The sequence below is a fragment of the Tessaracoccus sp. O5.2 genome, assembly GCF_964266725.1.
Classification (GTDB): domain Bacteria; phylum Actinomycetota; class Actinomycetes; order Propionibacteriales; family Propionibacteriaceae; genus Arachnia; species Arachnia lapidicapta.
Genome location: NZ_CAXWGV010000010.1, coordinates 1 through 54,511, shown reverse-complemented (window position 1 = coordinate 54,511; position 54,511 = coordinate 1). Strand labels below are relative to the sequence as shown.

59 protein-coding genes and 2 tRNA genes (1 of these 61 cut by a window edge) are annotated in these 54,511 nt (G+C 71.4%); 18 read left to right on the top strand and 43 right to left on the bottom strand.

Annotation, left to right across the window (positions count from 1 at the left end; genetic code table 11):
• Positions 1-1,119: the 3' portion of an ATP-dependent RecD-like DNA helicase gene (locus tag ACFQPD_RS05810; RefSeq protein WP_385899359.1), read on the top strand. Its footprint begins 1,446 nt before the window's first position; the window shows 1,119 of its 2,565 coding nt (coding positions 1,447-2,565); its start codon lies beyond the left edge, outside the window; the stop codon is at positions 1,117-1,119.
• A gap of 140 nt (positions 1,120-1,259) precedes the next feature.
• Entirely contained in the window at positions 1,260-1,631 is a 372-nt protein-coding gene (locus tag ACFQPD_RS05805; RefSeq protein ID WP_317839370.1) for a sulfate permease, read from the top strand.
• Between the two features lie 36 nt (positions 1,632-1,667).
• On the opposite strand, the gene ACFQPD_RS05800 is transcribed toward ACFQPD_RS05805, so the two are convergent.
• A complete protein-coding gene (locus ACFQPD_RS05800; RefSeq protein WP_385899356.1) occupies positions 1,668-2,651 on the bottom strand; it encodes a DNA-processing protein DprA in 984 nt (327 codons plus the stop codon).
• A 266-nt stretch (positions 2,652-2,917) separates the two neighbouring features.
• On the opposite strand from ACFQPD_RS05800, the gene ACFQPD_RS05795 reads away from it, so the two are divergent.
• Positions 2,918-3,958: a DNA adenine methylase gene (locus tag ACFQPD_RS05795; protein WP_300148879.1), complete on the top strand. Its 1,041-nt coding sequence runs from the start codon at positions 2,918-2,920 to the stop codon at positions 3,956-3,958.
• Here ACFQPD_RS05795 and ACFQPD_RS05790 read toward each other — a convergent pair.
• From ACFQPD_RS05790 to ACFQPD_RS05780, 3 genes are all read right to left on the bottom strand, one after another.
• Positions 3,909-5,426, bottom strand: coding sequence for a hypothetical protein (locus ACFQPD_RS05790; protein ID WP_073186125.1), 1,518 nt, complete (start codon positions 5,424-5,426; stop codon positions 3,909-3,911). The two genes, ACFQPD_RS05795 and ACFQPD_RS05790, sit on opposite strands and share 50 nt — an antisense overlap.
• Positions 5,427-5,598: 172 nt before the next feature.
• Positions 5,599-5,928 carry a hypothetical protein gene (locus ACFQPD_RS05785; protein WP_245787872.1) on the bottom strand — a complete coding sequence of 110 codons (330 nt, stop codon included), beginning with the start codon at positions 5,926-5,928 and terminating at the stop codon, positions 5,599-5,601.
• Between the two features lie 189 nt (positions 5,929-6,117).
• Positions 6,118-6,357, bottom strand: a complete 240-nt coding sequence (locus ACFQPD_RS05780) for a hypothetical protein (RefSeq protein ID WP_068750932.1) — start codon at positions 6,355-6,357, stop codon at positions 6,118-6,120.
• A gap of 38 nt (positions 6,358-6,395) precedes the next feature.
• Here ACFQPD_RS05780 and ACFQPD_RS05775 point away from each other — a divergent pair, with 38 nt between their 5' ends.
• A complete protein-coding gene (locus ACFQPD_RS05775) occupies positions 6,396-7,394 on the top strand; it encodes a DNA topoisomerase IB (protein WP_385899353.1) in 999 nt (332 codons plus the stop codon).
• Positions 7,395-7,404: 10 nt separating this feature from the next.
• On the opposite strand, the gene ACFQPD_RS05770 is transcribed toward ACFQPD_RS05775, so the two are convergent.
• Both ACFQPD_RS05770 and ACFQPD_RS05765 read right to left on the bottom strand, forming a co-directional pair.
• The gene (locus ACFQPD_RS05770) at positions 7,405-8,313 is read right to left on the bottom strand and encodes an SDR family oxidoreductase (RefSeq protein WP_385899351.1); all 909 of its coding nucleotides are present in this window, start codon (positions 8,311-8,313) and stop codon (positions 7,405-7,407) included.
• Between the two features lie 95 nt (positions 8,314-8,408).
• Positions 8,409-8,484, bottom strand: a tRNA-Lys gene (locus ACFQPD_RS05765).
• Between the two features lie 100 nt (positions 8,485-8,584).
• Between ACFQPD_RS05765 and ACFQPD_RS05760 the strand changes: the two genes are divergently transcribed.
• Positions 8,585-9,577 (top strand): metalloregulator ArsR/SmtB family transcription factor, encoded by a 993-nt coding sequence (locus tag ACFQPD_RS05760; RefSeq protein ID WP_385899348.1) that lies wholly within the window; start codon positions 8,585-8,587, stop codon positions 9,575-9,577.
• A 10-nt stretch (positions 9,578-9,587) separates the two neighbouring features.
• On the top strand, positions 9,588-9,995 hold the full coding sequence (locus ACFQPD_RS05755; RefSeq protein WP_068750926.1) for an arsenate reductase ArsC: 408 nt from the start codon (positions 9,588-9,590) through the stop codon (positions 9,993-9,995).
• Positions 9,996-10,001: 6 nt separating this feature from the next.
• Here ACFQPD_RS05755 and ACFQPD_RS05750 read toward each other — a convergent pair whose 3' ends face one another.
• Positions 10,002-10,835, bottom strand: a complete 834-nt coding sequence (locus ACFQPD_RS05750; RefSeq protein ID WP_385899345.1) for an LCP family protein — start codon at positions 10,833-10,835, stop codon at positions 10,002-10,004.
• A 267-nt stretch (positions 10,836-11,102) separates the two neighbouring features.
• Positions 11,103-11,438 carry a DUF3618 domain-containing protein gene (locus tag ACFQPD_RS05745; RefSeq protein ID WP_141680034.1) on the bottom strand — a complete coding sequence of 112 codons (336 nt, stop codon included), beginning with the start codon at positions 11,436-11,438 and terminating at the stop codon, positions 11,103-11,105.
• 77 nt (positions 11,439-11,515) lie between these two features.
• Between ACFQPD_RS05745 and ACFQPD_RS05740 the strand changes: the two genes are divergently transcribed.
• Positions 11,516-11,995 carry a peroxiredoxin gene (locus ACFQPD_RS05740; protein WP_385899343.1) on the top strand — a complete coding sequence of 160 codons (480 nt, stop codon included), beginning with the start codon at positions 11,516-11,518 and terminating at the stop codon, positions 11,993-11,995.
• Positions 11,988-12,644 carry an IMPACT family protein gene (locus ACFQPD_RS05735; RefSeq protein ID WP_385899341.1) on the top strand — a complete coding sequence of 219 codons (657 nt, stop codon included), beginning with the start codon at positions 11,988-11,990 and terminating at the stop codon, positions 12,642-12,644. The genes ACFQPD_RS05740 and ACFQPD_RS05735 overlap by 8 nt, the downstream gene beginning before the upstream one ends.
• Positions 12,645-12,913: 269 nt before the next feature.
• Here the strand turns inward: ACFQPD_RS05735 and ACFQPD_RS05730 are convergent.
• Positions 12,914-12,995 (bottom strand) — tRNA-Leu (locus ACFQPD_RS05730).
• A 19-nt stretch (positions 12,996-13,014) separates the two neighbouring features.
• Positions 13,015-13,584: an RNA 2',3'-cyclic phosphodiesterase gene (thpR, locus tag ACFQPD_RS05725; RefSeq protein WP_385899338.1), complete on the bottom strand. Its 570-nt coding sequence runs from the start codon at positions 13,582-13,584 to the stop codon at positions 13,015-13,017.
• A 40-nt stretch (positions 13,585-13,624) separates the two neighbouring features.
• On the opposite strand from thpR, the gene ACFQPD_RS05720 reads away from it, so the two are divergent.
• Positions 13,625-14,935: a DUF2254 domain-containing protein gene (locus ACFQPD_RS05720; RefSeq protein ID WP_385899336.1), complete on the top strand. Its 1,311-nt coding sequence runs from the start codon at positions 13,625-13,627 to the stop codon at positions 14,933-14,935.
• Here ACFQPD_RS05720 and ACFQPD_RS05715 read toward each other — a convergent pair.
• The 10 genes from ACFQPD_RS05715 to clpS form a co-directional block, all read right to left on the bottom strand.
• A complete protein-coding gene (locus ACFQPD_RS05715; RefSeq protein WP_385899334.1) occupies positions 14,932-16,380 on the bottom strand; it encodes a DUF222 domain-containing protein in 1,449 nt (482 codons plus the stop codon). The genes ACFQPD_RS05720 and ACFQPD_RS05715 overlap by 4 nt on opposite strands.
• 420 nt (positions 16,381-16,800) lie before the next feature.
• Entirely contained in the window at positions 16,801-18,135 is a 1,335-nt protein-coding gene (locus tag ACFQPD_RS05710) for a DNA polymerase IV (protein ID WP_385899332.1), read from the bottom strand.
• A gap of 8 nt (positions 18,136-18,143) precedes the next feature.
• On the bottom strand, positions 18,144-18,623 hold the full coding sequence (locus tag ACFQPD_RS05705) for a dihydrofolate reductase (RefSeq protein WP_385899330.1): 480 nt from the start codon (positions 18,621-18,623) through the stop codon (positions 18,144-18,146).
• Complete coding sequence (locus ACFQPD_RS05700; RefSeq protein ID WP_385899327.1) at positions 18,620-19,411, bottom strand: DUF1707 domain-containing protein; 792 nt, start codon at positions 19,409-19,411, stop codon at positions 18,620-18,622. Before ACFQPD_RS05700 ends, ACFQPD_RS05705 begins: the two co-directional genes overlap by 4 nt.
• Positions 19,412-19,429: 18 nt before the next feature.
• On the bottom strand, positions 19,430-20,242 hold the full coding sequence (locus ACFQPD_RS05695) for a thymidylate synthase (protein ID WP_385899324.1): 813 nt from the start codon (positions 20,240-20,242) through the stop codon (positions 19,430-19,432).
• Entirely contained in the window at positions 20,239-20,862 is a 624-nt protein-coding gene (gene rdgB / locus ACFQPD_RS05690; protein WP_353082316.1) for an RdgB/HAM1 family non-canonical purine NTP pyrophosphatase, read from the bottom strand. Before rdgB ends, ACFQPD_RS05695 begins: the two co-directional genes overlap by 4 nt.
• A complete protein-coding gene (gene rph / locus ACFQPD_RS05685; RefSeq protein WP_385899320.1) occupies positions 20,859-21,584 on the bottom strand; it encodes a ribonuclease PH in 726 nt (241 codons plus the stop codon). Before rph ends, rdgB begins: the two co-directional genes overlap by 4 nt.
• 5 nt (positions 21,585-21,589) lie before the next feature.
• Complete coding sequence (murI, locus tag ACFQPD_RS05680; RefSeq protein WP_385899362.1) at positions 21,590-22,438, bottom strand: glutamate racemase; 849 nt, start codon at positions 22,436-22,438, stop codon at positions 21,590-21,592.
• Positions 22,439-22,448: 10 nt separating this feature from the next.
• Positions 22,449-23,042, bottom strand: coding sequence for a DUF2017 family protein (locus ACFQPD_RS05675; RefSeq protein ID WP_385899318.1), 594 nt, complete (start codon positions 23,040-23,042; stop codon positions 22,449-22,451).
• Positions 23,039-23,332: an ATP-dependent Clp protease adapter ClpS gene (gene clpS / locus ACFQPD_RS05670; RefSeq protein WP_068750892.1), complete on the bottom strand. Its 294-nt coding sequence runs from the start codon at positions 23,330-23,332 to the stop codon at positions 23,039-23,041. Before clpS ends, ACFQPD_RS05675 begins: the two co-directional genes overlap by 4 nt.
• A gap of 24 nt (positions 23,333-23,356) precedes the next feature.
• Between clpS and ACFQPD_RS05665 the strand changes: the two genes are divergently transcribed.
• Entirely contained in the window at positions 23,357-24,709 is a 1,353-nt protein-coding gene (locus ACFQPD_RS05665) for a nicotinate phosphoribosyltransferase (RefSeq protein ID WP_353082320.1), read from the top strand.
• Between the two features lie 69 nt (positions 24,710-24,778).
• Here the strand turns inward: ACFQPD_RS05665 and ACFQPD_RS05660 are convergent, their stop codons facing one another.
• From ACFQPD_RS05660 to ACFQPD_RS05645, 4 genes are all read right to left on the bottom strand, one after another.
• Positions 24,779-25,429: an AAA family ATPase gene (locus tag ACFQPD_RS05660; protein WP_385899316.1), complete on the bottom strand. Its 651-nt coding sequence runs from the start codon at positions 25,427-25,429 to the stop codon at positions 24,779-24,781.
• Positions 25,430-25,596: 167 nt separating this feature from the next.
• Positions 25,597-27,750, bottom strand: a complete 2,154-nt coding sequence (malQ, locus tag ACFQPD_RS05655; protein ID WP_385899314.1) for a 4-alpha-glucanotransferase — start codon at positions 27,748-27,750, stop codon at positions 25,597-25,599.
• Positions 27,751-27,763: 13 nt separating this feature from the next.
• Entirely contained in the window at positions 27,764-28,492 is a 729-nt protein-coding gene (locus tag ACFQPD_RS05650) for an RDD family protein (RefSeq protein WP_385899312.1), read from the bottom strand.
• Positions 28,489-29,856: an MFS transporter gene (locus ACFQPD_RS05645; protein ID WP_385899310.1), complete on the bottom strand. Its 1,368-nt coding sequence runs from the start codon at positions 29,854-29,856 to the stop codon at positions 28,489-28,491. Before ACFQPD_RS05645 ends, ACFQPD_RS05650 begins: the two co-directional genes overlap by 4 nt.
• Positions 29,857-29,900: 44 nt before the next feature.
• On the opposite strand from ACFQPD_RS05645, the gene ACFQPD_RS05640 reads away from it, so the two are divergent.
• A complete protein-coding gene (locus ACFQPD_RS05640; RefSeq protein WP_068750881.1) occupies positions 29,901-30,140 on the top strand; it encodes a DUF3039 domain-containing protein in 240 nt (79 codons plus the stop codon).
• A 4-nt stretch (positions 30,141-30,144) separates the two neighbouring features.
• Here ACFQPD_RS05640 and ahcY read toward each other — a convergent pair whose 3' ends face one another.
• The 6 genes from ahcY to ACFQPD_RS05610 are packed head-to-tail and all read right to left on the bottom strand — an operon-like array spanning position 30,145 to position 34,995.
• Positions 30,145-31,542, bottom strand: a complete 1,398-nt coding sequence (gene ahcY, locus ACFQPD_RS05635; protein WP_385899307.1) for an adenosylhomocysteinase — start codon at positions 31,540-31,542, stop codon at positions 30,145-30,147.
• A 10-nt stretch (positions 31,543-31,552) separates the two neighbouring features.
• Positions 31,553-31,999 (bottom strand): type II 3-dehydroquinate dehydratase, encoded by a 447-nt coding sequence (locus ACFQPD_RS05630; RefSeq protein ID WP_068750877.1) that lies wholly within the window; start codon positions 31,997-31,999, stop codon positions 31,553-31,555.
• A 5-nt stretch (positions 32,000-32,004) separates the two neighbouring features.
• Positions 32,005-33,012 (bottom strand): hypothetical protein, encoded by a 1,008-nt coding sequence (locus ACFQPD_RS05625; RefSeq protein WP_068750875.1) that lies wholly within the window; start codon positions 33,010-33,012, stop codon positions 32,005-32,007.
• Positions 33,013-33,017: 5 nt separating this feature from the next.
• Positions 33,018-33,209, bottom strand: coding sequence for a Trm112 family protein (locus ACFQPD_RS05620; RefSeq protein ID WP_068750873.1), 192 nt, complete (start codon positions 33,207-33,209; stop codon positions 33,018-33,020).
• A gap of 28 nt (positions 33,210-33,237) precedes the next feature.
• Positions 33,238-34,587, bottom strand: coding sequence for a phosphomannomutase/phosphoglucomutase (gene manB / locus ACFQPD_RS05615; protein WP_385899303.1), 1,350 nt, complete (start codon positions 34,585-34,587; stop codon positions 33,238-33,240).
• Positions 34,588-34,620: 33 nt separating this feature from the next.
• Entirely contained in the window at positions 34,621-34,995 is a 375-nt protein-coding gene (locus ACFQPD_RS05610) for a DUF3499 domain-containing protein (protein ID WP_385899301.1), read from the bottom strand.
• 37 nt (positions 34,996-35,032) lie between these two features.
• Here ACFQPD_RS05610 and ACFQPD_RS05605 point away from each other — a divergent pair, with 37 nt between their 5' ends.
• A complete protein-coding gene (locus tag ACFQPD_RS05605; RefSeq protein WP_068750869.1) occupies positions 35,033-35,467 on the top strand; it encodes a metallopeptidase family protein in 435 nt (144 codons plus the stop codon).
• Here the strand turns inward: ACFQPD_RS05605 and ACFQPD_RS05600 are convergent, their stop codons facing one another.
• The 4 genes from ACFQPD_RS05600 to ACFQPD_RS05585 all read right to left on the bottom strand — a co-directional run bounded on the left by ACFQPD_RS05600 (position 35,468) and on the right by ACFQPD_RS05585 (position 41,151).
• On the bottom strand, positions 35,468-36,724 hold the full coding sequence (locus ACFQPD_RS05600; protein ID WP_385899297.1) for a DUF5719 family protein: 1,257 nt from the start codon (positions 36,722-36,724) through the stop codon (positions 35,468-35,470).
• Positions 36,721-39,675, bottom strand: a complete 2,955-nt coding sequence (locus tag ACFQPD_RS05595; RefSeq protein ID WP_385899294.1) for a glycosyltransferase — start codon at positions 39,673-39,675, stop codon at positions 36,721-36,723. The genes ACFQPD_RS05600 and ACFQPD_RS05595 overlap by 4 nt, the downstream gene beginning before the upstream one ends.
• A gap of 50 nt (positions 39,676-39,725) precedes the next feature.
• On the bottom strand, positions 39,726-39,989 hold the full coding sequence (locus ACFQPD_RS05590; RefSeq protein WP_068750864.1) for a WhiB family transcriptional regulator: 264 nt from the start codon (positions 39,987-39,989) through the stop codon (positions 39,726-39,728).
• A gap of 82 nt (positions 39,990-40,071) precedes the next feature.
• Complete coding sequence (locus ACFQPD_RS05585; protein WP_385899291.1) at positions 40,072-41,151, bottom strand: mannose-1-phosphate guanylyltransferase; 1,080 nt, start codon at positions 41,149-41,151, stop codon at positions 40,072-40,074.
• Between the two features lie 39 nt (positions 41,152-41,190).
• Between ACFQPD_RS05585 and ACFQPD_RS05580 the strand changes: the two genes are divergently transcribed.
• A complete protein-coding gene (locus ACFQPD_RS05580) occupies positions 41,191-41,841 on the top strand; it encodes a TIGR03089 family protein (RefSeq protein WP_385899288.1) in 651 nt (216 codons plus the stop codon).
• A gap of 7 nt (positions 41,842-41,848) precedes the next feature.
• On the opposite strand, the gene ACFQPD_RS05575 is transcribed toward ACFQPD_RS05580, so the two are convergent.
• From ACFQPD_RS05575 to ACFQPD_RS05560, 4 genes are read right to left on the bottom strand one after another with little or no spacing between them, the layout of a single operon-like run.
• The gene (locus ACFQPD_RS05575; protein WP_385899285.1) at positions 41,849-42,886 is read right to left on the bottom strand and encodes a hypothetical protein; all 1,038 of its coding nucleotides are present in this window, start codon (positions 42,884-42,886) and stop codon (positions 41,849-41,851) included.
• Entirely contained in the window at positions 42,883-44,223 is a 1,341-nt protein-coding gene (locus tag ACFQPD_RS05570; protein WP_385899282.1) for a hypothetical protein, read from the bottom strand. Before ACFQPD_RS05570 ends, ACFQPD_RS05575 begins: the two co-directional genes overlap by 4 nt.
• A 43-nt stretch (positions 44,224-44,266) precedes the next feature.
• Positions 44,267-45,241: a glycosyltransferase family 2 protein gene (locus ACFQPD_RS05565; RefSeq protein ID WP_385899279.1), complete on the bottom strand. Its 975-nt coding sequence runs from the start codon at positions 45,239-45,241 to the stop codon at positions 44,267-44,269.
• A 27-nt stretch (positions 45,242-45,268) separates the two neighbouring features.
• Positions 45,269-46,753 carry an LCP family protein gene (locus tag ACFQPD_RS05560; protein WP_385899277.1) on the bottom strand — a complete coding sequence of 495 codons (1,485 nt, stop codon included), beginning with the start codon at positions 46,751-46,753 and terminating at the stop codon, positions 45,269-45,271.
• Positions 46,754-46,872: 119 nt separating this feature from the next.
• Between ACFQPD_RS05560 and ACFQPD_RS05555 the strand changes: the two genes are divergently transcribed.
• Positions 46,873-47,979 (top strand): LCP family protein, encoded by a 1,107-nt coding sequence (locus ACFQPD_RS05555; protein WP_385899274.1) that lies wholly within the window; start codon positions 46,873-46,875, stop codon positions 47,977-47,979.
• Position 47,980: 1 nt separating this feature from the next.
• Here ACFQPD_RS05555 and purE read toward each other — a convergent pair whose 3' ends face one another.
• The 4 genes from purE to ACFQPD_RS05535 are packed head-to-tail and all read right to left on the bottom strand — an operon-like array spanning position 47,981 to position 50,968.
• Positions 47,981-48,478 carry a 5-(carboxyamino)imidazole ribonucleotide mutase gene (purE, locus tag ACFQPD_RS05550; protein ID WP_353082261.1) on the bottom strand — a complete coding sequence of 166 codons (498 nt, stop codon included), beginning with the start codon at positions 48,476-48,478 and terminating at the stop codon, positions 47,981-47,983.
• Entirely contained in the window at positions 48,471-49,631 is a 1,161-nt protein-coding gene (locus ACFQPD_RS05545; RefSeq protein ID WP_385899271.1) for a 5-(carboxyamino)imidazole ribonucleotide synthase, read from the bottom strand. Before ACFQPD_RS05545 ends, purE begins: the two co-directional genes overlap by 8 nt.
• A 22-nt stretch (positions 49,632-49,653) precedes the next feature.
• Positions 49,654-50,151: a PH domain-containing protein gene (locus ACFQPD_RS05540; RefSeq protein ID WP_068750850.1), complete on the bottom strand. Its 498-nt coding sequence runs from the start codon at positions 50,149-50,151 to the stop codon at positions 49,654-49,656.
• A gap of 25 nt (positions 50,152-50,176) precedes the next feature.
• Positions 50,177-50,968 carry a biotin--[acetyl-CoA-carboxylase] ligase gene (locus ACFQPD_RS05535; RefSeq protein WP_385899268.1) on the bottom strand — a complete coding sequence of 264 codons (792 nt, stop codon included), beginning with the start codon at positions 50,966-50,968 and terminating at the stop codon, positions 50,177-50,179.
• A gap of 61 nt (positions 50,969-51,029) precedes the next feature.
• Here ACFQPD_RS05535 and ACFQPD_RS05530 point away from each other — a divergent pair, with 61 nt between their 5' ends.
• From ACFQPD_RS05530 to ACFQPD_RS05515, 4 genes are read left to right on the top strand one after another with little or no spacing between them, the layout of a single operon-like run.
• Complete coding sequence (locus ACFQPD_RS05530; protein ID WP_385899265.1) at positions 51,030-52,604, top strand: acyl-CoA carboxylase subunit beta; 1,575 nt, start codon at positions 51,030-51,032, stop codon at positions 52,602-52,604.
• The gene (locus tag ACFQPD_RS05525) at positions 52,601-52,810 is read left to right on the top strand and encodes an acyl-CoA carboxylase subunit epsilon (protein WP_068750846.1); all 210 of its coding nucleotides are present in this window, start codon (positions 52,601-52,603) and stop codon (positions 52,808-52,810) included. The genes ACFQPD_RS05530 and ACFQPD_RS05525 overlap by 4 nt, the downstream gene beginning before the upstream one ends.
• Positions 52,807-53,406, top strand: a complete 600-nt coding sequence (locus ACFQPD_RS05520; protein WP_385899263.1) for a Maf family protein — start codon at positions 52,807-52,809, stop codon at positions 53,404-53,406. Before ACFQPD_RS05525 ends, ACFQPD_RS05520 begins: the two co-directional genes overlap by 4 nt.
• A 23-nt stretch (positions 53,407-53,429) precedes the next feature.
• Positions 53,430-53,843, top strand: coding sequence for a hypothetical protein (locus tag ACFQPD_RS05515; RefSeq protein WP_385899261.1), 414 nt, complete (start codon positions 53,430-53,432; stop codon positions 53,841-53,843).
• 13 nt (positions 53,844-53,856) lie between these two features.
• Here ACFQPD_RS05515 and ACFQPD_RS05510 read toward each other — a convergent pair whose 3' ends face one another.
• Positions 53,857-54,330 (bottom strand): NUDIX domain-containing protein, encoded by a 474-nt coding sequence (locus ACFQPD_RS05510; protein ID WP_068750843.1) that lies wholly within the window; start codon positions 54,328-54,330, stop codon positions 53,857-53,859.
• Positions 54,331-54,511: the final 181 nt, after the last annotated feature.

Sequence of the window (54,511 nt, the reverse complement as noted above, 5' to 3'; positions counted from 1 at the left end):
ACTGTGCGCGACGACGGAACCATCAGGGCTCGCAGGCGTGGACGCAGGTTCGGCGGCAGTATCGTGCTTCCAACGTCGTATGTGGCCGAGCATGTCGATCTCGGCTACGCAGTCACCGCGTACCGCGCGCAAGGCGTCACGACCGACACCGCGCACGTCCTGGTCGAACCGACCTCGACGAGAGAGACCTTCTACGTCGCGATGACCCGAGGACGGCACGCAAACCACGCCTACGTGACCCTCGACCGCTCCGACGACCATGCCCAGCCGCACCCTGGCGACGACCCGCATGCCACCGCGCGAAGCGTGCTCTACGGAGTTCTGCAGCACAGCGGTGCCGAACTCTCGGCGCACGAGACCATCGTCGCCGAGCAGGAGCAGTGGGGCTCGATCGCCCAGCTCGCCGCCGAGTACGAGACCATTGCCGCCGCAGCCCAACACGACCGCTGGGCTGCCCTCGTCCGCTGCTCCGGGCTCACCGACGAACAGGCCGAGAGCGCCATCGAATCCGAAGCATTCGGCCCCCTTGCCGCTGAACTTCGCCGCGCCGAGGCCAACCACCACAACCTTGATGCGCTCTTGCCGCGCCTCGTGGCCGCGCGAGGATTCGATGACGCCGACGACATCGCCGCCGTCCTCCACTACAGGGTCGAGCGGACGACCGCACGTCCAGCAGGCTCAGGCCGGACTCGCAAGCCAGCCCGACTCATCGCCGGCCTCATCCCGCAGGCGCACGGCGTCATCGACGTCGAGATGCGAGCCGCTCTCGACGAGCGAGAGGAACTTATCGAGGCACGCGCCGACGCCACACTCGAAGCCGCACTTGCCGAGGGTGCACCGTGGACGAAGACACTTGGAACGCCGCCCACCGACCGACGACGAGCCACGACCTGGCGCAAGGCCGCCCGCGTAGTCGCGGCCTACCGAGACCGGTACCGCATCACCGACGACGCGCCCATCGGTGCCCCGCCCGAGTCGGCCGCGCAGAAGATCGACGCCGCCCGAGCGCGCTCCGCGCTCGACAAGGTACGTCAGCTGGTCGCTGATGAGAGCCGTCAGGCAGAGGTCGATCTCCAGGCCGTCAGGCGCGACCAGCCCGGGCCTGGGCGCAGCATCTGACCCTTCCCAATGTCATGACTGGGGCGTAGCCTTGAAGGTGAGGCGGATTTCTCCTTACCTTTGGGCCGCTCGCGGCAGACCTTCGGGTCACTCTCCACGCACCGTCTCGACAACGACTCGCGTGTTGAGAGGAGCCCATCATGATCCGCCTACTGTGGACAGCCAGCGCCGAGGTCCGCTATTTCCTGCGTCGCTACATGCCGAGCAACGTCCTGCTCGACCTGATCCGCACCAGGAAGGGGCTGAAGTGGGGCATGCCAGCGATGCTGCTCGCCGGCCCATATCTGGCCATCGCCTTCTGGTGCACCACACTCATCGAGAACGGCCGCCCAGGATGGCTCCACCTCGTGGTCCTGCTCTGCATCTGGAACGCTCTCAAGATGCTGGCCATCGGCCCCGTGAGTGTCGTTCTCCTCGCAAGGGCTCGTGCCCATGAGTATCGCGCGCAGCGGCAGCAGCAGGAGCTCTCCGAGGGTGTGCCACTGGGTGAGCTCGCTCGAAGCTCTCGCTGAGTTCAGGGCCAGTCGTCCTAACTACCGACTGGCCCGCTAGAGCGTGCGAGTCGGAGCAGGCGAAGGCAGACGGACATGCTCCCTGTCGAGTCGCTCTCGTGACACCTGGCACCGTTCCACCAGCTTGGTGAGGTCCGAAGTGTCCGCCACCAAGGACGCGATGCCATCGCGCAGCAAACGATGCGGCCCAACACTCGCGGCGCTCGTGACTGGACCGGGGACGGCACCGACACGTCGGCCGAGCTCGGTGGCCCGCTGGGCAACCAGCAGTGACCCTGATCGCGCGCCCGCCTCGACGATGACCGACGCGGAGGACAGCGCAGCCATCAGTCGTGCGCGGGCGATGACCCGGTGTCGGGTTGGAACGGCACCGGGCGGAACCTCGCTAACGAGAAGGCCGACATCGGCGACGCGATCGAGCAGGTCGCGATGGCCGACAGGGTACGGGCGATCAACTCCGTTGGCGAAGATGGCGATCGTGTCGCCACCTGCGGCGAGCGCGGCCTGGCGCGACGCGCCCTCGATCCCGTAGGCGCCTCCCGCGACGACAACTCGTTCGTCGGCGGCAACGGAGCTGGCGAGTTCCCCGGCGACGTATTCGCCATAGGAGGTACAGGCCCGAGCGCCTGTGATCGTGACAAGATCGCTCACCGGGCGCGAGAGGAAGGACGACGCGCCGCGAGTCCACAGAACGTAGGGGGCGACTTCACCGAGATCATCGACGGCGGTGGGCCAATCGCTATCGCCTGGGATGAGCGCGCGAACGCCCGATTGCTGCACCTGGTCGATGCGCGCGGTCAGTTCCGTTGCGCCTGGCGCGCTGAGGTGGTCGCGCCAGACCTGCGCGTCCACCGGGCTCAGCCCGCCTACTGCACCGTCGTGTTCAGCCAGCCAAAGCGTTTCGACTGCTCCGAGCCTGGACAAGATGCGTCCTGTCACCGGGTCGTTGGGCTCGACGAGCATCGACAGCACCATCCTCGCGGTGCGCTCGTCGCTCGCGACATCACTCAAACTGGCCATCTTCGGTTCCTCTCGGCGTTCGTTACCGACGAGGTGCGCGGACCGAGCCTCGCGGACACCCACCCTGCTCAGGGGTCCTCTCCCGAGTGAGGCGAAACGGGCGCAGCTACGGAGATTCACCCGGCGGACTCCGAAGAACGGCCTATTCGCGGGAGCGTCCGCGTGGCGAACCACGATGTGATCTGTAACGAGTACTATCCGTAACATGAAGCGTCTAGGCAGCCTGAGTGACGTGGGGCTCACCGAGCTTGATCGCGCGTTACGCCATGAACGCCTACGCCGCCGAGAGGCATGGCGAGATTGCGAGCACTGCGACCAAGCCTTCCTCGGACGAGGTGACGCTCGCTTCTGCTCAGCCCGCTGCCGTGTTGCCGCACACCGGGCAAGGAAGGACTCCAATGACTGACAGCCTGCGTGTCATCGGGTCACGCCGATACGGCACACTCTCACCATTGCGATACCCCGGCGGAAAAGCTGCGCTCGCTGGCTTCTTCGCTGACATCATCGACATTCTTGGCATCAAGGACGCCCGCTACATCGAACCCTACGCCGGAGGTGTGGGCGCGGGGATCGCGCTTCTGCGCGAGGGCATCGTCCAACACTTGGTAGTCAACGACATCGACCCAGCCGTCCACGCCTTCTGGAAGTCCGTCGTTGGCAACAACGCAGAGTTCGTAGAAATGGTGGCGTCAACACCACTCACGATCGACGAGTGGCAGCGCCAGCGCGACGTATATCGCTCACGGGACGAGCGCGATGCACTGCGCCTGGGCTTCGCGTTCTTTTTCTTGAATCGAACCAATCGCTCCGGGATTCTGAACGCCGGCGTTATCGGCGGCCAGCGCCAGGAGGGAAAATACAAGATTGATGCGCGATTCAACCGGCTCACACTCGTCGAGCGGTTGACTGCGATCGGTGCTCTAGCGGATCGAATCACGGTCTCTGATCTGGATGGCCGGACTGTGATCCAGCAGTACTCTCACGATGACCGGTCATTCATGTACATCGACCCGCCCTACGTGCAAGCAGGCTCGCAACTCTATCTCAATGCCTTCGACGGACGAGACCACAAGGCACTCTCGACGATCGTCAACTCCGTTGAAAGTGCACACTGGTTGATGACCTATGACACAGCCCCGCTGATCGAGAAACTGTATCGAGATCAGTTCCAGTGCCGACTGGAACTCACCTACTCCGCCAGGTATCCGGGCCAGGCGGAAGAGCTGCTCGTGGCATCCCCGTCTGTCGCGCGGGCGATCAAGTCGTTGCAGACGACGTCTGCGATGGCGGGCGCAACAAGCGCCTAAGCAGCGGGTTCACGACCTTCCATGCCTGCCGGACGTCATCCGCACTCACGGAAGCATCGGCACTGTGCGCGATGAGGTTGAACCACTGGATCGATCCGTGCTTGTGCGCGTTACCCGACTGGATAGCACTAATGCCTGACTTGAGCGACTTCTCTTGTCCATAGGCCTGCACCACGCGCTTGAATACATCGCTCAACTGTCCAGTGGCGGGGGTTGGAGAGCCCTCGAAATGGACCTTGATGGTGGCCTCCAATACTGAGCGCATGAGGATCGCGGCCGCGATAGGGAGATTCGAGAGGCTGATCTTGCGCAACTCGAAGTATCGCAGCTTGAGATTCAGCGGCGCGTTCTCGTAGTCCAGCCCCGACAGATCAAGCGTGTCCTTCGTGTCTGGATGGTTGGGTCCACGGCTGCCCGTGCCGCCAGGAGGGCCGGGTGGGTTCGGAGCAGCACCACTCCCGCCAGTGTTGGGGCCACCGGGCGCGCCGGACGCGCCACCTTGGGACGGCCCGGATGGCGTCGGTTGCACGGGAGGAGTGGGCGGCGCTGGTTGGGGCGGAGCCGCAGTCGATACGCCGTTGAGGCGATCCACCAGGGACTGATACTCCTGGTTGCGCTTCTTGAACTCTGGTGAGCGAGTGTTGAGACGCCCTGCACGGAACTCGCTGACAAGGTACTCCAAAGCATTGAGCTTCTTCTTCGTCAACTTCACAGCGATCTTCTCAGGCGTCGAGGCCCGCGGCAGAAGCATGCCATCCTTGTCGAACTCGACACCGATCGCGGAGGCAATCTCCTTGCTTCGGTAGGCATACTCGAAGGCCGACATCGCCAGGTCGTCACTTGCGGCGTACTGCCGGAGGGTGTGATCGGAGAATGGCGCTGCGCTGAGGAAGCGCCGCATCACGGCCATCCGCATGAACCTGGCAACCTCGACATCCGGGTACTGTGCCTTCACATCGTCGACCGTGGTCTGCTCGTCGACGAGCGAATAGTAGAAGGTTGCCTGCTGATCGCGACTCCAGCGCCTCTTCGAGATGCCGGTGTGCAACCTCGCGACGTGAGGTGCAGCCGTCGCCCGGTCGGGAGCGACGATGACACGGATTCGTTCGGGGAGATTCTCCGCCTCCACTGCGTACCGCTTCAGCAGCGCGCGAATCTCTGCCTCATGGCCGGGCACGATCGTCGGGTCCTGAAGCGCCTTGAGCGCGCTAACTCGACGGTTGCCTTCCAGCACGGTGTATGGGGAGCTACCGCCGGACGCTGATGCCGACGTCACGATCGGGACTTCGTTGTCGAAGTAGCCGTCACGGAGGATCAGGCGCGCCGCTCCGAGGACGTCCTCGGATGCAAACAGGTACTTCAGCGCACCTGCTTCGTCGTCGCGGCGTGTCGGTATGCGGTAGTTCTCCAGGTCGAGAAGGAGCTGTTCGAGGTCGACCTCGACTATCGGTAGCTGCTCGTAAGCCATATCCAGCCCTGCTCTCGTGCTCCGTCCGGCGATCCACGCCCTCGGTGCCGAACTGGCGAGAGCAGTCGTTCGTCTCCAACGGTAGCTGCACGCCTCGCTCTCCGGGCTGAGACACGTCGGGAGCGACGATGTCCGCCGAAACCCTCTGCGCCATCAGCGGCCCAGAGCGGCGCTACGAACTGCTGGCGGACTCATCCGCAATGAGTCCAGCCTCGACCAGTGCTGCGCGCACGGCCTTGCGGTCCACGCCCATCCGGCGGCCGATCGCGCGCATCGAGACGCCCGCGCGTGCGAGGCGCACGGCCTCGGCCTTCTCGTCGATCCCGAGCCCTGGTCGGCGGCTCGGCACGTTGCGGCGACGTAGGTGAGCGAACACGGTGGCGCGGTGGATACCGTACCTCTCGGCGAGGGCCTTGACGCTCATCCCGGCCAGGTAGTCGCCGACGAGCGCATCCACCTCGGAGGCGGTGAGAAAAGTTTGAGCCGTCTCGACAGTCCTCACGACGGGGCCACGATCGTCCTTCGGAGCGGTATCCTGGGGACGTCGGGAGACCTCGTAGACCCCACGGTCTAGGCGGCTGACCAGGATTTTTGTCTTGGGGGCGGAGTTGCCGAACGTGCTACTCAGGCACCCCGGCGAAATCCCGTCCCGGCCTGAGGCCCGGGGCGGGTTTTCTGCGTCTGCCCCTCCTCACACCGCGAGGTCGCGGGCGGCGAACGCTCGATACGTCGTGGCGATCGCGGCCCCCACGTTGTCGTCGTAGTAGAAGACCTCGGACGGCAGGTAGCCGACCTGTTGGCGGATCTCGAGGCCGGAGGTCGTGATGTCCTTGCCGAAGACGGTCGCGGTGCCGCTGGTGGGGTGGATGAGCCCGAGCAGGTTCTGATGGACGTCGACTTGCCGGCGCCGTTTGGGCCGATGAACCCGCACTCTGGTCAGGGCCCCGTCGGCGTTCTAGCATTCCGCCCATGATGCGTCTGCGCCGCGCCGACCCCCGCTCGCCGGGGCTCACCCGCCGCCGTCACGGCAAGGGTTTCAGCTACCGCGACGCCGACGGCCGTCCGGTGCCGCCCGACGACGTCGAGCGGATCCGGTCCCTCGCCATCCCACCGGCCTGGACCGACGTGTGGATCTGCCCGCACCCCAACGGCCACCTGCAGGCGGTGGGCACCGACGACGCGGGGCGCCGCCAGTACCTCTACCACCCGGAGTGGCGCCGCCGCCGGGACCGGTCGAAGTTCGACCGCGTGGCCGAGGCCGCGCGGCACCTCCCGACCGCCCGGCGTCGCATCGAGCGCGACCTCCAGGCCGACGGCCTGCCGATGGAGCGCGCCGCCGCGTGCGCCGCCCGGCTCCTGGACGTCGGGTACTTCCGCATCGGCAACGACGCCTACAGCGACGCGCACGGATCGTTCGGGTTGACGACGCTCGAGCGCCGACACGTCCGGCGGCGTGGCGACGTCATGGTGTTCCGGTTCACCGGCAAGTCCGGCGTGGAGCACACGGTGGAGGTCGACGACCCGTCGGCCGTCGCGGTCCTCGAGAAGCTCCGGCGGCGGCGCGACGACAGCCCGCGACTCCTGGCCTTCCGCGACGGCGACGGCTGGCGCGACCTGACCAGCGCTGCGGTCAACGGCTACCTGCGTGACCTGTTCGACGGCGCCATCACGGCCAAGGACTTCCGCACCTGGCACGCGACGGTCATCGCCGCCGCGGCCCTCGCCGACTCCGACGAGCCGGGCGACACCGCCGCCTCCCGCAAGCGCGCGATCCGCGCCGCCGTCGTGGAGGTCGCGGGCTACCTGGGCAACACGCCGACGGTGGCGCGCTCCTCGTACATCGACCCGCGCGTCCTCGACGCCTACGACGCCGGCCTCACCATCGGCGAGGCCACGCGGCGCAGGTACGGCTCCCCCCGGGCCCGGCAGGCGGGCCTGGAGAGAGCCGTCCTCGAACTGCTCAGCTAGAGGCGAAGGGTCAGAACACCGGCCGCCCGCCCGTCACGCCGACGACGGTGCCGCTCACGTACGACGCCTCCGCCGGGCTCGCCAGGAACACGAACGCCCCCGCCAACTCCGACGGCTGCCCGGCGCGACCGAGCGGCGTGTCGCCGCCGAACGTGGGCATGCCGTCACCCGGCTTGGTCGCGGGCTGCAGCGGCGTCCAGATGGGGCCAGGCGCGACCGCATTGACCCGGATGCCCTTCGAGCCCAGGTCCGCGGCCAGGTTGACCGTGAAGTTGTTGATGGCGGCCTTCGTCGCCGCGTAGTCGATCAGCGGCTCTGAGGGGTCGTAGGCCTGGATGGAGCTCACGTTGATGATGCTGGAGCCCTTGCCCAGGTACTTCAGCGCCTGCTGGCTCACCCAGAACAACGCGTAGAGGTTGGTCTTGAACACGCGGTCCATGTCGGAGGTCTTCACGTCGGCGAGGCCGCTGTCGCGGCGGGCCCACTGGAACCCGGCGTTGTTGACGACGATGTCGAGACCGCCCATGCCGGCGGCGGCGTCGTCGACGATCTTGCGGGCGACGGTCTCCTCCGTCAGGTCGCCCGGCACCAGCACGCACGTGCGGCCGGCCTTCTCGACCCACGCCTTGGTCTCCTCGGCGTCGGACTGTTCCTCGGGCAGGTAGTTGATGGCGACGTCGGCCCCCTCGCGGGCGTACGCGATCGCGACCGCGCGGCCGATGCCGGAGTCACCGCCGGTGATGAGGGCCTTGAGGCCGGCGAGACGGTCGCGGCCGACCCAGGTCTGCTCACCGTGGTCCGGGGTGGGCTCCATGGGCGGGGTCAGGCCGGGGGGCTGCTGCTCCTGGGCGGGGAAGCCGCCCTTCTCTCCGGCGAGCTTCTGAGCCTGCTTGTCCACTGCGTAAAGGTCATCACTCATGCACACCAGTCAAGACGACGATGTCGCGGAATTCCAGCAATCGGCGAAAAAGCCGCACGGCCCCCGCCCGTGAGGACGGAGGCCGTGCGTGTCAGTGGTACACCACCAGGGACTCGAACCCTGAACCCGCTGATTAAGAGTCAGCTGCTCTGCCAGTTGAGCTAGTGGTGCGCGCGAGGAATAACTCTAGACGCTGTCTCGCCGACGTGTCCAATCGGCCCCTCCCGCACTCTCGCTTGACTCCTATATCGATGCCCCTCAATATTGAGCCATGTCGATATGCGAGCCGGGCGTCCTCCCCGATCCCCTCTCTTCGGAGCGGACCGCGGCGTTGACCGGGACCCTCAAGGCGCTGGCTGACCCGGTCCGGCTGCGGATGCTCGCCATGATCGCGGCGGACCCCCGGGGCGAGGCCTGCGGGTGCGACTTCAGCCAGGCGATCGAGTTGTCGCAACCAACGCTGAGCCACCACCTCAAGGTGCTCTACGAGGCGGGACTTGTGTCCCGGCGGAGGGAAGGGACGTGGACCTACTACCGGGTCGCTCCCCCCGCCCTCACCGATGTGGCGGACCAGCTCCGCGCACTGACCCAGGGCAGCGTCCCCCAGGTGCACGACTCGGCCCACCTGGACCTGCCCTCGGACGGCACGGTCGAGCACGTCCTGACGCGCGGCATCGATGAACTCGCCCACAGGTTCACCGGGATCTTCGCCCGCGAGACGGTCGACCGGTACGTCCACGAGTCGTTCCAGACGCTCTACCGCACCGCCCGGATCAAGACATTCGTGCCGATCATGGCGGTCCGCTTCGCCGGCGAGCGCCTGACCGCCCTGGCGCAGTCCCGCGGACATCTGCCGAAGGCCGTCCCCGAGGTGCTGTTCGTCTGCACCCACAACGCGGGACGCTCCCAAATGGCTGCCGCGCTGCTGGCCGCCATGGCCCCGGGGAAGGTCCACGTGCGGTCGGCCGGCTCCTTACCGGCCGCGGATGTCAACCCCGCCGTCGTCGAGGCGCTGGCGGAGCTGGGCCTGGACATCGGCGACGAGTTCCCCAAGCCCCTCACCGACGACGTGGTCCGCGCGGCGGACGTCGTCGTGACGATGGGATGCGGCGACTCCTGCCCCCTGTACCCCGGGAAGCGCTACCTGGACTGGGATCTGCCCGATCCGGCCGGCCGCCCCGTCGACGAGGTGCGCGAGGTCCGCGACCGCATCTCGGCCAAACTCACCACCCTGCTCGCCGAGCTGGGTATCGCCACCCACTGAAAGGTCCCGCATGTCCGACAAGCCCAGCGTCCTGTTCGTCTGCGTCCACAACGCCGGCCGGTCCCAGATGGCCGCCGGCTACCTGCGCCACCTGGGCGCCGGCCGCATCGAGGTCCGCTCCGCCGGGTCCGCGCCCGCCGACACTGTCAACCCCGCCGCCGTCGCCGCCATGGCCGAGGAGGGCATCGACATCTCGGCCGAGCAGCCCAAGATCCTCACCACGGAGGCCGTCGAGGTGTCCGACGTCGTCGTCACCATGGGCTGCGGCGACACCTGCCCGTTCTACCCCGGGAAGCGCTACGAGGACTGGACGCTCGACGACCCGGCCGGACAGGGCCTCGAGGCCGTCCGCCCCATCCGCGACGAGATCCGCCGTCGCGTGGAGGCACTCATCGAGGAGCTGGTTCCGGCGAGCTGACGCGGCTCAGCCGCCCGTCGGCGCGTAGGCGGCGCCGTAGCGCTCGACGTAGCCGGTGACGTCGCCCTGCTCCAGGGCGGCGGCGAGCGCCGCCGTGCGCGCCTCGTCGAGCAGGTTGACCGAGGCGCCGTTCACGGTCCCGAAGCCCCGGATCGGCACCATGAGCGAGGTCACGCGTCCCGCATCGACGGCGCTGATCGCAGGCACCAGGCCGGTGAGCGCGTCCGCGTCGAGCGGGCCGGTCACCTTCACGTTGCCGTAGAGGCTGGCGAGGAGCTCCGCGAAACCGGCGGGGTCCTCCGCCAGCCGTTCCTTCAACCGCGACACCATGCCGCTGAGGACGGCGCGATGCCGCTGGGCGCGGTCGAGGTCGCCGAGCGGCATCGTCTTGCGCTCGCGGCTGTAGATGAGGGCGTCGGTCCCGCCGAGCGTGATGGTGCCCGCCGGGAACGTGACGCGCCGCCCGGTGCTCTGCACCGTGACGCTGGTGGCCTTCTGGTTCTGTACGTCGAATCCGTCGAGCCACCGGGTGATGTTGATGAACCCGGTGAAGTTCGCCTGGACGACGTAGTGGATCGGCAGCCCGCCGAGGAGGTTCGACACCGTACCCCGGAGCTTCTCGGTGCCGCCGGCCGGGAAGCTGCCGTTGATCTTTCCGCGCCCACCCCCGGCATAGTCGACGTAGGTGTCGCGGGCGATCGAGACCAGCGTCATGCTCTGGCGGTCGGCGGACAGCTGGGCGACGATGATGGCGTCGGCGTTGCCGCCGAGCGACTTCGGATCGCGCGAGTCCGTCCCGAAGAACAGGACGTTGATGACGCCGGCCGGCAACACGTCCACGGGGGACGGGCTGGGCGACGGGCTCGGGCTGGGCGGTGGCGTGGGCGTCGGACTCGGCGTGGGGCTTGCAGATGCGCTGGAGGACGTGGAGGTGGTGGGCGACGGGGACACGGCGGCATCTCCCGTGCAGCCCATCAGGGCCAGTGGGAGCACGATCCACAGGGCGAAGAAGCGACGCATGGGCCTAGCAAACCACACGCCCGGGCGCGCCCCGCGGCGAGGTCGGGGCCCCGCGGTCCGCCGGCGCCGGCCCCGGTGCGGGAGCGATCAGCCTGAGATCGCCCGGCGCGCCCGCGCTTCCAGCGATGTCCTGCGCTTCGCGATCGAGTTGATGGTCACGGCGAACACGACCAGCCCGAGCACCGCGCCACCGATGGCGAGGAGCCGGTCGGTGCGCCAGCCGCCCTCGTCGTCGCGCACCTGGGAGGCGACCGCCTCGAACTCGGTCTTGGCGAACAGCTTCGTCTCGTCGAGCGCGGCCCGGGCGATGTTCGCCGGCTTGACGGACTCCACGGCATCCGACGCGGCCTGGGCGAGCTTCGCCCGGTTCGCGGCGAGGTCGGCGCGGATGTCCTCCACTGAACGGTTAGAGCCATTAGACATGCGGTTCTCCTCCACTGACTGTCCCCCAGCCTATCGAGCCGCCGGCCCCGGGGTTCCAGCCCTCTAGAATGTCGCGCATGACCGCACGACTGACCACGGGCTCGACCGCGCCATCCTTCACGCTCCCCAACCAGGACGGTGACGAGGTCTCGCTGGCCGACTTCGCCGGCCGCGCGGTGATCCTCTACTTCTATCCCGCCGCCATGACGCCGGGCTGCACCACGCAGGCCGTGGACTTCTCCGCGGCCATCGACGCGTTCCACGACGCCGGGTACAGCGTGCTGGGTTGCTCCCCCGACCCCGTGGAGCGGCTGGCCAAGTTCAGCAAGTCCTCGGACCTGGGCTTCACCCTGCTGGCCGACCCCGAGCGCGTCGTCCACAACGCTTACGGCGCCTATGGTCCCCGCAAGCTGTACGGCAAGGAGATCGAGGGCGTGCTGCGCTCGACGTTCGTCATCGACGTCGACGGCGACGGGGTCGGCACCGTCCGGGTCGCCCAGTACAACGTGAAGGCGACGGGGCACGTGGCTAAGCTGCGCCGCGAACTGGGTGTCTAGTACCGCCTTTCGCACCATCGACACCGCCGTGGACGGCGGCGTCGACGTCGAGTTGGAGATCAAGCGGTCGAGGTTCCTCACCCGGTTGCGTCGCGTCGAGACAGAGGAGGCGGCCCGCGCCGTCGTCGAGGACCGACGTTCGGCGCACTTCGACGCCCGGCACCATTGCTCGGCGTTCGTCCTGGGGCCAGACGGGCGCACCGCACGCAGCTCTGACGACGGGGAGCCCGCCGGCACCGCGGGCGTCCCGATGCTGCAGGTGCTGCAGAAGAACGGCCTGACCGACGTGGTGGCCGTCGTCACCCGTTACTTCGGCGGTATCAAGCTCGGCGCCGGGGGTCTGGTGCGCGCCTACTCGGAGGCGGTCGCCGCGGGGATCGCGGCCTCCGGGGTCCGCGAGGTCCGGCTGTGCCGGGTGCTGCGCGTCGACGTCGGCTTCGCCGCCGCCGGCGGGGTCGAGGATCAGCTCCGAGGTCTGGTGCTGCCGTCGGGGGCGTCAGTGGTGGTGGACGGGGTCGAGTGGACCGACGTGGCGCACATCACCGTGGCCGTGCCGGCGGGGACCGAGGACGAGCTCGCCGTCGCCATGGCGACGATGTCGGCGGGGTCGCTGTCCCCGGTCGCCGTGGGCGAGAGGTGGGTCGGCTAGAGCGCCAGGCCGAGGCCCGCCAGGTAGGCCAGCGGATCAGTGGCGCCGTCCATGCCACCGGGTGTGACGCCGGCCTCGATGCGGTCGCCCGCGGCGACCGACCGGCTGCTCGGGTGGGCGCAGAGCGTGGAGGACCCGTCGGCCGCCTGGATGGCGATGTGCGTGCCCGCCCGGCCCGTTCGGGCGCCACCAGGCCGTGAGTCGAGGTGTCCAGTCGAGTGCGCGGCGTGGCTGGCTGGATGGATCGGCTGAACCCCGGATTCACGCGGTACCGAAGAAGGGACTTGAACCCTCACGCCCGAAGGCACAGGAACCTAAATCCTGCGTGTCTGCCAATTCCACCACTTCGGCTCGCCCCTGCGGGGCGGCCCTAGTCTAGGTGACGCCCGACCGCTCCGCCCAGCGGGAACCGCGACACCACCTCGTACCGGGCGCCGGGATGGGACTCCACCAGGCACAGCTCCTCGGCTGTCCAGCGCCAGCCGGGGAACGAGTCGAGGATCTCCAGCCAGCGCACCGCGGGGAGTCCGCGGTTGTGCCGGGCCAGCGTGAGGTGACCGACGAAGCGGGCGCCGTCGGCCCCGGCCCCCGCACGACTCGCGGCACCCCGGCAGGACGACGACAGCGCCGCCAACTCGACGTGACCCTCCGGCACCCCCAGGGCGAGGATCCTGGCCTTGCCGGCGTGCGGGAAGGCCAACCCTCCGGCGAGCCGGACGGCGAAGGGATGCGCCCGGGCCGCCACCTCGGCGAGGTTCTCCTCGAGGCGCTCGAGAGACGCGGCCGGCACATCGGCCATGAACGACGTCGTGACGTGCCATCCCTCCGGCCGGGTCCACCGCAGCGTCGGGTCCGCGCCGCGGCGGGGCTCCAACAGCGCGTCGAGCTCCGCGACGGCGGGGGCGGGCGGCAGGACGGCGGTGAACATGCGCGCTCCCATAGCGCCAACCCTAGCCGCGGCCCTCCACTAGCCTCTGCCCATGGGCAGACTCCGCACCTGGCTGGCTGGGATTCCGCAACGCTTCTGGTTCATCCCGGCGATCTTCATCGCGGGGGCCATCGTGGTGTCTCAGGCACTTGTGGCCGTGGACCGCTCGGCTCTCACGTTGCCGCCGCTCCTCGAGGGGTTCCTGTTCGCGACCGGAGTCGACGGCGCCCGCGCGCTGCTGTCGGCCGTCGCGTCGTTCCTCGGGGTCGCCGGGACCGCGTTCTCGATCACCATCTCGGTGATCAGCACCGCGTCGACCTCGTACGGGCCGCGGCTGGTGCGCAACTTCATGCGCGACCGCAACAACCAGATCGTCCTGGGCGTGCTCGTTGCCACGTTCGTCTACACCCTGCTGGTGCTGCGCACCATCCGGTCGGAGTCCGACGACGGCACTGCCTTTGTCCCACACCTCGCCGTGAACGGCGCGATCGGGCTCGGGGTCATCGACGTGTTCTTGTTCGTGTGGTTCATCCACCACATCGCGGGCTCGGTGCAGGTGGACAACCTGGTCAACGGCGCCACCGACGACTTCCGGCGGGCGGTCGCCGACAACTGGCTCGATCCCGACGACGAGCGCATCGAATCCTTCGAGCCGCCTGCCGAGGGGGGCGCCGTCGTCACCCTGGGGCGCACCGGATACCTCACCCATGTCGACATCCGGGCCCTCGCCGATGACATGGCCGACGTCGACGCCTCCGCCCGGCTGCTCAAGCGGGTCGGGGACCAGGTCGTCGGCGACGAGCCGCTGGCGCTCGTCTGGCCGGCGGAGCGGCGCGACGCCGCGGAGTCCCGGATCCGGGACCACGTGCACGTCGGGGCCTCCCGCACCACCCAGCAGGATGTGCGGTTCGCCGAGCAACAGGTCGTCGAACTCGCCGTCCGAGCCCTGTCCCCCGGCACCAACGACCCGTACACCGCCATCAACGCGATCGAAGAAGTCGCTGTGGGCATCCTGCTGGCGGTGTCGCGGCCCGACACCGGCACCATCCTCGCCGACGACGCCGGAGCGCCCAGGCTCTACCTGCGCCTCGTCGAGACCGCCGAGATCGTGGACATGCCGTTCGACCACATCCGCCCCTACGGCGCCGGGTCGCGGATAGTGCTCGAGACCCTCGTGGACCTGGCCGCCCGGATCCGGGCCGTAGCCGTGGACCCGGCCATCGCCGAGCGGGTCGACGATCGAGTCGACGAGTTGCTCACCGCGGCGGCCGGTCAGCTGGATGCGAGGGATCTGGGCGCTCTGCGGGAGTACGTCGCGACGAGCCGCTCCACCACGGTGGTCTTGCCCCCGGCCCAGCCTTAGCCCTCCCCGCCCCAGATTGCGGCGGAGCGGCGGATGAGGTCGTCCAGGTCCGGCCGGTCGGCATCGGACAACTCCGTCTCGGGATGGTCGACGTCAGGTGGGTCGGTGTCTGGCGGGTCGCCGTCTGGGCATGGTGGTGCCCCGGCGCGGATCTGTTGGAGTCGGAAGCGGCGGTGTTGCCGGGGGCGTCTGGCCGGGTCGATGTGTCGCGGTGGGGTGAACCACGGCAGGCCGGTCACCGGGTCGAGGTGCACCTGCCATTGTGATTGCTCGGACTGCAACGGGTCGGGTTCCACCAGGCGGTGATGGTGGGGACAGAGCAAGACCCCGTTTCCTAGCCGGGTGTCCCCGCCCTGCCACCAGGGCACGATGTGATGCGCCTCACAGCACGCCGGGGTGGCGGTGCAGCCAGGGAACGCGCACCCACCGTCGCGCTGCACCAGCGCGGCCCGCAGGCCGGGGGTGAACATGCGGTAGGTTCGGCCGACATCCAGCAGCCGGGATGGCCCGCCGAGCACGACAGGGATGATGCCGGCGTCACACGCCAACCGGCGCACCTCGCCGGCAGACAGGCCGTCGACGTCATCGACACCGATCAGCCCGACCTTCCCCAGGCCCTGCTTAAGGGTGTCGAGGTCGAGGGTGACGTGCACCTGCGGCCTGTCCCCGCCATGCCTGGGCAGCGTTCCGGTGTTGGCGGCTTTCTGGGTGAGCAGGACCAGCGCGTCCGCCCGACGCGCGTCTCGGGACGCGGCCTCACCGGCGGCGGTGTAGGTGGACGCGTCCGGCATCAACGCATCCAACTGCGCGGTCAACAACGCCGCGTCCGCGACCGGCAACTGTCCGGTGATGCGCATCGACCCGTGGTAGTCCGGCGCCAGTCGTAGGAACCGGCCCCGATGCGCTGCGGCTTCCTCCCGGGCGAGACGCTTCGCGTCGTCGGCGTCGGATGCGTCGGGGTCGATGATCTCCACCAGACGCGACGCCAACACTCGCAACTCGGACGGGCCCAAGGTGTCGACGTGGTGCAGGATCTCCTGCTCACAGCGGGTGAGCTCCGCCCGGGTGAGCCGGCCGGGGAGTTTACGCAGGCCGGAGACGATGGCGTCGGCCTGCGCCAGCGAGATCGAGCCGTCGTTGAGGGCGGCGCCGATCAGCGGGAACCTGTCGCACAGGTCCTGCGCGAGCCGCAACGATGCGGTGGCTTGGGCGGGGGTGGTGCGCACCGACTGCCGCACCCCGTCGATCACGGCCTCCGCCCCGGCCAGCTTCGCCTCATGCAGGAGATGGAGGCGTAGACCAGCCAGTTGGGCTTCGGCCTCGGTGACCGCCGCGACGAGGCCGGAGAGGCGGTCCGCGGGGGTGTCGTCGGTGGTGAGTGACAGCGCGGCGTCCCAGAGTGCAGCGATGGATCGCTGCATCTGCTCGCGCATGGAATCACTCATGTGAACTATTCTGACAGGGGCCACTGACAATTTCGGATCGGTGCTTCGGTCACGGATCGACGCCTGCGGCGTCGGCTTCGAGACTCGCCCGGACGGCTCCGCCGTCGGGCGCGCCCTCAGCGAACGAGACTGGCACGACCTCAGCGAACGAGCCCCCCAGCACGACACGCCGCCGAACTCCACCCTCAGTGCCCTGGACCGGCCTCGGGTCCGAGTGGGGCTGCTATTCGTGCTGGCGTCGGGGGGATCGACGCCTGCGGCGTCGGCTTCGAGACTCGCCCGGACGGCTCCGCCGTCGGGCGCGACCTCAGCGAACGGGTGGGCGCGACCTCAGCGAACGGGGCAGGCGCGACCTCAGCGAACGGGTGGGCGCGACCTCAGCGAACGGGCAGGCGCGATGGGCGCGCGGCGACGCGGCGGCTAGTCGTCGGACTCCGCGACTGCCGCGGGCAGCGGGTCGATGTCCGCGGGGCGCAGCGCCTCGTCGTCGACGGCGAACGTGCGGATGGGGCCCGGGCCCGTCTGTCGCGTCTCGAACCGCACCGTCACGCGGCCGAGACCCGACCCCCAGACCCAGCCGCGCCCCCACTCGTCGTGCATCACGTCGGCACCGGGGTGAAAACCGCGACCCCGCACGCCGCTGAGCCCCACGTCGCCCCCCTCCACGGATGTGCTCGCGGACGTCGCGCCGGCGTCGTCGTCACCGAACAGCCGCTCCTGCGCCGAGGTCGAGAAGTTGCTCACGCCGATGCCGAGCAGCCGGACGCCCGCCCGCACGTCGATCTCGCCCAGCAGCGCCAGTCCGGTCGCCGTGATGACGTCCTCGGCGTCGGTCGCACCGCCGAGCCGGCGCGCCACGGTCCGGGTCGTGAAGTCCGGGAACCGCACCTTGAGCGTGACGGTCCGTGCGAAGTACCCCGCCTTGCGGAGCCGTGCCGTGACGGCCGCCGCATCGCGGCGCAGGATCTGCTCCAGCTGGGCGCGGTCCGTGAGGTCGGTGGCGAACGTGTCCTCCGTGGAGATCGACTTCGGCTCCCGCTGGGGTTGGACCGCGCGGTCGTCGCGGCCCCACGCGAGTGCGGCCAGCCCCTCCCCCGCTGCCTGGCCGAGTTCGCGGATCAGCTCGGCCGGGTCCGCCTCGCGCAGCTCCGCCACGGTGTGGACGCCGATCGCGACGAGGCGCTGTTCGGTCGCGGGCCCCACCCCCGGGATAGCCCGCACGGGCAGCGGCGCGAGGAAGTCGAGTTCCTCGGCCGGGTCCAGGATGCGCACGCCGTCGGGTTTCGCGGCCTCGGAGGCCAGCTTGGCGAGGAACTTCGACGACGCCACCCCGACGGACGCCGTCAGGCCCTCCGTGCGCCGGGTCAGCTCGGCGCGCATGTTCGCCACGCGGTCCTCCAGCTCATGCTCGGCCCAACGGGTCGGCCCGAGATCGACGTACGCCTCGTCGAAGCTCAGCGGCTCGACCAGCGGCGAGACCTCGCGTAGCAGCGCCATGACGATCCGCGACGACTCCCGGTAGGCCGCGAACCGGCCGCCCAGGAACGCGGCGTTCGGCGCTCGGCGGCGCGCCTCGGTGCCCGCCATCGCGGAGCGGACCCCGAACCGGCGCGCCTCGTAGGAGGCCGTCGCGACGACCCCGCGCGGCCCGGCGCCGCCGACCACCACCGCCTTCCCGCGCAGGCTCGGCTTGTCACGCTGCTCGACGGCGGCGAAGAAGGCGTCCAGATCCAGATGGAGGATGCGGCGGGTCATCTGGCCGATCAGCCAGCGGGAGGGGCAGGCAGGTACCGGGCGAAGTGGAAGCCCTCCCGGATCTCCCGCGACACCTCGGTCCACTCCCGCGGCGAGATGACCGGGAACCGGGCCGCGCCCTCGGGCTGCTGGTGCACGTGCGTGATGTCGAGCTCGGTGAGATAGGGCCACGCGGCCTCGTAGATCTGGGCGCCGCCGCCCACGAAACACACCCACTCCGGGGTCTGGGCAGCCAGGTCGAGGGCCTCGGTGACGGAATGGGCCACCTCCACGCCCTCGTCGCGCCACTGCGGGTCGCGCGTGACGACGATGATCCGGCGGTCGGGCAGCAGGCCGATCTGCTCGTGGGTCCGGCGGCCGAAGATCACCGTGTTGCCCGTGGTGACCTTCTTGAACCGGCGGAAGTCCTCAGGGATGTGCCAGAGCATGTCCTCGCCGGAGCCGATCACCCAGTTGTCGGCCACGGCCGCGATCGCGACGATCCTCACGGCACCTCCTTCGCGATGATCCTGCCGCTCTGGTCCACCTGCACGAAACCGTCGGGCTCGAACGCCGTTGTCACGGCCGTCGCTCTGCCGTCCTGCCACAACAGCTCGACCTGCGCCACCGAGCCGGGCAGGTTCGCCAGCCCTGCATCCTCAGCCTGCAGCACGAGCAGCTCGGCCTCCTCGAGCAGGAGGCTGCCCGGGGGCAGGCCACCAGCGACCTCCGAATACTGCAGGGTGCCGTCGTCATACCAGTCGAACGCCGCACCCTGCCCGGGCGTCTTGACCGCCACCGCCAGTCCGGTGACCTGTCCCGGGGTGATCCGCAGCCCGCAAACGGCGTCGTAGCCCTGATCGCGTAGAGCCTGGGCAGCGTTGAGCCACTGTTGGTGGAGGGACTGCGCCGGCACGAACACCGGGTCCGGGAACCCTCCGCTGACCTCTTGGGAGACAGGGGCCATGAACACCAGCCCGGCCGCGCCGAGCCCCACCACCGCCGCGACACCCACCGCACCCGCCATTAGGCCCCGTCGGGCGATCGGCTGCGGCTGGAATGCCTGCGGCGGCTGCACCACCGGGCGGAAGGCTGCCGGCGGCGCCTGCACCGGCACGATGTTCGGCTGCGGCAGGCCCTGGAACTGGGCCATGGCGTCGCGGTGCGTCACCGCGGCGAGCACGGCGTCGCTGCGGGTCTGGAACTCAGCCTCGTCCAGTCGACCGTCGGCGTAGGCCGTCGCCAGCAGGTCGAGATACCTGTCCCGCTCCTGGAAGGACGGCCGCAGTTCGCTCATGACGGATAGGGTAGCCGCCTACACGGCGATGGGTGCCTTGATGGCGGGGTGGGGGTCGTAGCCCAGCAGCTCGATGTCGGCCAGCGTGAAGGCGTCCAGCTCGGTGACCTCCCGGTTGAGCCTCAGCTGCGGCAGCGGCCGCGGCTCACGGGTGAGCTGCTCGGCCACCTGCTCCATGTGGTTGGCGTAGATGTGGGCGTCGCCGAGCGTGTGGACGAACTCCCCCACCCGCAGCCCCGTGACCTGGGCGACGAGGTGGGTGAGCAGCGCGTAGGAGGCGATGTTGAACGGCACGCCGAGGAACACGTCCGCCGAACGCTGGTAGAGCTGGCAGCTCAGCACGCCGGGGCCCCCGTCATCGGCCGGCGCGACGTAGAACTGGAACATGGCGTGGCAGGGAGGCAGCGCCATGTCGTCGACGTCCGCGACGTTCCAGGCGCTGACGATGTGCCGGCGCGAATCGGGGTTGGTCCGCAGCGAGTCGACGACGCGGGCCAGCTGGTCGATGTGCCGGCCGTCGGGCGTGGGCCAGGACCGCCACTGGTAGCCGTAGACGGGGCCGAGGTTGCCCTCCTCGTCGGCCCACTCGTCCCAGATCGAGATCCCGTTGTCGTGCAGCCAGCCGATGTTGGTGTCGCCGCGCAGGAACCACAGCAGCTCGCCGAACACCGACCGTGTGTGCACCTTCTTCGTGGTGACGAGCGGGAAGCCGTCGGCCAGGTCGAAGCGCATCTGGTAGCCGAACACGGACCTGGTACCCGTGCCGGTGCGGTCCGACTTGTCGACACCCGTGTCGACGATGTGCCGGAGCAGGTCGAGGTACTGCTTCACGCGGCACCCTCCTGCGACAGCGTCTTGAGGTAGTCGACGAAGGCCCGCACCGCCATCCCGCGGTGGCTGATGGAGTCCTTCTCCTCGGCCGTCAGTTCCGCCGACGTCACGGCGAGCCCGGCGGGGACGAACAGCGGGTCGTAGCCGAAGCCCCCGTCTCCCTCGGGCGCCTCCGCGATGCGGCCGGGCATGGTCCCATGCCACACCTTCCGCTCGCCCGTCGGGGAGACCATCGCCAGCGCGCACACGAAGCGCGCAGTGCGGCGGTCGGTGGGAACGCCGTCGAGCTGGGCGAGGAGGAGCTGGTTGTTGTCCTCGTCGTCGCACGCGGGACCGGCCCAGCGCGCGGACCGCACCCCCGGCATGCCGTTGAGTTCGTCCACCTCGAGGCCGGAGTCGTCGGCGACGGCGACGAGCCCCGTCTCCCGGGCGGCCGCGGACGCCTTGAGGAAGGCGTTGCCCTCGAAGGTGCGCTCCGTCTCCGGCGGCTCGGGGTAGCGAGCGACGTCCGCCAGGCCGAGGACTGCGACGCCCACGCCCTCCGCCTCCAGGATGCGGCGGAGTTCGGCGAGTTTCTTGGGGTTGTTCGTGGCGAGGACGAGCCTCTCCGGCAGCCTCATGCCAACGCCTCCCGCTGGAGCCGGGTCAGCTGCGCGCAGCCGGCAGCGCCCAGGTCCAGCAGCGTGTCGAGTTCCGCCCGGCTGAACGGGGTGCCTTCCGCGGTGCCCTGGACCTCGATGTAGCGGCCGGAGCCGGTCATGACGATGTTCATGTCGGTCTCGGCGGCCGAGTCCTCCTCGTAGGCGAGGTCGAGCAGCGCGACGCCGTCGCTGTTGAAGCCCACCGACACGGCGGCGACAGAATCCGTCAACGGCTCACCGGCCAGCGCGCCGAGGCGGCGCAGATGCTCGACGGCGTCAGCCAGCGCGACGTATGCGCCGGTGATGGCCGCGGTGCGGGTCCCACCGTCGGCCTGCAGCACGTCGCAGTCGAGGACGATGGTGTTCTCGCCCAGCGCCTTGTAGTCAACGACGGCGCGCAGGGCGCGGCCGATGAGCCGCGAGATCTCGTGCGTGCGTCCGCCGACCCGGCCCTTGATCGACTCGCGGTCGCTGCGGGTATGGGTGGCACGGGGCAGCATGGCGTATTCGGCGGTGACCCAGCCGAGCCCGGTCCCGGCCCGCCAGCGGGGCACGCCCACCGTCACGGAGGCCGCCACCAGGACGCGGGTGCGGCCGAACTCGACCAACACAGAGCCCTCCGCGTGGTCCAGCCAGTTGCGGGAGAAGCGCACCTGCCGCAGCTCGTCGGGAGCGCGGCCATCGACTCGGGTCACCGTCATGGCGCCTAACCTACCGGCGCGAGCGGCTGCGGCGAATCTGCATCGATCCGGACCTGCCGGACATCGGTGACGAAGCCCCCGAGGAGGCGCCGGCCGATGCCCTGGAAGTCCGTGGCGTCGCCGGTGGTGAGGAACGTGCGGGTGGCCTCGCGCGGCTGGTGCCGCAGCAGGCCGGCCTGCGCCAGCTGCGCGTAGGTGGACTGCGCGCACGCCTCGGCCGACGAGACGAGCGTCACCCCGTTGCCCAGCACGTAGCTGATGACGCCGCTGAGCAGCGGGTAGTGCGTGCAGCCGAGGATGAGGGTGTCGGCCCGGGCCTTGATGACCGGCTCGAGGTACTCGCGCGCGACGGTGAGGAGCTCGTCGCCACCCGTGATCCCCGCCTCGACGAACTCGACGAAGCGCGGGCACGCCTGGGCCGTCAGGGTGATGTGGGGGGCGATGGCGAACGCGTCGTCGTACGAGCGCGAGTTCACCGTCGACTCGGTGGCGACGACGGCCACCCGCGAGTTGCGGGTCGCGGCTACCGCGCGGCTGGCGGCGGGCAGCACGACCTCGGTGATGGGCACGTCGTAGCGCTCGCGGGCGTCGCGCAGCACGGCCGACGAGGCGGAGTTGCAGGCGATGACCAGCGCCTTTACGCCCTGGGCCACCAGGAAGTCGAGGCCCTGCAGCGCGAAGCGGCGCACCTCCGCGATGGAACGCGGGCCGTAGGGTGCGCGGGCGGTGTCGCCCAGATAGATGAAGTCCTCGTTGGGCAACTGCTCGACGAGCGACCTCAGGACCGTGAGACCACCGAACCCGGAATCGAAGACGCCGATGGGCCGGTCGAGGAGGTCGCTCACGTGCCCGATTGTAGGCCGGTCACTCCGGGTCCGCCTCGCCAAACTCGTCGGGGTCCAGGCTGGCGTCGAGTTGCAGGCACGTCTGCCGCGACTCCAGCAGGTCCTCCAGCAGGAAGCCCAGCCAGTCGATGAGATCGTGCAGTCCGCCGTCCTTGGCCAGGGCCTGCGGGGTGGGTTCGTCGAGGCGGCCCGGGCCGGCGATCTCGGTGTACCAGAACAGCCGCAGCGCCCCGATCACCTTGGCCCAGTCGTCGGCGCGGGCCAGGGTGACGGGCACGAAGCCCTCCCAGTCGCTGAGGTCCTCCACCACGACGCGCGCGGCGGCGAGGCGGGCCCGGGCCTGGGAATGGATGGAGTCGCGCCAGAACTCGTCGCTGCCCTTCGGGTCGCTCAGCGCCGGCGGGAAGAGGCGGGCCAGCCGCGGGTTGCCGAGCATGCGGGTGGTGGGGTCGTCGGCGAGGTCGGCGACGATCTGCTCGAACGCGTCGTCGCTCTCGGTCGGAAGCAGCGCCTCGAGGTTCTCCGCGTAGAGATGCAGCATGGCCGCCAGCGCGTGTGCGCGGCCGTCCCTGCCGTCGAACGCCCAGACGATGTCGTCGTTGTCGAGGGTCACATCTGCTCCATCGAGGCCCAGAGGTTGTAGCCCTGCATGGCGAGCACATCCTTCTCCATGGCCTCGCGGTTCCCGGTGGACACCACGGCCTTCCCCTCGTGATGCACCTTCAACATCAGCTCCTCGGCCTTCTCGAGCGGGTACTTGAAGTACTCCTGGAAGACGTAGGTGACGTAGCTCATCAGGTTGACCGGGTCGTCCCACACGATCGTGACCCACTGATGGACGGCTTCCGCGGCCTCCGCGGGTGCCTCGAGGATCTCGACTCCGCCATCGGCTGCACTGGACATGCCCCCAAGGATAGGGTGCCGTCCATGACCACCGCGTTGCTCACCGACCACTACGAGCTGACCATGGTGCAGGCCGCGATGAACGCCGGCACGGCGAATCGGCGCAGCCTCTTCGACCTGTTCACCCGGCGCCTGCCGGAGGGGCGCCGCTACGGGGTGGTCGCCGGCCTGGGACGCGTGATCGAGGCGATCGAACGCTTCCGGTTCGACGAGGCCGAGCTCACGTGGCTGATGGAACGCGGCATCATCCGGGAGAATCTGGCCGAATGGCTCGCCGGCTACCGGTTCTCGGGCGACATCTGGGGTTACCCCGAGGGCGAGGTGTACTTCCCCGGCTCCCCCGTCCTGTCCGTCGAGGGCACGTTCGCCGAGGCCTGCATCCTCGAGACGATCCTGCTCAGCGTCTACAACCACGACTCGGCCATCGCCGCGGCCGCCTCCCGCATGACCGCCATGGCCGGGGACCGGCCCTGCGCGGAGATGGGGTCGCGGCGCACGCAGGAGTGGTCCGCCGTGGCGGCGGCGCGGGCCGCGTATGTCGCGGGCTTCGCGACGACGTCGAACCTGGAGGCGGGCCGCAGCTACGGCGTGCCGACGATCGGGACCGCCGCGCACTCGTTCACGCTGCTGCACGACAGCGAGGAGGACGCGTTCCGCGCCCAGATCGACACGCTGGGGCATGCCACGACGCTGCTCGTCGACACCTACGACATCGACGACGCCATCCGCACCGGCATCGAGCTGACCGGCGGCCGGCTGGGCGCCATCCGCCTCGACTCCGGCGACCTCGCGATCGCGGCCCGCCGCGCCCGCGACCTGCTCGACGACCTCGGCGCCACGCACACCCGGATCATGGTGACCTCCGACCTCGACGAGTGGCAGATCGCCGCACTGCAGGGCGCCCCCGTCGACGGCTACGGCGTCGGCACGTCGCTGGTGACCGGCTCGGGCCACCCGACCTGCGGCTTCGTCTACAAGCTGGTCGCCCGGGCGGACTCGGACGACCCGAGCGCCCCCATGACCCCCGTCGCGAAGAAGTCGAAGGGCAAGAACACCCTGGGCGGCAGGAAGTTCGCGATGCGCCGGCGCGGTGCCGACGGCCGGGCCGAGTCGGAGGTCATCGGGCTGGGCACGCCGCCGGTCGACGACGGCAACGACCGCAACCTGCTCGTGCCGATCTACCGCGCCGGGGAGCTCGTGCACCACGCGACCCTGGACGACGCCCGTCGCCGTCACGAGCAGTCCCGTGCCGAACTCCCGGTGGCGGCCCTGCGCATCTCGAAGGGCGACCCGGCGCTGGAGACGATCATCCTCGACTCGGCGGGCGACGAGACCACGAACCCCTACCAGGCCGCCCCGGTGGTGCCGAACCTCTGACCCTCGCGGCGGGGGGGCCGACGGCGGGCACTCCCGGCGCCGTCCCACCGCCCCGTGGTGGCGTGAGCGTCACCGTCGATGTCGGGCCAGCTGCTCCCTCACCGTGTCCGCCAGGACCGGATCGGGCCGGATGTCCGCGACGCGGGGACCGGCGGGCTGGCCGGCCATCAGGGCCCGGTAGGCGTCGATGATCTGGTCCATCGCCGCCTCATCGGTGACCTGGCCGGTGTCGATGACGAGGTCGAAGTTCTTCTCGTCGGCCCAGTCCCTGGAGTAGATGAGCCGCGTGAACTTGGCGCGTGCCTGATCGTCGGCGGCGACCTTGCGCGCTGCCTCCGACTGCTGGATGTCGTCGCGGAGGCTGATGCGTTCGGCGCGCACGTCGTCGGGGGCCTTGATGAACACGTCCAGGACGTCCGCGTAGTCCTTCAGGACCGCGAACCCGCCCCGCCCGAGGATGACGGCGTCACCTTGGGCCGCGATCGCCTGGACGGTCTTGTTCATCCACTCGATCGTCAGGACGCTGTCGTGGTCGAACAGATCCCAGAAGGTGGGCGGCTTGTCGCCGTAGAGGTGATCGAGGTGGATGAGTCCGTACTGCTTGATCACGCCGTTGATCGTGCTCTTGTCGGCGATGGGCCAGCCCAGCTTCATGGCCACGCCCCTGGCGATGCGTGCCCCGTGGCTGCCGAGTTGGCGAGAGACAGTGATTGCGCCCATGATCCGCTCCTTGCCGTTGCGTCGTCGGTGCCGGCGACCGGGTGGGATATCGCGCGGCCGTGCGCGAGACCCCTGTCTGCCCAGACTAGCCATCGCGTCCGTCCCCCGTCCGGAGTCGCGAGACTCCGGCGGTCAGGCCGGCCGCCGGACGGCGCGCGGCCGGGGGATCAGCGACCCCAGCGCGACTCAGGCAACTCGTCGACGCCGTTCATCACCGCGGCCAGCCGCTTGGGCAGCGGGGCCTTGAAGATGTCTTCGAGCAGGATCCGACGGCCTCTGGCGTCGCAGAGCGGCACCCGCCAGTTCGGGTACTCGTCGACGGTGCCGGGCTGGTTCTGGGCGCGACGCTCCCCCACCGCGTCCGTGAGACTGGCGAGCAGCACCTTCGACGGCGTCCGCAGCAGGAACTTGTGCAGCGCCAGCATCACCTCGACCGGGTCGCCGGCCTCCTCGTCGGTGAGCAGCCCGTCGGCAAGCAGCTTGTTGATCCATCCGGCCTGCTCGCGCTGCGCGCCGGCGAGTTCCTCCCCGAGCGGCTCGGTGAGCAACCCCAGGTGGTCCCGGAGCCGGACGTGGTCCCCGGCGAGATAGCCCAGTGTCGGGGGCAGGTCGTGTGTCGTCACCGACGCCATGCAGTACTCGCGCCACGCGTCGGCCGGCAGCGGTCCACCGTCGGAACCCGCCTCGAACCACAACACGGACGTGCCGAGGATGCCCCGGCGCGCCAGGTAGTCGCGCACCCACGGTTCCACCGTCCCGAGGTCCTCGCCGACGATCAACGCCTGGGCGCGCTGCGCCTCCAGCGCCAGGATGCCGACGAGAGCCTCGTGGTTGTTGCGCACGTAGGTGCCGTTGGTGGGCCCCGCGCCCTGCGGCACCCACCACAAGCGGAACAGGCCGATGATGTGATCGATCCGGACGCCGCCGACGCGGCGCAGGGCCGCCGCGACCATCGCGCGGAACGGCTGGTACTCGAGCTCCTCGAGCTTGTCGGGACGCCAGGGCGGCTGTCCCCAGTCCTGGCCGGTCTGGTTGTACTGGTCCGGCGGCGCGCCGACGCTCATCCCCTGGGCGAACACGTCGGGCATCATCCAGGTCTCGGCGCCGTAGCGGTGCACCCCCACCGCCAGGTCGGTGACGATGCCGACGGGCATGTTGACCTCGGCGGCGTCGGTCTGCGCGGCCGACACCTGCGTCTGGGCGATCCACTGCAGCCACTCGTAGAAGTCGATGTCCTCGGCGTGCTCGTGCGCGTAGGCGGAGACGGCGGGGGTCGACGGGCGCTGCAGCTCCTCCGGCCACTCGTTCCACAGTTGCCCGTAGGTGCCGCACAGGCTGGACCACACCGCGAAGTCCCGCAGGCCGTGGCCCTCGCGGCGCCGGAAGTCGTCGAACGCGATCCGTCGCGCCGACCGCATCCCGGCCGCGTGGATGATGCGCAGCGCCTCGATCTTCAACGGCCAGACGGCGTCGCGCTCGATGCTGCCGCTGGCGTCGCCGGCCGACTGCGCCTGCTTGCGCAGCGCCTTGACCCGTAGCCGGTCGCCGCGACGCAGGGTGGCGTACTCGTCGATCGCCTCCGGCCGGATGTAGATCGGGTTGATGAAGCGCCGGCTCGCCGGCAGGTAGGGCGACGGCTCCATCGGCGGCACCGGCTGCGCCGCGTGCAGGGGGTTGATGAGCACATAGCCGGCGAACTGCCTGGTGCCCGACCACGTGATGAGGTCGCCCAGGTCCGCGAGATCGCCGATCCCCCAGGAACGCTTCGCGGTCACGGAGTACAGCTGCGTGCCGTAGCCCCAGATGCGCTGCCCGCGCATGGCCGGCGGGAAGCCGACGAACGACGGCGTGACGATGAGCGCGCCCGTGCTGACGCCCTCGTCCGTGCTGGCCACCACCCGGTGATAGCCCGTGGGCAGATCCGAGCCCAGCCAGAACGTCGCCTCCCCGCGCGGGGCGCCGTCGACCCAGCGGTCCGGCGTGTCGTTGGTGCTCTGCCACGCCGGGCGGCTCTCGCCGGACTCCAGGAGGACGTACACCTGCGCCCCCGAGCCGGCCGGGACGTGCACGTCGACGTGGACACCCTGACCCTCTTCGACGACGGTGCACGCCGGGACCACCCGGCGCCACCGGTCGTCCTCCAGGCGGCCCAGCTCGCGCTCGGCGGACTCCTGCGTCGCTGCGTCCACGCCGAAGGCCGCCAGCACCGCGGCGATGGTGTCGGCCGGGATGGGGACGTGGCGGCCCTTCCAGTCCCAGAACTCTTGGGCGATGCCGAAGCGTTCGGCGAGCTGCGTCAGGCCGGGGTTGCGGTCAGTCACGGTGGTTGGTCCCTTACCGGGTCTTGAGAACGTGGGTCCTGGCGATGAGGTCACCCAGCGTCTGCTTCTCCCGGGTGAAGGCGGCGAAGATGCCGTTGATGAAGCCGATGGTCTCGTACAGCACGGCGCTGGCGATGCCGCGGACCGCGGCGGTGGTCCAGTCGAGCTTCGAGTCTGCCGGTGCGTCGGCCTTGACGACCCGCAGGCCGAGCGCGAGCTGCCCGAGCGTGGCGCTCAGCGTCCCGTAGAGCACGGTGCGGTAGATCGCGGCCAGTGTGGCGCCGACGATGCCGCTGTACACCAGCGCCATCCACAGGTCCTCGCCGGGCAGCGGCAGGGTCCCGACGGGGTTCTCCGCGTAGACCAGGACGTCGCGTTCCCACCGGCCCAGGGCGGCGTCGATGGCCCCGCCGAGGCCGAGCGCCGTCCCGACGATCTGGGTGGCGATCCCGAGCAGGATCGAGTCGATGATGTAGCCCAGCAGCCGCTGGCCGAACCCCGCGAACCGGCGCCCCTGGTAGCGCGGGTCCCCGCCCGGGGAACCGTAGCCCTGGTAGCCCTGGGAGGGACCCTGATAGCCCTGGTACTGCGGCTCGTGCTGCGGCGGGGCGTACGGCGGCGGCACCGTCTGGCGGTCCCTCGTCGCCTGTGACCACGCGATGCCGTCCCAGTAGCGCTCACCGTCGGAGCCGGCGGGATCGGGGTACCAGCCGGGGGGCGGCTGCTGGGGGGAGTAAGTCATGGCTCAAGGATGCCAGACCTGGTGAGCTCGTTGGGGATGCGCCCGATGCGGCGACTGACCACGATCGCGAGCGCGCAGGCGACCAGGAGGAAGGCGAAGGTGGTCGTGTAGGACAGCGCCGCGGGCTCGGCGGTCAGGAGCGCGGTGTAGAGCCCGCCGGCCACCGCCGTGATGACCGAGTTGCCCACCGATTCGGCCACCTGCATCGACGACTGGTTGCGACCCTGCTCGTGGCCTCCGGACAGGCTCATGACAGCGACGGCCGAGGAGGGCATGGTGAGCCCCATCCCGAGCCCCGCGATCACCCACGCGCCGAGGCCGACGGCGAGCGGGATGTCCGGCCACCAGGCGAACGCCGTGATGGCGGCGATGCCGACGGTGGACGTCGCCGCCCCGGCCGTGACGTAGTCGTTGCGGTCCAGCCGCACCCAGGCCTGGGACTGGAGCCACGAGCCGGCCGTCCAGCCGATGCTGCCGACCGTCAGCGCCCACCCGACCTGATACGGACTGAGGCCCCGCAGCTGCTGCAGGGTGACGAGCAGGATGGTCTCCGCGGCGAAGAACGAGCCGGCCTGGATGGCGCGGCTGAGAACCACGCTCGGGATGCCCGCGGCCAGTCCCAGCGTGCCCGGCGCCAGGATGCGCGGCAGGCCCCAGACCAGCGCGGCCACCCCCGCGACCGCCGAGAGCCAGCTGATCCAGCCGAGGTCCTGGCCCGCGAGGAGCACCAGCGAGGGGCCGACGGTCACCGCGACGGTGGGCAGCGCCGCCACGGGGGCGACGTCGTCCTCCCCGGGACGGAACCGTGCCTGGACCGCGCGGAGCCCGGGCACGGTGAGCACGAACGCCACCGCCACCAGCGGCAGCATGGCGGCGAAGACGAGCCGCCAGTCGATGCCCGTCAGCCACGCGGCGAATGGTGGGCCCACGAAGGCGGGCAGGAGCCAGCAGAACGACACCAGCGCCATGACCCGCGGCCGCTCGCGGGGCTCGAACCCGTGGGCGACGGTCACCGACAGGGTGAGGTTGAGGGCGCCGGCACCGAGTCCCTGCACCGCTCGGGCGGCGAGGACGGCCCACACGTTGGGCGCCAGCCACCCGAGCACCAGGCCGACGGCGAACAGCGCGAACCCGGCGTACATGGGCGCCGCCGGGCCCCGCACGTCGGCCACCCGGCCCGCGATGATCGTCGCGGCGAGCATGCCCGACACCATGGTGGTGAAGGCCCAGGGGTAGAGGTGCCCGGCGTCGAACGACGCCATCACGGTCGGGATCGCCGTGGCCAGCCCGATCGACTGGAACGCGATGGAGAAGACCGACAGCATGATGCCCGCGATCAGCACGCCGCGCCCCGAGTCCCGCATGACACCTCCGGACAGTCATTCTTGCATCGCACTAGCATGGGGACATGACTGAGCTGGCCCCCGGAGCAAAGACCGTCGTCGACGAACGGACCGAACTCTTCGAAGACGGTGACCAGGACCGCTTCTCGCACTACGTCCCGAAGGACAAGCTGATGGCGGCCATGGTCAACGGGACCCCCGTCGTCGCGCTGTGCGGCAAGGTGTGGGTACCGACAAAGAACCCCGAGAAGTACCCCGTCTGCCCTGAGTGCAAGGAGATCTGGGAGTCCTTCAACAAGGAGTAACGCGTCAGTACCGGTAGCTGTCGGTCTTGAACGGACCCGATACCGGCACCCCGAGGTAGTCGGCCTGCTTCTGGTTCAGGCGCGTCAACTCGACGCCCAGCGCCGCCAGGTGCAGGCGGGCCACCTCCTCGTCCAGGTGCTTGGGCAGCGTGTACACGCCGACGGGGTACTCGTCGGGCTTGGTGAAGAGTTCGATCTGGGCCAGCACCTGGTTGGTGAACGAGTTGCTCATGACGAACGACGGGTGCCCGGTGGCGTTGCCGAGGTTCAGCAGCCGACCCTCGCTGAGCACCAGCACCGAGTGACCGTCCTCGAACCGCCACTCGTGGACCTGCGGCTTGATCTCGACCTTCGTCACGTCCGTGCGGGCCTCGAGCCCGGCCATGTCGATCTCGTTGTCGAAGTGGCCGATGTTGCCGACGATCGCCTGGTGCTTCATCCGGGACATGTCCTCGGCCGTGATGACGTCGCAGCAGCCCGTCGCGGTGACGAAGATGTCCGCGGACCCGACCACGGAGTCGAGGGCGGCCACCTGGTAGCCGTCCATGGCGGCCTGCAGCGCGCAGATGGGGTCGACCTCGGTGACGATCACGCGGGCACCCTGGCCGCGCAGCGACTCGGCGCAGCCCTTGCCGACGTCCCCGTAGCCGCACACGACCGCCACCTTGCCGCCGATGAGGACGTCCGTGGCGCGGTTGATGCCGTCGATCAGGGAGTGGCGGCAGCCGTACTTGTTGTCGAACTTCGACTTGGTGACCGAGTCGTTGACGTTGATCGCCGGGAACAGCAGCGTGCCCTGCCGAGCCATCTCGTAGAGGCGGTGCACGCCGGTCGTGGTCTCCTCGGTGACGCCCTTGACCGAGGACGCGATGGCCTGCCAGTCGACCTCACCCTGCGCCTCGCGCAGCGTGTCGAGGATGACGCGCCATTCGTGCGAGTCGCCCTCGGCGGCCCGGGGAACGGACCCGGCCCGCTGCGCCGCGACCCCCTGGTGCACGAGCAGCGTCGCGTCGCCACCGTCGTCGAGGATCATGTTCGGCCGACCGCCGTCCGGCCACTGGAGGATCTGGCGGGTGCACCACCAGTACTCCTCGAGCGTCTCGCCCTTCCAGGCGAACACCGGGATGCCAGCGGCCGCGATGGCGGCGGCGGCGTGGTCCTGCGTGGAGAAGATGTTGCACGACGCCCACCGCACCTCGGCGCCCAGCGCCACGAGGGTCTCGATGAGGACCGCGGTCTGGATGGTCATGTGCAGCGAGCCGGCGATCCGCGCCCCCGCCAGCGGGCGGCTGGCGCCGTAGCGCTCCCGCATGGCCATGAGGCCGGGCATCTCATGCTCGGCGAGGGTGATCTCCTTGCGCCCGAACTCGGCGAGGGACAGGTCTGCTACGCGAAAATCCACGCGGGCCACTCTACCCGGCCGTGGACGCCTCCCCGGTCGCGGCGAGGTGGGCCAGCGCGAGGTCGTAGCCGCCGACGCCGCAGCCGATGATGATGCCCGACGCCTTGGCTGAGAGCACGCTGTGGCTGCGGAATTCCTCGCGCGCGTGCACGTTGGAGATGTGGACCTCCACGTAGCGGCTGACCAGGGCGGCGGCGTCCGCGACGGCGTAGGAGTAGTGCGTCCACGCCCCGGCGTTGAGGACGACGGCGGCGCCGGTGTCGGCGGCCTCGTGCAGCCAGGCGATCATCTCGCCCTCGTGGTCCGTCTGCCGGACCTCGACCTCCAGGCCCATGCCGCGGCCGGTCTCGACGAGGTGTTCCGCGAGATCCGCGTGGGTCGTGCCGCCGTAGACCTCGGGCTGGCGGGTGCCGAGCCGCCCGAGGTTGGGACCGTTGAGGACGAGGACCGTGTTCATGGCCGCTAGTCTGCCAGCCCGATCTCCAGGTAGGCAGCACCGTACAGGCCACGCTGCAGGAGCGTCACGTAGCGTTCGACGTCGCTGGACACCAGGTCGGCGTCGCCGGAGGAGATGCGGGCCACCCGCACCCCGACGGCGTCGGCGCGGGCCGACAGGCGCCGGGCGACGCCGCTGACGCGATCCGGGAGCTTGTCGTCGTCGAGCAGCACGAGGCAGGGCTGGACGTCGGTGGGCGCCTCGAGAGGGTCGGCGAACGGGTCCCGCGGCCGCACCGCCGCGAGGAGCGTGTCGAGTTCGGAGGCGTCGGCGGCGAGGGCGGGGCGGCCGCACGCCCGGCGCACGGCCTCGGCGATCCGGCGCGAGGCCCGTCCGGCCAGGACGGTGCCGCCCCAGATGAGCGGCAGCGTGTCGCCCAGGCACAGCGCGAGTTCCTTACCTGGGTTGTCGGACAGGTCACGGACGGGCGCGCACGCCTCCGCGACCAGGTCGGCGGCGTCCGCGACGTGCCCGGTGTGCACCTCGGGGCCGAGCCCCAGGTCCCCGAGCAGCGACAGGACTGCGACGGCCGCTGCCAGCGGGTCCGGCTCCGTCACCGGGATGAGCGTGGTCGACGTCGATGCCGTGACCTGCGCCAGGCGGGACGTCTCTGGCGCCGCGACGATCATCGTCGAACCCCGCCGCGCGGCCTCCGCGGCACACTCCAGCACCCACTCGGGCGTCTCGTGGTCACCGAGGACGACGGTGAGGTCGAGCGGCCCCACCCAGGCGGGCAGCCCGGGTCCGGGCCAGGCCATGAACGGGACCGGACACGCCCCCTCCAGCACGGCCCGCACCAGCCGCGACTCGGCCCCGAGCGCGAGGATGCCCCGCGGGCGGTCCGCCCGTTCCAGGTGCCCCACGGGTTCGGTCAGCGCGGCGCGCCGGATCCGCGCCCCCGTCGAGGCGAGCCACCGCAACCCCTGATGCAGCTCCAGCGAGGGGTCCTCCAGCCGGGAGTCGTCGAAGAACATGGCCGTCAGAGCGTGCTGCGGGCCTGGTCGATCAGCAGGATCGGGATGTCGTCCCGGACGGGATAGGCCAGTGCGCACGACTGGTTGGTGCAGACGAGTTCCTGCTTGTCGTAGTCGACGGCGAACTTCGCGTGGCAGGCGGGGCAGGCCGCGACCGCCAGGAACTCGGGCGAGAGCTGCATCGTGTTGTCGCTCATGGTGACTCCTCCTCGGGGCTGATCCACTCTATCCCCGCCGCACCAGGGCGAGGACCTCGTCGCGCAGGGCGCGCATGGTGGCGTCGTCGCGGGCCTCGACGTTCAGGCGCAGCAGCGGCTCGGTGTTGCTCGGGCGCAGATTCAGCCACCAGCCGTCGTCCCGGTTGCGCACGCTGAGACCGTCGACGCGGTCCGCATCTCCCCGGTCCGCGAACGCCGCGGCCACCCGGTCCATGCACTCCCCGGCGTCGTCGACGGTGGAGTTCAGCTCACCCGAGCGGTGGTAGCCGTCGTACACCGAGGCCAGCTCCGACAGCGGCCGGCCGGACTCGCGCACGAGCTCGATGACGTGCAGCGCCGCGAGCATGCCGGTATCGGCCGACCAGAAGTCCCGGAAGTAGTAGTGCGCCGAGTGCTCGCCGCCGAAGACGGCCCCCGTGCGCGCCATCAGCGCCTTGACGTACGTGTGGCCGACCTTCGACTGCTCGACGCGGCCCCCATGGGCCGCCACGGCCTCCCCCACGCACCAGGAGGTGATGGTGTTGGTGATGACGGTCGAGCCGGGATGCCTGCCCAGCTCCGCGACCGCGATCATGGCGGTGATGACGGACGGGTCCACCACCTCGCCACGCTCGTCGACGATGAAGCAGCGGTCGGCGTCGCCGTCGAACACCAGGCCGAGGTCGGCCCCCTGCTCCAGGACGGCGCGCTGCGCGTCGACGAGGTTCTCCGGCTCCAGCGGGTTGGCAGGGTGGTTCGGGAAGCTGCCGTCGAGTTCCAGGAAGAGGCCGACGATGTCCAGCCCGCGGCCGGCCAGTGCGGTGAGCGCCGTGTGCCCCGCCATGCCGTTGCCGGCGTCGACCACCACGGTCAGGTCGCGGTCCCCGCGCATCGGCACCAGGTCCCCCAGCCGGTCGGCGTAGGGCTTCAGCGCGTCCAGCTCCCGGTAGCCCCCGAGCACCTCGGCGCCCAGTTCGACGGTGCCCGCGCGGTCCCGCAGGCGAGTCATGAAGTCCGCGGGGACCGGTGCGGCGTCGGCCAGGCAGAATTTGATGCCGTTGTAGTCGCTGGGGTTGTGGCTGGCGGTGAACTGCACCCCGGGGACGCGCAGCCACCCGGACGCGAACCACAGGCCGTCGGTGGAGGCGAGCCCGATGTCGACGACGGAGGCGCCGGCGCGGCGGGCACCGTCGATGAACGCCCACGAGAGCTCGCGCCCGAGCACCCTCATGTCGCGGCCGAGCACGAACTCCGCGGGACCCAGCAGGTCGACGAAGGCGGCGCCGAGGCGGCGGGCGCCGTCCTCGTCCCACTGGGGGTGGTCGCCGACGACGATGCCTCGGATGTCATTGGCCTTGAAGATCTGCGGGTCGAGCACGGGGCCAAGCGTATCGCCTGGCGGCGCCGGCGCTCAGTCGTTCGACTGCACCAGGCGCAGGTGTCCGCCGCGGCCGCCGGGGACCGGCGGCTCCGCGTCCCGGGCCGGGGTGGCCGCGGGCGGGGCGGGCTCGTCGTGGCGCAGCCCGATGGCGCGCACGGCGTCGGCGAGGGCCATGAGGTCGTCGGACGCCTGGGGCGGCTCCGGGGCCCTGCCGTCGAGGGGCAGCCGGATGATCTCCCAGCCCATGGGCGCGCTCGTGCGCCCCGCGTGCACGGAGCACAGGTCGTAGGATCCCGGCTCTGCGGCGAGCGCCAGCGGGCCGAGGACGGCGGTGGAGTCGGCGTACACGTAGGTGAGCGTCGCGATGGCGGGGGCGACGCACGCGGTACGGGAACATCTGCGCACGGACAGAGGGTACTGGAGGAGGGCTAAGGTGACGCGTATGCCACGCAGACGAGATCGCCACGGCCGCGGCATCCGGGGTCCGCTGGCCGGCCCCAACCCGTGGACGGGCCGCCCCGTGCCGCTGCGCCGCCCCTCACGGGTGGACTACTTCAACCACTGCGTGACGTCCGCCATGGCCGACATCGCGGCCGTCGCACCCGACGCCCTCTCGGGCGTGGTCGTCGGCGTCGAGGAGGTGCCGCACCTCAACGTCGCGTGGTCCGGGGACCGGGTCCCGCTGTCGGCAGCCCTCGAGCCCGGACGCGGACAGACCGCCCAGATCGTCATCTTCGAGCGCCCGCTGGAGCACCGGGCGCGGTCCCGCGCCGAACTGCGCCGGCTGGTGCACCGCACGATCGTGGAACAGCTCAGCACCCTGACGGGCCGCAGCATCGAGGAACTCGGCGGCGACGACTGGGACGAGGACGACTGATCAGCGCAGCCCCGGCTCCAGCACGGCCGGCACCGCCGCATCCTCCCCCTCACCGCGCGGGGTGAGGGGCGCCACCACGGTCCCGGCGGGCGTCGCGGACGAGGCCGCCGCCAGCAGGGCCCCATCGGCGGCGACCGACACCGACACCGGGTCCCCCGCGGGGAGTGGGACCGAGACGGTGCTGCCGACCGGCACCTCGACGTCGGCGGAGGTGGCCGAGCCGCCCAGCGGGGTGAGCGTCACGGTCGCGGTGACGGCCCCCGCATGGTCGGGGTTGCTGAGGTGGAGGGCGCCGGCACCCGGCACCACGCCGCGCAGCTCCGCCGCCGGCTCGCCGGCGACGACGGTGGCCGCCTGGCCCCCGGCCGTCGTCTGCAGGGCCGCCCCCACCGGGGATGAGGCGGTGACCCGGATGGCGGTCGCTTCGCCGGCCAGCGGCCCCGTCAGCGCGATCCGGACGGTGCTGAGGGGCGCCACGGACAGGCCGTCGCTGACCGCGGGGACGTAGGGACCCTCGGGGCCGAGCCCTTCGAGCGCGATGTCCACGCGCTCCTGGCCGGGATTGCTGACCAGCAGCTCCGTGGCGGTGGCGCCGGCGGCCGCCACGGGCAGCAGGTGCTCGGTCGCGGTGGTGGCCGGGGCCGCGAAACGCGCGGGGCGTCCTTCGACGGCTGTCGCGAGCAGCGCGACCCGGCCCTGGCTGGCCCGGAAGACGACGCCGACGGGGCCCGTGGGGGCGAGGACGGAGAGCGCGACCCGCCGTGTGACGCCGGGCGCGATCGCGATCCCGCGGGCCCCGACGGCGGAGATCTCGCCGTCCGGCCCCAGGAGCGTCAGGTCGACGGCCGCCTCGCCGGCATCGCTGTTGACCAGGACCAGCTCCGTGGCGGCCGGGTCCGCGACGAGCACCATGCCTGCGGTGACCGGAGCCGCGCAGGGCGCCAGCGCCCGCTGCGGGCTGTCGACCAGGATGGAGGCGGTGACCTCCTGGGTCGCGACGATCCGTACCGGCCCCTCAGCGGCGACCTGGCCGGGCGCCTGGAGGCTCTGCCCGTCTCCGTCGAGCGGTGCGACGCTCACCTCCCCCGCCGCGTCCACGAGGACCTGGCCCGCGGCGGCGCAGGTGAGGCGGGTGGTGCGGGGCAGGTCGACTGCCTCCGGCGCCGGCTTGCGCAGGGGGCTGAGGGCCGCCAGGCCGAGCGCCACGCCGGCGAGCACGGCCAGCGCGACGACGCTGAGTGCGAGTCTGCGGATCATTCCTGCCCCCTCCGTGCCACCGCGGCGCCGCCCAGACTCGGCGCCGCCAGGATCGCGATCAGCGCCAGCACTGCGCCGTGCCATACGGCGCGGCCGGTGTGTTCGCGGGGGCCGACGTCCAGGGCGCCGCCGTCCGCACCGAGGGCGAACGTCAGCCGACCGTCCGCGTCCGCCCGCTCCAGCTCACGGCCGTCCACTGTGGCCGCCCAGTCCGCGCCGGGCGGCTCGGCGACGACGAGCGTCCGGTCCGCGGCCCCGTCGGGTACCTCGCCGCGCAGGACGGGCCCGCTCGTGTCGCCGTCTACGAGGGTGACCCGAGAGACGAGACCGGTCACGGTCCACACGACGGTGTCCGCGTCGGCGGCCGCGCTGCTGAGCCCGGCAGCGTTGTCGAGGGCCGCCCGCAGTTCCGGCCCGAAGCCACGCAGCCACACGTGCGAGACGCCCAGAGACGTGAGCTGGGCGGCGACGTCGTCGGGCACCGTTCCGGTGGCAAACGCCTGCACCAGCGCCTGCAGATCAGGGGCGAAGTCGCCGACCGGGTTGCGCTCCGCAGCCCCCCATCGGGGCCGGCGGGAGTCGACGGCGTTCCAGGAGACCTGCTCGCCGTCGTCGAGCTCGATGAGGAGGGCGCGGGTGTCGCGCTCGGAGGTCACCACGTCGCGAACGTAGCCCGGCAGGACGGAGGCCTGGTCGCGGACCGGGCCGGCGAAGCCGACGACCGCCCAGACGCCCGCGGCGAGGATCCCCAGCGCCAGCAGCAGCCCCGGCACCAGCGGCCGGCGGGCCGGCCGCCTCGCCTCGGCGAGCAGCGGGGGCGCCAGGAGCGCCGCGACGACGAGGAGCGCCCACGGCGACAGCAGCGGCCTGGCGGTGCCACCGTCGACCGTGACCACCACCCGCGATAGCAGGGCCCCCAGGATGAGGGGCGCGCCGATCGCGCCGACGGCGAGGCGCCAGCCGCGGTCGCGCAACCGGGCGAGCCCGACGACGGCGGTGACGGCCAGCGCGGAGACGACGACCACGTTGAGCCACAGCGGCAGCCCCGAGGGCAGGATCCGGCCGAGGATCAGCGCGCTCGACGCCGGGGGGTAGTCCGGCCAGGCCAGCGGGTCGACGCCGGTCAGCCAGCGGCCCGGGTACCGCAGCAACGTGGGCAGCCAGGGCGCCACGGCGAGCCACGGCGGGCCGACGGCGGTGAGCGCCTCGGCGAGGCGGCTGCGGTCCCGCAGCACCCACCAGACGGCCCCGGCCGTCGCGAACGGCAGCGCGAGCGGCCACACGACCGTGACCACGAGCAGCCAGAACCCGGCACCGGCGGGTGCCCGCAGCCGCTCGGCGCCTCCGGCCGTGTTGTGGTGGACCGCGTGCAGGGACCGGGCGAGCAGGGGCCCGGCGACGGCGAGCACCATGCCGGTGACGTCGCCCGCCGTGACGAGACCCAGGACGAGGGTGGCGGCCGCCCAGGCGGCGGCCCCGCCGGACGCGGCGGCGGGCTCAAGGCCGAGCCGCCGCAGGAGCGCGAGCGCGGCCAGGGCCGCCAGCACCGGCGCGGCCAGCAGCGCCAGGAACGCGGCCCATCCGGGGCTGCCCAGGCCGGCCAGGGACGCGACCGCGGCGGCGCCCAGCCAGGGTGCCTCACCGGTCAGGTACGCCTGCCAGGCGGCGGCCAGCGAGGCGGGCGCGGGCAGCAGCCCGCCGCCCGAGACGGCGCCGAGGCCCAGGAGCGTCCTGGCGGCAGCCGCCGCGGCGACGATCAGCACGACGAGCACCAGCGTGACCGGCGAGAGGACGCGGCGCTCGGCCCGCCCTCCCGCGAAGTCGTCGCCGGTGAGGTCGTCGATCGTGGTGTCCGAGTCGCGCAGGTCGCGGAAGCGGTCGGCGAGGCCGGAGCCGAGCCGGTCGACCGCGTGGCGCACGGGCCAGAACCGGTTGGGCAGGAGTTCGGCGGGGGTGTGGTCCTCCTCCGGGAAGCGCGCCGCCAGGGACCGCGTCGTCTCGGGGGTGGCGAGGTGGGCCCGCAGGGCGGACAGTTCGGCGCGGGCGTGGCCCGGCGACTTGGCGAGCAGGAAGCCGGCGGCCCGCACCAGCGACGCCGCCGCCAGGCCGGGGCGCGACGCGCCGCGGGACCCGGCGACGCGCAGGGCGGCGAGGCGGTCGTCCAGGTGGGGGTGGCCCCCGGTGGGCCGCTCCCCCGTGCGGCCGGCCCGCCGGTGGACCAGCGCGGCGTCGGGCCAGGTCAGCACGCGGTAGCCGAGGGCGTTGACGCGCCAACCGAACTCGACGCCGTCGCGGTGTCGCGGCACCTCGGGCGCCAGCCCGCCCGTCTCGCGCCACGCCGTGCCACGCACGAGCATCCCGGCGGTGGAGCCGCCGAGGACCTCCGTCGGCTCGGTCTGGCGCTGGTCGACGTCCCCTTCCTCCACCAGCGGCACGCGGATGCCGCCCGCGGTGATGGCCTGGCCGGCCTCGGAAAGCGTGTCGGGGTAGTTGCGGCGCTTGGGCTGCAGCAGCTTCGGCACGACGAGATCCGCCTGGCGGGCCCCCTCGAGCAGGTGGGCGAGCGTGTCGCGGCGTGGGGCGGAGTCGTCGTGCAGCAGCCAGACCCACTCAGGCTCGGCGTCGGCGAGCCCGGCGGCGACCGCGGCCCCGAACACGACGTCGGCGTCCACCGTGCGCACCTCGTCGACGACCCCCTCCGCGGCGGCGGCAGCGAGCAGTTCCGGGGAGGAGTCGGTGGACCCGGTATCCACCGCGATCAGCCGGCCGGGCCGGGGCTGGAGCCCCGCCAGCGCGAGCAGTTGGCGTGGGAGCCACTCGGCGGCGTTGTGGACGACCATGACGGCGACGACGTCGGCGGGGTCGACGGCCGGCGTCTCACCGGCCGGGTCCTCGTTCTCGATCCAGGACCAGAGGTCCTCCAGGCGGCCGTGCAGCGGTTCGTCGGTCAACAGTCCTCCAGCGCTCGGTCAGCCTCTGAGGCTACCAGTGCGCCGCGGACCTAGACGGCGGTGCGCTTGAGCTTGCGGCGCTCGCGCTCGGAGAGCCCGCCCCAGATGCCGAACCGCTCGTCGTGGGCGAGTGCGTACTCCAGGCACTCGGCACGGACCGTGCAGTTCAGGCACACCCGCTTGGCCTCCCGCGTGGACCCGCCCTTCTCGGGGAAGAAGGCCTCGGGATCCGTCTGGGCGCACAGCGCCTCGGCCTGCCACGCGAACGCGCCATCGTCGATGTCATCGAGGAAGAGCGTGACGACGTCGTCCATGCCTTGCCTCCCTTCGCTGGTTGAAATTACACACGAGTGATTTTGATCGGTCAAGCGCCGAACGTTAATCCATCGCGACAGATCACGCGAATCGGGGCCCGGCGACCTCCCGCACGAGCGCCACGAGCTCCTTGACGCGCTCCGCGTCGCCGAGGTGCGCGACCAGTGTCGCGGTCGGGGTGGCGACGACGAGGTGGTCCTCGAGCCCGATGGTGGCGACGACGTGCTCGTCACCGGCGGTGTTGATGACGACGCACCCCGCCGAGTCGAGCGACACCGCACGCCCCTCGACGGCGTTGCCGTGCGCGTCGTGCGGCAGGAGCTCCGCCAGGGACACGAAGCCGCCGACGTCGCGCCAGTCGATCGCGAGCGGGACACTCACCACCTCGCCGTCGGTGCGGCCCGCCGACGCGGGCTCCATCACGGCGTAGTCGACGGAGATCCTGGTCAGCGTCGGGAACAGCTCGTCCAGGCGCTCCGGCTGCGCCACGATCGTGCGCACCGTCTCGGCGGTGTGGGGCAGCAGCTGGTCGAGCTGACCCAGCAGCGTCGCGGCCCGCCACACGAACATGCCGGCGTTCCACCAGTACTCCCCCGTCGCCAGGTAGGCCTCGGCCACCTCCCGCGACGGCTTCTCCTTGAACTGAGCCACCCGGTGCACCCCCGGGAAGCCGGGCACCTCCTCCGCGCGGTGCAGATAGCCGTATCCGGTGTGCGGCGATGTGGGCACCACCCCGAGCGTGACCAGGGCCGTCGGCCGGCTCTCCGCGACCTCGAAGGCGACCCGCAGGCTCCGCTGGAACTCCTCCACCGGCGAGATCACCTGGTCCGCGGTCACCATGGCGACGACGCCGTCGGCGTCCCGGTGTGCCACCTCGGCGGCGGACCACGCCACGGCGTTGAGGGAGTCGCGGCCCTCGGGCTCGCCCAGGATGTTGCCGTGCGGCAGCTCGGGCAGCTGGCGGGCCACGTCGTCGGCGTAGGCGCGGCCCGTGCAGACGAGGATGTGGTCCGGCTCGACGAGCCCGACCAGGCGCTCGTACGCGAGCCGCAGGAGGGAGCGGCCGTCGAAGAGTTCCAGCAGCTGCTTGGGACGGCCCTGGCGGGACAGCGGCCACAGCCTCGTGCCCGACCCGCCGGCCATGATGACGACATAACGCATGCGAGGAGGCTAGCGAATCGCGGGCCTAGGATCGCAGACATGCTGATCGATGCCTTGCGACGGCGCGTGGCGCGCCTTGGCGCCCCGCCCCTCATCACGTTCTACGACGGTGCCGACGGCTCCCGGGTCGAACTGTCCGCGGTCACGTTCGCCAACTGGGTGGACAAGACGGCCAATCTCATCGCCGACCTGGGCCATGACGACGGGGAGCCGATCGACCTCGCGATCGCCGCGACGCATCCCGCGCACTGGGTCACTCTCGTGTGGACGGCCGCGGCCTGGCAGCGCGGGTGCCCCGTCGAGCCAGGGGTGACGGGGGCCGACCTGCTGGTGGTGGGGCCGGGCGACGAGCGCCGCACGGCCACGACGGTGGCCTGCTCCCTGCATCCCCTGGGGCTGGGTTTCCCGCAGCCGCCCGAGGGGGCCGTCGACTACCGGGAGGTGTTCGCCCAGCCCGACGTGCACGACCCATCGCCGCTCGGGGAGTCGACGCTGTGGGCCGGCTCCCCGGTCGCGCCGGTCCCCGCGCGCGACGACCGCGTGCTGCTCGTGGATCCCGATGCCGCCCAGGCGTTGAGTGCCGGACTGCTGGCGCCCGTCGCGGGGGCCGGCTCGACGGTCATCGCCATCGGCGTCGCGCCGGAGCGCGCCACCTCGATCGCCGCCGAGGAACGCGCGCGCCGGCTCTGACCCCGGGTCAGTCGGTCCCGTCCTCCTGCGGCAGCTCCTCGTCCGCGGCGTCGGTCTCGGCCGCGGGCGCGGGCTCGTCCGCCGGCTCGGGCTGCTCGTCCGGCGCCGGTACGGCCACCTCCGGCACGTCGACGACGGCGGCCGCGGCCCCTCCCCCGAGCGTGGCCAGCATCTGGCGGACGTTGGCCAGCTGGGCCGTGATCGAGTCGCGGCGCTGGGTGAGGGCGGCCAGCTCGCGGTCGGAGTCGCGGCGGATGCGCTCGGCCCGGCTGCGGGCCTCGCCCACCAGCTCGTCGGCCTCCCGCTGCGCCGCCGAGCGCACGGCCTCGGCGTGGGAGGTGGCGTCGGAGACGATCCGCTGCGCCTCGGCCTCCGCCGAGCGGAGCTGTTCCTCCGCGGCGCGCAGCTGGGCGTCGCGCTGACCCATCGCGGTCTCGAAGTCCGCGGCGGCCGCGTCCCTGCGGTCCGCGAGGGTGCGCTCGAAGTCCGCGGCGGCCTGTGCGGCGCGGGCCTGCTGGGCCTCGTAGAGGGCTTCGGCCTCCTCGCGGCGGGCTGACGCCTCCCGGTCCGCCTGGTCCAGGATCTCGTCGGCGCGGCGCTGGGCGCCGGTGAGGCGGGCCTCGGCGTCGGCGTCGGCCGAGGACCTGGTGTCGATGGCGTAGCGGTCGGCGTCCGCGGCCTTGGCCTGCGCCTGGCGGGCGGCGTCGTCGAGCATCGAGCGCGCCTCCTCGGTGGCGCGGCGACGGATGTCGACGGCCTCCTCCTCGGCGAGGGTGAGGATCTGCCCGACGCGTTCGCCCAGGTCCGCGTACGTGGGCCGCGACGCCAGCTGCGTGGCGCGTCCGGCCTCCTCGGCCCGGGCGGTCGCGGCGGCGGCGCGCTGCTCCACGTCGGCCTGGCGCTGCTGCAATTCCTTGAGCTGGACGCTCAGCTCGCCGAGCTCGGCGCGAGCCGAGTCCAGGGCCTGCTGCAGCGTGGAGATCTCGGCGTCGACCTGCGTGGGCTCGTAGCCGCGCAGCACGGTACGGAAACTGGGTGTGGTCATGCTTCCTCGTTCTGGGTGGGGGTTTCGGGGACGGCCAGCGCCTCGATCACTCCGGAGAGTGAGTTGAGCTGCTGGGTGATGGCGTCACGGCGACTCGTGAGCCGGGCGACCTCGGCGCGGGCCGAGTCGAGCATCTCTCGGGCCTGAGTGCGGACCGTCTCGGCCTCGACGCGCGCCTCGGCCAGCAGTCTGGTGGCCTCCTCGCGGGTGGCGCGGGTCCTCTCGAAGGAGGCGCGCTGCGAGCGCTCGAGGTCCGCGCTGATCCGCTCCCGCACCACCGCCGCGTCGGCCTCGGCGTCGGCGATGCGCTCGGTGGCCCGCCGCACGACGGCGTCGGCCTCGCGCGCCGCGCGCGTCTCGATCTCGCGGGCGCGTTCCTCGGCGTCGGCCCTGGTGCGGGCCGCGTGGTCGGCGGCGGCGGCGAGTTCCGCGTCGGCGCGGGCGCGCACGTCGTCGGCCTCCAGCTGGGCGGCGCGCAGGCGGCTCCTGGCCACGTCGACGCTCCGGCCCAGCATGGCGGCGATCCGCGCACGGGCGGCGCGGGCCCTGGCCGCCACATCGAGGTGCGTGAGGCGTGTGGTGCGGGCGGCGTCGGCGCGCGCCCCGGCGAGCAGCCCCGCCACGGTGTCGCGGGCCCAGGCCAGCTGGGCGTCGGCGTCGGCGAGACGGCCGCGCGCCTCCTCCTCGGCGTGTGCGACGACGGCGGCGGCCCGGGTGGCCGCGGCGGCGAGCGCCTCCTCGGCCTCGCGACCCAGGTCCTCCGCGTGCCGGCGGGCCGCCTCAAGGGTCTCCCGGGCCCGGGCCTCGGCCTCGGACACGCGGCGTTCCGCATCCGCGGCGGCCTCGGTCCGGAGCCTGGTCAGCTCGGCGTCCCACTCGGCCCGTTCGTCGGCGATCCCGCTGGCGGCGGCGGCGCGGGCGGCGTCCGCCTCGGCCTCCTGCTCGGCGCGCCAAACCGCGAAGCTGCGGGCGCCGGCCTCGGCCTCGGCGGTGGCCGCCGCGCGGATCCGCTCGGCCTCCGCGGTGGCGGCCGCGACCAGATCCTCGGCCTCCGACCGCGCCCCGGCCACCAGCTCGTCGGCGGTGCGCTCGGCGCCCTCGATGATGGTCCCCGCCTGCTCGGCGGCGGCCTGCAACCGGTGCGCGGCGTCCGCGCGCGCCTCGTCGAGGCGGTGTCGGGCGAAGTCCGCCTCGGCACGGATCTCGTCGCGCTCACGGGCCAGCCCCGCCACCTCGGCGCGCACGGCGGCTGCGTCGGCCTCGGCCTCCGCGCGGACCCGGTCCGCGAGGAGCTGGGCCTGGAGCAGCAGCTCGCTGGCGGACTCGGCGGGGTGCATGCCCCCATCTTTCCATGCCCGCGGGAGGCCGGTCACCCGCCGGTCAGTCAGGGCGACCGCGGAGGAAGCCGGCCCCCCACATGACGTGCATGATCACCAGCACCAGCGGCAGCCGGAGCCGGGCCGCCGGCGACACCCCGCGCATCACCCACATGGCGACGAGCAGGAAGAGCGCATAACTCAGCGGCGCGGCGAGGAACAGCGACAGTGCCCGGTTGCGGCTCGCCAGACCCACCACCCCGACGAGGAGTCCGCCGCCGATGCCCACGACGGCCGACGGAGGAGCCAGGTAGCGCGGCGAGAGCGTGTCCGGATGGCGCCGCGCCACCTCGCGCCGCCACTGGCCGGTGGTGAAGAACTGCTGCGCCAGGGCCCGGTAGCTGTCGCGCGGGTGATAGACGACCCTGAGGTCCGGGTGGAAGTAGACGAGGTGGCCGGCGCGGCGCAGCCGGTAGTTGAGCTCCCAGTCCTGCGCACGGTGCAGGCTCTCGTCGAAGCCGCCCACCTCCAGGAGAACGGCCTTACGGAACACGCCCAGGAACACCGTGTCGGCAGGGCCGGGCGGCGTGTCGGCCAGGTGGAAGCCGCCACCGCCGAGCCCGAGGCGGGAGTTGTACGCGGCGGCGATGGCCTCGGACAGCGGGCTGGTTCCCTGAGCGTCCATGAGCCCGCCGACGTTGGCGGCCCCCGTGTCTTCGAGCAGGCGCACCGCGGTGGCGATGTAGTCGCGGCTCAGCTCGCCGTGGCCGTCGACGCGCACGATGACGTCGTGGCGTGCGCGGCGGATGCCGATGTTGAGTCCGGCCGGCGTGTAGCCCGTGGGATTGTCCAGCACCACGACGCGCGGGTCCTCGGCGGCGAGTTCCTGGGCGATCCGGTGTGTCTGGTCCTCGCTGGGGGCGACGCAGAGCAGCAGTTCGAGGTCCCCCGGGTAGTGCTGCTCGCGGACGCGGGCGACCGCCGCGCGGAGGTGTTTCTCCTCGTTGCGGATCGGCATCACGACGCTCACCGGCTGCACGTGACCCTCCTTCCCCAGGGGCCCAACCTAGCTGACCGCGCAGACGGCTGCCAGATCCGTGGTCTCGGTGCTGGCCTCGGCCGACGGCTTGGGCGCGGGCGCCGACGACCGCGACGACTTGGGCGCCGCCGACGTCGACTCCTCGGGCTTGTCGGCGGTCTTCTTCGGGGTGGCCGTGGGCGAGGCCGCCGCCGACGAGCGCGCCGGGCTCGGCTCGACGGTGGGCTCCCCGGACAGGTGCTTGTCGACCGTGGCGCGGATGAGCTCGAAGTCCGGTTCCGCGGAGACGATCATGGGCGGGACAAAATTGACCGCCGTCATGCCCTGGTCCCGCACGCGGAGGGCCAGTTCGGCCAAGTCGTTGATGGCCCCGGTCCCGATGTCGGTGCGCAGCAGGTCCTTGCCCGCCTCGCTCAGCGCCACGAACTTGGTGGCCACCGTCAGGGGGTCCAGCTGGTGCACCATGGCGGACATGACGCACTTCTGCCGCAGCATCCGCTCGTAGTCGCTGGAGTCGGAGCGGGACCGCGCGAACCACAGGGCGTGGTAGCCGTCGAGCAGCACGTTCTCGCCGGGCTCGATCCACTTGGTGACCTCGGCGCCGTTGGCGCCGCCGATCGGGATGCGCCGGCCGATGTCGAGGCGGATGCCGCCCATGGCGTCGATGAGCGACTGGAAGCCGTGCATGTCGATCAGCGCGTAGTAGTTGAGCTCGAGCCCGAGGGTCTCCTCCACGGCCTCCTTCGTGGCCTCGAGGCCGGCGTCGCGCCCGGGATAGAGGTCGGCGTTCTCCTCCCCGAGGGTCCAGATGCCGTTGAGCATGCACTCGCCGCCGTCGCACACGTACCCGTCGGGGTAGCGCGGGTGCAGCGGGGAGGACTCGGGGAACGGCACCCGTTGGAGGTTGCGCGGCAGCCCGAAGAGGACGGCGCGGCCCGTCTCGGCGTCGATGGACGCCACGTTGATGGAGTCCGGGCGCAGGCCCTCGCGCGACTCCGCGGAGTCGGCCCCCAGGAGGAGGATGTTGTAGCGGCCCTCCTTGAGGTCGGTCTCGCCGCCCCCGCCGAACAGCTGACCGACGTTGCGCGCGGCCACGAGGGCCTCAGTGGCGGTGGTCGTCACCCCGGCGACGGCGAGGATCGTGCCGAGCGCCAGCGCGGTGAGCGCCAGCCGCCGGCGGCGCTCCAGCCGCAGCGGGTGCGCCAGGCGCCACGCGTCGATCAGGAGGAGCACCCAGGCCACGAACAGCGTCCACAGGACCACCCGGAGCGCACCGGTGAGCCACGGCTGCAGGAGCAGTCCCAGCGTCGGGCCACGCAGCACCAGGAGGCCGAACGCGACGATCACGCCGACCAGCGCGGCCGCCCCGTACACGCGGGTCGCGAGTCGGCCGACCGCGCGGTTGCCCGCGAACAGCTGCACGGAACCCGGGAGCAGGGCCGACATCAGCACATAGCCCAACGCCCGACGGGTGTGGATGCGCTGCGCCGCGGTCGGTCGTGGTGGCGTCAAGGGGGGCTCCTCATCGGTGGCTCGCCCCAGTCTCACCCGGGGACCCCCCGCCGACAAATCCGCCACGCGGGGGGAGGTCGGACCGCCTGGGTATCCTGTGGCCGGAACAGGAGGCCCGGGTGGCGAAGAACGACGACATGGAATGGCTGTACCGGGCGGAGTCCCCGGACCGGCCCGAGCGCACGGAAGTGATGCCGGCCGCGGAGATGCGCGACGGCGCCTATCCGCCCCCCGGCGCCCGCACCGCGTACCCGGCCACCCCCGGCGAGCCGCCCGTCGCGCCGCCCGCCGGTCGTCGGCCACGCCGTCCGCGTCGCCGTCGCCCGGTCCTGCGGACGCTCCTGACACTCCTGGTCCTGTGGCTGGCGTTCCTCATCGGGACTCCCGCGTACGCCTGGACGGTCACCACCTCCACCGACGCGTCGCCGGACGGCGACCGCCCCGCGGACCAGCCCGGCACGACGATCCTGCTCGTGGGTTCCGACGCGCGCGAGGACGACTCGGGCCGCGCGGACACCATGATGTTGCTGCACGTCCCGCTCGGCTCGAAGCCCGTCCTCATGTCCCTCCCCCGGGACTCGCTGGTGACCATCCCCGGCCGCAGCAGCAACAAGATCAACGCCGCCTACGCGTTCGGCGGGCCGGAGCTGCTGGTGGCCACCGTCGAGGAGAACACGGGCGTGAAGATCGACGGATATCTGGAGGTCGGCTTCGAGGGGGTCGTGCACGTCGTCGACGCCGTCGGCGGCATCGAGGTGTGCCCCACGTTCGACATCGACGACTCGTTCGCCGACCTGACGCTCTCCCAGGGCTGCCAGACGGTCGACGGCACCACGGCCCTGGCCTATTCCCGCATGCGCAAGTCGGACCCCAAGGGCGACCTCGGCCGCGTCGAGCGGCAGCGCGAGGTCATCGCGGCCATCATGAAGGAGGCCATCTCGCCCGCGAGCCTCATCAACCCGGTCCGCTACTGGCGGCTCAACATGGCGGCCGCCGAGTCCCTGTCCCGCGGCGAGGACACCGGCCTGGTCGACATGGCGGCGGTGGGCCTGGGCTTCGCGGCCGCGACCACCGGCGCGGGCATCAGCATGACAGTGCCGGTCGCCGGCACCGACACCGTCGACGGGGTCGGCTCCGTCGTGCGGTGGGACGAGGACGCCAGCGCCGCCGTGTTCGCGGCCATCGCCGCGGGCGACACCACCGATCTGGAGAAGTACCAGGGCTGAGTCAGCCGACGGCGCCGCGGACCGCGGCACCCTTGGCGTGCGCGGCGTCACGCAGCGAGTCCTGGAACTCGACCATGCGTCCCCGCAGCCGGTCGTCGGCAGCCGCGAGGATGCGTACGGCCAGGAGGCCGGCGTTGCGGGCGTTGCCGATCGCCACCGTCGCGACGGGGACGCCGGCGGGCATCTGGACGATCGACAGCAGGGAGTCCATGCCGTCGAGGTACTTCAACGCCACCGGCACGCCGATCACCGGCAGCGGGGTGAGGGCCGCCAGCATGCCGGGCAGGTGGGCGGCCCCGCCCGCGCCGGCGATGATGACGCGCACGCCGCGCTCGTGCGCCTCACGGCCGAAACGGACCATGTCCTCGGGCATGCGGTGGGCGGAGACGACGTCGGCCTCGAACGGGACGTCGAACTCGCGCAGGGCGTCGGCGGCGGCCGACATGGTGGGCCAGTCGGAGTCCGACCCCATCACGATCGAGACAAGCGGCTCAGGCATCGGGATCTCCCATCAGGTAGCGGGCGGCGTGGTGGGCGCGGCGGCGCACGTCGTGGAGGTCGGTGCCGAGCGCGGTGACGTGCCCCACCTTGCGGCCCGGCTTGACCTCTTTGCCGTAGAGGTGGACCCGGATCTCGCGGTCGCGGGCGAACACGTGCAGCAGCGCGCCGGTGAGGTCCTCCTCGGCCCCGCCGAGGACGTTGGTCATGACGACGATCTCGTCGCGCAGCTCCGGTGAGCCGAGCGGCAGGTCGAGGGCGGCGCGGATGTGGTTCTCGAACTGGCTGGTGCGGGCGCCGTCGATGGTCCAGTGGCCGGTGTTGTGCGGGCGCATCGCCAGCTCGTTGACGACGATGCGGCCGTCGCGGGCCTCCATGAGTTCGACGGCCAGGACGCCGACGACGCCGAGCTCGGAGGCCACGCGGATGGCGGTGGCCTGCAGGGCGCTCGCGCGGGCCGGGTCCAGCCCGGGGGCGGGGGTGACGGTCTCGACGCAGATGCCGTCGGTCTGCACCGTCTCGCTGATCGGGTAGGCCACGACCTGGCCGGAGGGGGACCGCACGACGATGGCTGACAGCTCGCGGGCGAAGTCGATGAACTCCTCGGCGACGATGCGCACGCGCTCGCCGGCGGACTCCTGTTTCATGCCCTCGAACGGGACGCCCGCGTCGGCCGGGCCGTCGATCTTCCACACGCCCTTGCCGTCGTATCCGCCCCGCGACGTCTTGGCGATGATGGGCCAGCCGTGCTCGTCGCCGAAGGCCGCGAGCTCGCCGGCCGTGTCGCAGATGCGGTACACCGGGCAGTCCACGCCGAGTTCGGTCATGCGCTCGCGCATGAGGGCCTTGTCCTGCGCGAACCGCAGAGCCTGCGGCCCGGGCCGCACCGCGACGAGTTCCTCGAGCCGCTCGAGGTGCCGCGTGGGGACGTGTTCGTGGTCGAAGGTGACGACGTCCGCCCCGGCGACGAAGGCGGTGAGCACGTCGAGGTCGTGATAGTCCGCCACCGTGGTGGCGGGGACGACCTGGGCGGCCGACACATCCGGTCCCTCCGCGAGCAGCCGCACGTCGATCCCCAGTGGGATGGCGGCCTGGTGCATCATGCGGGCGAGCTGCCCGCCCCCGGCGATGGCCACGGCATAGCGTCGAGTCACCGGGGCAGCATATCCGTATCGCTCACTCGCCCCGGTCCTCGTCGTCGCGGAACAGCAGCTCGGTGATCGCGACGTGCACGCGCTCGACGTCGGGGACGTCCGGCAGCCGCAGCGGCTGACCCGCGGCGGTCTCGAACACGAGCGTGCCGCAGCCCAGGATGCGGTCGGTGAGCGAACGCTCGTAGTTGACGTTCGTGATGCGCCGCAGCGGGAGGTCGTGGCCGGTGCGGGTGAGGATGCCGCGGCGCGTGATGATCCGGCGGTCGGTGATCGTGTACGTGGAGGTCGCCCACCGCAGCAGCGGCAGCAGCACCCAGGCCACGACGGCGATCAGGGCCACCGCGACGAGCGCGTAGGTGCCCCAGGGCTGCCACGTGGCGGGCAGCACGGCGATCCCGGCGCCCACCACCGCCGCCGTCGCGATGAGCGTGACGACCGGTACGATCAGCGCCTTCGCGTGTGTGCGCAGCGACACAACCACCAGCTCGCCCTGGCCCAGCTCCTCGGGTTTCACCGCCATGCGCCCCAGTGTGGCACGCCGCCGGTCAGCGGCCGAGGGACGCGTGCACGACGTCGCCGACGGCGAACGTCTCGACGCCCTCCGCGGTGGTCACGAGCAGCCGCCCGACGTCGTCGACCCCGCGGCCGGTCCCGGAGACGCGCCTGTCGTCGAGGACGACGGTCAGCGGGGCCCCGATCGAGGCGCAGCGCGCCTCGTACTCGGCGCGGAGGCTGCCCCGCCGCTGCCAGGACCGGTAGTGCGACTCGAACTCGGTGAGGACGGCCGCGACGATACGGCTCTGGTCCGTCGGCAGGCCCTCCAGCGCGAGTGACGTCGCCGTGGGCACGGGAAGCTGGTCGGCGGCCAGGTCCACGTTGATGCCGATGCCGACGACGGCGCGGGCGCCGGCGGGGTGCTCGACGCGCTCGGAGAGGATGCCGCACACCTTCCGGCCGCGGATGAGCACGTCGTTGGGCCACTTGAGCCCCACCCCGGCCGCGGGACCCCCCAGCGAGGAGACGGCGGAGGCGACGGCCATGCCCGCGAGCAGCGACAGCCACCCCCATTGCGGGAACGGCGGTTGGGGGGTGAGCAGCAGCGACATCGAGATCGACGTGCCGGGCGGACTGACCCAGGTGCGGTCGAGGCGGCCGCGGCCGGCGGTCTGCTCGGAGCTGACCAGCACCGCGCCCTCCGCCTCCCCCGACCTGGCCCGGGCCGCGAGGTCCGCGTTCGTGGAGCCGGTGGTGGACACCACGTCGACGCGGCGCCACAGGCTACCGCCGGGGAGCAGCGCCTGGATCCGGCCGGCGTCGGGTGTGGTCACGGCCGCCATCCTACGGCGCGCGAATCTGGGCAGCGCCGACGTGTGGCCCTCGGCTGGATATCGTGACCCCATGGAGATCGACATCCACACCACTGCCGGTCGGATCGCGAATCTCGGAGTGCGCATCGATGAAGCTGTGCACGCGGGATCGGTCGAAGCCGTGGAGAAGCAGCATGCCAAGGGGAAGATGACCGCCCGCGAACGGGTCATGGCCCTACTCGACGAGGGCAGTTTCGCCGAGTTCGATCAGTTCTCCCGCCACCGGACCAGCGCCTTCGGGATGGACGCCCGTCGGCCGTTCGGCGACGGCGTCATCACCGGGACGGGGTCCATCCACGGCCGCCCGGTGTGCGTGTTCAGCCAGGACGTCACCATCTTCGGCGGTGCGCTGGGCCAGGTGTACGGCGAGAAGATCGTCAAGATCCAGGACTTCGCGCTGAAGACGGGCGTGCCGCTCATCGGCATCAACGAGGGCGGCGGCGCGCGCATCCAGGAGGGCGTGGTCTCCCTGGCGCTCTACGGCGAGATCTTCAAGCGCAACACACGCGCCTCGGGCGTCATCCCGCAGATCTCGCTCATCATGGGCGCGGCAGCGGGCGGACACGTGTACGGGCCGGCCCTGACCGACTTCGTCGTCATGGTCGACAAGACGTCGCAGATGTTCATCACCGGGCCCGAGGTCATCAAGACGGTGACCGGCGAGGACGTCTCGATGGAGGAGCTGGGCGGCGGCCGCACCCACAACACGAAGTCCGGCAACGCCCACTACCTGGCCGCGGACGAGAACGACGCCATCGAGTACGTGCGGGAGCTGCTGAGCTACCTGCCGCAGAACAACCTGGAGGACCCGCCCGTCTTCGACGACGACGAGGCCGACCTCACGATCACGGACCACGATCGCGAGTTGGACGCGCTCATCCCGGACTCGGCCAACCAGCCCTACGACATGCGCGAAGTGATCCGCAACGTGCTCGACGACGACGAGTTCCTCGAGGTCATGGAGCTGTTCGCGGGGTCCATCATCGTCGGCTTCGGCCGGATCGAGGGCCGCTCGATCGGCATCGTCGCCAACCAGCCGACGGTGTTCGCGGGCTGCCTCGACATCGACTCGGCGGAGAAGGCGGCGCGCTTCGTGCGGACCTGCGACGCGTTCAACATCCCCGTCCTCACGTTCGTCGACGTTCCCGGGTTCCTGCCCGGCGTGGGCCAGGAGCATCAGGGCATCATCCGGCGCGGCGCGAAGCTCATCTACGCCTACGCCGAGGCCACCGTGCCGCTGCTGACGGTCATCACCCGCAAGGCCTACGGCGGCGCCTACGTCGTCATGGGCTCCAAGCACCTGGGCGCCGACATCAACCTGGCGTGGCCCACGGCGCAGATCGCGGTGATGGGCGCCCAGGGCGCCGTCAACATCCTCTACCGCAAGCAGCTGGCCGCCGCGGAGGACCCCGAGGCGGAGCGGGCGCGGCTGATCCAGGAGTACGACGACGAGCTCACCAACCCGTACGTCGCGGCCGACCGGGGCTACATCGACCAGGTGATCTACCCGCACGAGACGCGGGCGCAGGTCATCCGGGCGCTGCGGCTGCTGCGCACCAAGCGTGAGACGCTCCCGCCGAAGAAGCACGGGAACATCCCGCTATGACCGAGCCCATCTCACTGAACGGCCCGCAGCTGACGGAGGAGGAGTTGGGCGCGCTCATGGCGGTGCTCCAGGCGTCGTCGCGGCCGGACCGGCTGCGCTCGGCGGACGACCGGCCGATCGCCGGAGGCTGGACTTCGTACTACCGGACGGTCCGCACGCCGCTGATGAGCGGGCGGGACGCGTGGCGCACCTACCACCGCCTGTGACGATGCGCTTCATCCTCGCGTCCAAGTCGCCGGCGCGCCTCGCCGTGCTGCGGCGCGCCGGGCTCGACCCGGAGGTGCTGGTGTCGGGGTTCGACGAGCGCAGCGTCGCGGATCCGGTGCCGCCGCGGCTCGCGGGGCGACTGGCCGAGGCCAAGGGGTCTGCCGTGCTCCCCCAGACCGAGGGGGACCTGCTGCTCCTGGCCTGCGACTCGGTGCTGGAGTTCGAGGGCCGCGCCCATGGGAAGCCGGGCTCGGAGCAGGCCGCCGCCGAGCGGTGGCGGCGGATGCGTGGCAGGGAGGGGCTACTGCACACCGGGCATTTCGTCGTCGTGCGGCGCGGCGCCCAGGTGTTCCGGTCGACACGGGTGGGCTCGACCGTCGTCCGGTTCGCCGACCTCTCCGACGAGGAGATCGCGGCCTACGCGGCCACCGGGGAGCCGCAGAAGGTGGCCGGGGGCTTCACGATCGACGGCCGCGGCGGGGCGTATGTCACGTCGGTGGAGGGCGACCCCTACAACGTCGTCGGCGTGTCCCTGCCGCTGTTCCGGCAGATGGTGATCGACGCGGGCGTGCCCTGGCAGTCGCTCTGGCGTTGACAGCCCCCGGCTAGAGTGGCGGCGTGTCACGGATGTTCCTGGGTCTCGCCGCGCTGCTGGCCGTGACCGGGTGTGCCGCGGCTCCGGCGTCGACCCCCGGCCCCAACCCGGCCCCCGCCGCCGCCGCGACGGCCCCGGCCGACGGCGTGCTGCTCACCGACCTCGGCTTCACCCACGCCCCCGCGGGCTTCTCCCTGCCACGCACCGTCGTCATCGACGAGGCGATCAACGCGGGAAACAACGTCACCGTCGTGCTGACGCAGCCGTCCGGCGCCGAGGTCGCGGACTACCTCCGGCGGCACCTCGACGCCATGGGATTCACGATCACCGCCGACGGCGGCGGGTCGCTGCTGTTCGAGTCGGCCACGCACGACGGGGCCTTCACGGTCACCGACGGCCTCGCTGCGCTGAGCCTGCGCACGGACCGCGCAGACTAGCGACGCGGGCGGCTCACCCGAACGTCAGCGCCACGTCGCCGGGCTCACTCAGTGCCAGCCGCACCATGGCGTCGAGGTGCCTGTGCCGCGGCTCGGGGAGCCGGTCGGCGGGGAACCACGCGACGTCGGTGGACTCCTCGTCACCGACGCGCGGCTCACCCGCCACCCAGCGGGCCCGGAACCCGTGGTCGACGTACTGACAGTGGTCGCCGTTGGGGTAGGTGACCGGATCGGTGACGACGAGCCACACCAGGCGCTCGATCTCGATGGTGACGCCCGCCTCCTCCAGGGCCTCCCGCCGCGCCGTCGTCGCAGGGTGCTCCCCCGGATCCACGATCCCGCTGACCGGCGCCCACTCCCCCGTGTCGGAGCGCCGCACCAGCAGCACCTCGCCGCCACGGACGATGAGCGCGTTGGCCCCCATGAGCCACAGCGGGGCGTGCCCGATGTGTCGGCGCAGCTCGGTGATGAAGTCGGGAGTCGGCATGGGTCCAGTCTCACAGCCGGTGGACGGGCGCGCCAGCGAGACCCGACTGCTGGCTAGTACCGCGTCAGGCAACCTTGGCCCTCTTGATGATTGCGGCTCGTTTGAGGACTTTGCGGAGTCGTGGGTCGGTGGCGTGGGAGTTGCGCCAGATGATGTAGCGGCGGATCAGGCTGGCTTGCTC

Excerpts from the sequence above, each read along its gene's own strand:
- ACFQPD_RS05650 (WP_385899312.1), bottom strand. The coding sequence starts at position 28,492 with ATGACTTACTCCCCCCAGCAGCCGCCCCCCGGCTGGTACCCCGATCCC.
- ACFQPD_RS05580 (WP_385899288.1), top strand. The coding sequence starts at position 41,191 with ATGCTGATCGATGCCTTGCGACGGCGCGTGGCGCGCCTTGGCGCCCCG.
- purE (WP_353082261.1), bottom strand. The coding sequence starts at position 48,478 with ATGCCTGAGCCGCTTGTCTCGATCGTGATGGGGTCGGACTCCGACTGG.
- ACFQPD_RS05600 (WP_385899297.1), bottom strand. The coding sequence starts at position 36,724 with ATGATCCGCAGACTCGCACTCAGCGTCGTCGCGCTGGCCGTGCTCGCC.
- ACFQPD_RS05640 (WP_068750881.1), top strand. The coding sequence starts at position 29,901 with ATGACTGAGCTGGCCCCCGGAGCAAAGACCGTCGTCGACGAACGGACC.
- ACFQPD_RS05575 (WP_385899285.1), bottom strand. The coding sequence starts at position 42,886 with ATGACCACACCCAGTTTCCGTACCGTGCTGCGCGGCTACGAGCCCACG.
- ACFQPD_RS05645 (WP_385899310.1), bottom strand. The coding sequence starts at position 29,856 with ATGCGGGACTCGGGGCGCGGCGTGCTGATCGCGGGCATCATGCTGTCG.
- ACFQPD_RS05660 (WP_385899316.1), bottom strand. The coding sequence starts at position 25,429 with ATGGGCGCAATCACTGTCTCTCGCCAACTCGGCAGCCACGGGGCACGC.
- ACFQPD_RS05590 (WP_068750864.1), bottom strand. The coding sequence starts at position 39,989 with ATGGACGACGTCGTCACGCTCTTCCTCGATGACATCGACGATGGCGCG.
- ACFQPD_RS05625 (WP_068750875.1), bottom strand. The coding sequence starts at position 33,012 with ATGTTCTTCGACGACTCCCGGCTGGAGGACCCCTCGCTGGAGCTGCAT.
- ACFQPD_RS05510 (WP_068750843.1), bottom strand. The coding sequence starts at position 54,330 with ATGCCGACTCCCGACTTCATCACCGAGCTGCGCCGACACATCGGGCAC.
- thpR (WP_385899338.1), bottom strand. The coding sequence starts at position 13,584 with ATGGGAGCGCGCATGTTCACCGCCGTCCTGCCGCCCGCCCCCGCCGTC.
- ACFQPD_RS05805 (WP_317839370.1), top strand. The coding sequence starts at position 1,260 with ATGATCCGCCTACTGTGGACAGCCAGCGCCGAGGTCCGCTATTTCCTG.
- ACFQPD_RS05605 (WP_068750869.1), top strand. The coding sequence starts at position 35,033 with ATGCCACGCAGACGAGATCGCCACGGCCGCGGCATCCGGGGTCCGCTG.
- ACFQPD_RS05795 (WP_300148879.1), top strand. The coding sequence starts at position 2,918 with ATGAACGCCTACGCCGCCGAGAGGCATGGCGAGATTGCGAGCACTGCG.
- ACFQPD_RS05700 (WP_385899327.1), bottom strand. The coding sequence starts at position 19,411 with ATGAGCGAACTGCGGCCGTCCTTCCAGGAGCGGGACAGGTATCTCGAC.
- ACFQPD_RS05770 (WP_385899351.1), bottom strand. The coding sequence starts at position 8,313 with ATGAGTGATGACCTTTACGCAGTGGACAAGCAGGCTCAGAAGCTCGCC.
- ACFQPD_RS05715 (WP_385899334.1), bottom strand. The coding sequence starts at position 16,380 with ATGAGTGATTCCATGCGCGAGCAGATGCAGCGATCCATCGCTGCACTC.
- rdgB (WP_353082316.1), bottom strand. The coding sequence starts at position 20,862 with ATGAGGCTGCCGGAGAGGCTCGTCCTCGCCACGAACAACCCCAAGAAA.
- ACFQPD_RS05535 (WP_385899268.1), bottom strand. The coding sequence starts at position 50,968 with ATGGCGGCCGTGACCACACCCGACGCCGGCCGGATCCAGGCGCTGCTC.
- ACFQPD_RS05620 (WP_068750873.1), bottom strand. The coding sequence starts at position 33,209 with ATGAGCGACAACACGATGCAGCTCTCGCCCGAGTTCCTGGCGGTCGCG.
- ACFQPD_RS05585 (WP_385899291.1), bottom strand. The coding sequence starts at position 41,151 with ATGCGTTATGTCGTCATCATGGCCGGCGGGTCGGGCACGAGGCTGTGG.
- ACFQPD_RS05540 (WP_068750850.1), bottom strand. The coding sequence starts at position 50,151 with ATGGCGGTGAAACCCGAGGAGCTGGGCCAGGGCGAGCTGGTGGTTGTG.
- ACFQPD_RS05665 (WP_353082320.1), top strand. The coding sequence starts at position 23,357 with ATGACCACCGCGTTGCTCACCGACCACTACGAGCTGACCATGGTGCAG.
- ACFQPD_RS05630 (WP_068750877.1), bottom strand. The coding sequence starts at position 31,999 with ATGAACACGGTCCTCGTCCTCAACGGTCCCAACCTCGGGCGGCTCGGC.
- rph (WP_385899320.1), bottom strand. The coding sequence starts at position 21,584 with ATGACGGTGACCCGAGTCGATGGCCGCGCTCCCGACGAGCTGCGGCAG.
- ACFQPD_RS05755 (WP_068750926.1), top strand. The coding sequence starts at position 9,588 with ATGTCCGACAAGCCCAGCGTCCTGTTCGTCTGCGTCCACAACGCCGGC.
- ACFQPD_RS05775 (WP_385899353.1), top strand. The coding sequence starts at position 6,396 with ATGATGCGTCTGCGCCGCGCCGACCCCCGCTCGCCGGGGCTCACCCGC.
- ACFQPD_RS05760 (WP_385899348.1), top strand. The coding sequence starts at position 8,585 with ATGTCGATATGCGAGCCGGGCGTCCTCCCCGATCCCCTCTCTTCGGAG.
- ACFQPD_RS05710 (WP_385899332.1), bottom strand. The coding sequence starts at position 18,135 with ATGACCCGCCGCATCCTCCATCTGGATCTGGACGCCTTCTTCGCCGCC.
- ACFQPD_RS05740 (WP_385899343.1), top strand. The coding sequence starts at position 11,516 with ATGACCGCACGACTGACCACGGGCTCGACCGCGCCATCCTTCACGCTC.
- ACFQPD_RS05800 (WP_385899356.1), bottom strand. The coding sequence starts at position 2,651 with ATGGCCAGTTTGAGTGATGTCGCGAGCGACGAGCGCACCGCGAGGATG.
- ACFQPD_RS05525 (WP_068750846.1), top strand. The coding sequence starts at position 52,601 with ATGACCGAGCCCATCTCACTGAACGGCCCGCAGCTGACGGAGGAGGAG.
- ACFQPD_RS05790 (WP_073186125.1), bottom strand. The coding sequence starts at position 5,426 with ATGGCTTACGAGCAGCTACCGATAGTCGAGGTCGACCTCGAACAGCTC.
- clpS (WP_068750892.1), bottom strand. The coding sequence starts at position 23,332 with ATGTCCAGTGCAGCCGATGGCGGAGTCGAGATCCTCGAGGCACCCGCG.
- ACFQPD_RS05720 (WP_385899336.1), top strand. The coding sequence starts at position 13,625 with ATGGGCAGACTCCGCACCTGGCTGGCTGGGATTCCGCAACGCTTCTGG.
- ACFQPD_RS05570 (WP_385899282.1), bottom strand. The coding sequence starts at position 44,223 with ATGCACCCCGCCGAGTCCGCCAGCGAGCTGCTGCTCCAGGCCCAGCTC.
- ACFQPD_RS05745 (WP_141680034.1), bottom strand. The coding sequence starts at position 11,438 with ATGTCTAATGGCTCTAACCGTTCAGTGGAGGACATCCGCGCCGACCTC.
- ACFQPD_RS05530 (WP_385899265.1), top strand. The coding sequence starts at position 51,030 with ATGGAGATCGACATCCACACCACTGCCGGTCGGATCGCGAATCTCGGA.